Genomic DNA, 41,205 nt, shown 5'->3' with positions numbered 1-41,205 from the left:
TGGAAGGGAAGCGGCTCGAGCCGGGCCAGGATCGCCCGGCGAGCCGACGCCGATGCCGACGGAATCGACAGCAGGATCGACTCGACACCGAGGCGTTGCAGGCGCGGGGTCAGATCACGGATGTCCGGTGACAGCACCCGCAGGCCGTTGATCTCCCTGCCCTGCAGGTCAGCCGCGTCGTCGAGGAACGCGACCGGTTCGTAGTCGGGGCCCTGGTGCAACATTTCGGCGACCTGGCGACCGCCTGCGCCGGCTCCGTATACCGCGACCCGCTCGCGTTTCCCCCGGGCGGGTATCACGCCCAACAAACGCCGGGCCGCGAATCGTGACCCGGCGACCAGAAGGAACAGCACCAATCCGTAGATGATGAAGGTCGAGCGCGGCAGCCCGGCCTGCGGATAGAGGAACATGATCGCCAGCAGGATGCCGGTCGAGGTGAGCACGCCGATGCCGATCTGCTCGATGGCGCGCCAGCCGAGATAGCGCATTACCGCGCGGTATAGGCCCAGCTTGACGAATACGGGCACGGTGAAAAACGCTAGGCCGATGAACACCAGCGCTGCGCGGTTGATGTCCGTGAAGAGCTCGCCATAGCGGAGCGACAGCGCCGCCCAGAGCGCGAACGGGATCAGGCCGAGATCCAGGGCGAGCATCAATCCGCGCTTATAGACGGACGGCAGGTCGCGAAGAAAGTGCTTGATGCGTGCGATGAAAGGCACTGATGGTCTTCCGTGCTGGTAATTGTATGGAAGGCGGCGAGTCCCCAACGCGCCAAAGGTTCATAGTCTGCCATCTCAGACGGCGGCGCGCCCTCTTTACGGCCGGGCTCTACACGGGATCAGGAGGACGGACGCACCCGGTCGCCCGCGCCCTTGCCGGTCACGGTCAGAAAGAGGTAGCGGAAATAGTCACGCAACGTAAGGCTGCGAATCATCTCCTGATCCAGTTCGGCCAGTCGCTCGGGATCCGACATATCGACACCCTGGACCTGCGCAAGCCCGGTTATTCCGGGCCGCACTGCAAAAACGCCCCGCGCATCCCTTGCTGCGATCAGTTCCTCCTGGACAGGCAGACACGGGCGCGGCCCGACCAGACTCATCTCCCCCTTCAGCACGTTCCATAGCTGGGGCAGCTCGTCGAGCTTGGTATGGCGAAGAAACCGTCCGAAGCGCGTGATGGCTTCGGCATCGGTCAGGTGGGTGGCCCGGGAAGCTGTCCCCGGTTTCATGGTGCGGAACTTGACCAGGGTGAACGGCCGACGGTGCCGCCCTACCCGCTCCTGTCGGAAGATCGGCGAACCGGTATCGAGCCAGCCCACGATCACCAAGACGAGCAACACGGGCAGGCCGACGACAAGCCCGATCAAAGCCAGCACCACATCGAGAAATCGCGTCAAGTCATTATCTCCGGGAATACTACGAATTTTCGTCGCGCAAACCGCCGCCGCGAGCCGATGCCAAGGAGTAACCGCACGCAGCGAGCACGTCCGCCTTTGACCTGGCGAATGCCACCAGTTCGGGATCCGCCGCGTATGCAAACGCCCGGCCGGCATTGACTCCACGACACGCCTTCTCGACGGCTTCCGGCTCGGCAGCCAGCCCGCAGAAATCCGCGAGCTTCCGCAGTGACGTTTCCGGAGCGGCCAACAAGCTCTCGTAACGCACACGGACGATCCGGTCTGCGGGTACTTTGTCGGCAAGGCGATCAACCTCGGCCTGATACTCCTGCCAGAGTGAAAAGGCGCCATCCAGCGTGGCGCATCGCGCGGACTCCATGAAGCCTCCACGTTTGGGCCGGATCCACGTCAGGTACTTGTACCGACGATATTTCCCACGCGCCCGGACTTCACTGTGCGCCTCTCTGGTGACGAGACTTTGCGCCACGTCCACGCCGTGACGCTCGATACACACCACCTTTGCCCGGGGAAACAGCCGCAACCATAGCGGCAACGTGAACGTATTGCGGGGATCCTTCCAACCCCAGGGGTGGCGATGGTTCATGATGCTGCGGTTGAGCAGATACCCCCGAACCCCCAGAAAATCGATCGCGCGCGGGCTGGCCATCATGAACCGGACGTAGTCCTCGATCAGCTCCATCGCCTGTTCGTGCTGCCACAGCTCCCCGATCTGGCCTGGATTGTCCCAGCGTGAGCCGCACTGGGCCAGCAACCACGAGTTCAGCGCCTGAAAGAAGATCGCCTCGTTGTTCTCGTCCTTTCCCTTACCGACGAACAGACCCAACTCTTCCAAAAGACGCCCAACCAGGCTGGTCCCCGACCGGTGCATCCCGACGAATATCACCGGATCCATATCAAGCGCTCCGCAATGAACGGTGGCCGACAACCGGCCGATGCGAGTTCGTGTCCGTGTGTTTCATCGAGACTCTCTCCACATTCTTGACCCGGACATACGCGCCCGGCCTCGCTGCCCCTTCTGCGGATCACCTGACCGGGCCCATCCGGGACAGCTCATCAGCCATCGTGACGGCCGGACGCCATCCCAGACGGGAGCGGCTCTCGATCACATCCACCTGTAGTGAGTCGCACAACCGCCGGGCAACCGCTCGCTTGCCCAGCAGCGTGGCGATCAAGCGGAGCAGGAATGCCGGCACCGGAATCAGTCGCGCCGGACGCCCAACGGCTTGCCCCAGACGCTGTAGCAGCTCGGTGGTCGAGACATCGTCATCGTCGGAGACCATCCACACCCGGTTGACCGCCGCCGGGTGATGCAGGCAAGTCAGCAGAAAATCGACCAGGTTTGCCAACCCGACCAGACTGCGACGATTGCGGATCGCACCAAGCGGCAAGGGAATCCCCTTTGCCGCCCAGCGCCGCATCATTTCGAAATTGCCACCAACGCCAGGACCATACACGAGGGGCGAGCGCACAATCACCACCTCCATTCCGGTTTCCCGCGCCAATTCAAGCAGACCGGTCTCGGCCTCGAGTTTCGATCGGCCATACGCGTCTTCGGGAGCAGGCGAGTCATTCGGCGTGAAAGGCTTGCCGACCGGAGAGGATTCGCCATTCACCTTGACCGAGCTGAGGAACACGAAACGCCGCACACCGGCATCAGAAGCGGCTTTTGCCAGCCTCAGCGTCCCGTCGACGTTTACCTGGCGATAGGCCGCCTCATCCCCGTTCGTCGCCCCGGGCACCCGCGCGGCGCAATGGACCACCGCAGTCACATCGTCCAGCGCCTCGGACCAGTCGGACGATGCATCCTGCAGATCGACGACAACCGGCACCGCACCAGCGGGCACCGATCTCGATTCCATCCGCACGCCAGCACGCGCGCGACGCCCTTGCAGAGACACCAGCCGTTCGGTCAGCGCCCGACCGACAAATCCGCTAGCTCCCGTGACCAGCACGGTCTCCTCATGCATTGTTCATCTCCTTTGCATCCCCAGTGCCGAGCTCTCGAGGCCGAGACGGCGATGCACCACGCGCCACAGAATGAGGTTCCAGACGACCAGACTGGACGTGCTCGCGATGGCCGCCCCCACCATGCCGAACGAAGGAATGAGGGCCAGGTTCAGAACGACATTCAGTATCGCGCCGAGAGCGACTCCACGGGTCACGTCCCGCTCGTGCCCGGTCATGTTGAGGAGCACGGCCACCGAGCCCACCAGCGCGTTCACTAACTGGCCGCCGGCCAGAATCACAAGCGGCCAGTAACCGCCAACGAAATCCTGACCGAATACCCAGCCGATCAACTCCCGACCGAAGGCGACGAAGACCAGAACGGCAGGCAGGGCCAGCAGAACCACGGCCTGAGCGCTACGCGTAATCAATCGCTGCAAGGTCGCCATGTCGCCCTGCGCGTGAAGCCGTGCAAAATGCGGAGCGACCACCATATTCACCGCCGCCAGGCCGAACGCGACCAGCGTGGCGCCATGGACGACGACCCGGTATATGCCAACTTCTTCCGTCGACCCCATGACACCCAACATGAGGATGTCGACGTGCTGGTTGATCAGGTTTACACCTTCGGTCAAGGCCAGCGGCAGGGTCGCGGCAAGCCAGGCGCGTTGCTGCATGCTCGTCTCGCCCGGCCGTTGCAATGGACCCGGCCGGTACCGCCTTACCAGCCAGGACCCGGTGATGAACGCGGCTAGCAAGGCAATGGCATTGAACAGGATCGCAGCGACCGGCGAGATCTCCACCACCGGCCAGAGCCACCACAAACCACCCAAGAGACCGATAAAGACCAGCGGGCGCACGAGCAGTTCGGGCATCTGTCCCGAGAGCACGTGACGAAGCCCGCGCAACTGAGCACCGCGCAGCGCCGCAATACCCATCAGAGGGACGAGGACCAATCCAACAAGGAACACGTCACGTTGTTCGGCCACCAACTGACTGTGGCCGGTCAACCCGATCAGCACGACGCCCGTGATCAGGACAATCACGATCGAAGTCAGCGCGAGCAGGCGCAGCGACCAGCGCCACAACCCTCGAATCATGGGCCAGTCACCAGCCGATTGGGCTCGCGCCGTCTCGCGCACCAGCAGGTTCGGCATGCCGAACCTTGCCGGCAGCGCCAACACCGTCATGACGGTGAGGACGAACGAGTAGACGCCAAATCCGGCCGGCCCGAGGGCTCGGGCAAGAATCACGGCAATCGCCAGCGACAGGGCGAGCCCGAATAGCCGCAACCCCATCGTGCCGAGCCCGCCACGCAGGAGCTGCGCGCGAAGGCCTTCACCCTTCAAACTGGCAAGGCCGGCGTGGAAAAGTCCGGGGCGATGGCGGGGGTCAGACAAGAAACGATCCTGGCCAGAAGCGAGCCGTTCAGTATAGGGGAGACGCGAGGCGCTGCCAGCCGCCGTTCACCATCACGGAGAGGTTCGACGTGCGTCGCTCAATGCCGCGCTCCGAAGGCTGAACGTCAGCAGCCGACGTCGACCCAATCGCGACCGCTGCGGCCGTGCGCGATGAAGTACGGGTTTAGTACCTCGTCGGGGCGGTCGTAGCGGAGACGACTTCCCTCGCAGGTAATCACCCGACCACCGGCCTGCTCGACGACCGCCTGGGCGGCGCCGGTATCCCAAAGGCTGGTCGGCCCCAGACGTGGGTAGACATCCGCCTCGCCCTCGGCGACCAGGCAGAGCTTGAGCGAGCTGCCCATCGGCACCATCTCGTGGTCACCCAACCTGGCCAGCCAGTCGGCCATGCCGCCGCTGGCGTGCGACCGGCTGCCCACCACACGCCAAGCCGCCTCTCGCTCACCGGCCACCTGGATCGGCTGCGCCTGTTGCGAAGCCAAACGTTTCCAGGCGCCGATACCGTCAGCGGCATAGTAGAGCGCCTCGATGGCCGGGGCGTACACGACCCCGAGGACGGGGCCGGCCCCTTCGATCAGAGCGATGTTGACGGTGAACTCGCCATTCTTCTTGACGAATTCCTTGGTGCCGTCCAGCGGGTCGACCAGCCAGTACCGACCCGCGGCATCGGGCCCCGGGAACCCTTGCGTGTCTTCTTCCGAGAGGACGGGAATGCCCTCGAGCAGCGAAGCAAGGCGGTCGCTGATCAGGTCGTGCGCGGCCTGATCGGCCTCGGTCAGCGGACTCTTGTCCGCCTTTTCCTCGACCGAGAAATCCCTCTCGTAGATTGCCATGATGGCGTCGCCCGCCTCTTCGGCGATGGCCACCACCTCGTCCAGCAATGCCTGATCAATCGTCATGTCCGTCTCCTTGCCTCAGACGGCGGGAATCATGCCGCGTTCGACGAGCAATTCGAGGATCCGATCCGCCGCCTCTTCGGCCGACAAATCCGCCGCTTCGAGACGAAGATCCGGGTTTTCCGGCGCCTCGTAGGCCGAATCGATACCGGTGAAGTTCTTGAGCTCGCCGCGGCGGGCCTTCTTGTACAGCCCCTTGGGATCACGCTCCTCGGCCACCTCGAGCGGGGTATCGACGAAGATCTCGATGAACTCCCCCTCCTCGAGCATGCCGCGAGCCATCTCGCGCTCGGAACGGAACGGCGAGATGAACGAGGTCAGCACGATCAGGCCGGCGTCGACCATCAGCTTCGCCACCTCGGCCACGCGACGGATGTTCTCAACCCGGTCGGCGTCGGTGAAGCCAAGATCCCGGTTCAGCCCGTGGCGGACGTTGTCGCCGTCGAGCAGATAGGTGTGTTGTCCGGCGGCGGCAAGCTTCTTCTCCAGCGCATTGGCGATGGTCGACTTGCCGGCCCCGGAAAGCCCGGTGAACCAAAGCACGCCCGGTTGCTGGGCCTTGAGCTCGGCGCGGCGTGCCTTATCGACGTCGACGTGCTGCCGGTGGATGTTCTGGCTGCGCCGCAGGGCAAAGTGGAGCATGCCGGCGCCGACGGTGTTGTTGCTCATCCGGTCGATGAGGATGAAACCACCGGTGTCCTGGTTCTCGGTGTACGGATCGAAGGCGATCGGCCGATTGACGGACAGCGTGCACACGCCGATACCGTTCAGGCCCAGTTGCTTGGCCGCCGTGTGCTCGAGCGTGTTGACGTTCACCTCGTACTTGATGTCGGTGACCGTCGCGCTGACCGTCTGGGTGCCGATCTTCATGACATAGGGGCGCCCCGGGTACAGCGGCTCGTCGTGCATCCAGACCAGTGAGGTCTCGAACTGGTCGGCCACCTGGGCGGGATCGTCGTTGGTCGAGATGATATCGCCGCGGGAAATGTCGATCTCGTCCTTGGTGGTCAGCGTGATCGACTGGCCAGCCACGGCCTGGTCGAGGTCGCCGTCGAAGGTCACGAGGCGCTCAACGCGACTGGTCTGGCCGGACGGCAGCACGCGGATCTCGTCGCCGGGACGGATGACGCCGCTGGCGATGGTGCCGGAGAAGCCACGGAAATCGAGATTGGGTCGGTTGACCCACTGGACCGGCAGACGGAATGGCTTGCGCTGCAGGCGGTCGTCGTCGACCTCGACCGTCTCGAGAAAGCCCATCAGCGTGGTGCCGTGATACCACGGCATGTGCTCGCCGTGGTCGATGATGTTGTCGCCTTTGAGCGCCGACATGGGAATGAAGGTGACCTCCTCGAGGCCGATCTCGTTCGCAAACGCGCGGTAGTCGGCGACGATGTCGTCAAACACTTTCTGCGAGTAGTCGACCAGGTCCATCTTGTTGATGGCGACAACCACGTGGCGGATGCCGATCAGGTGCATCAGGAAGCTGTGGCGGCGCGTCTGGGTGAGCACGCCCTGACGGGCGTCGACCATCAGGATGGCGGCATCGGCGGTCGACGCGCCGGTGACCATGTTGCGGGTGTACTGCTCGTGTCCCGGCGTGTCCGCCACGATGAACTTGCGCTTGTCGGTGGAGAAGAAGCGGTAGGCGACATCGATCGTGATGCCCTGCTCCCGCTCGGCGGCCAGCCCGTCGACCAGCAGCGCGAAATCCATCTCGCCGCCCTGCGTGCCGTACTTCTTCGAATCCGCCTCGACGGCAGCCAACTGGTCCTCGAACAGCAGCTTCGACTCGTAAAGCAGCCGGCCGATCAGAGTGCTCTTGCCGTCATCCACGCTGCCGCAAGTGATGAACCGGAGCAGCCCCTTGTTCTCGTGAGATTTGAGGTAAGCGGCAATGTCGGTGGCGATTAGGTCGGATTGGTGTGACATGGGGTTCGTCCGGCAAACAGTTGCTATGAATTTGGTTTTTAGAAGTCAGAGATCAGAAGTCAGATGACAGAGGGTGCCCGTGGGCCACTCAGTCATATTCCGGTTGGCGCTGGATGAGGCCGGCAATCATTGCGCTTATTTCGCGTGTTTCTCTCGTCCATGCCTGCCCAGTGGGCTTGTCGAGGTAGCCAATTTCCATGCCGATCAAGATCTGAGTACGCAGCTCCGCACAGGAGCCCTTGGCGACATAAAGGAATTTGACTCGATCTTTCGATCGTTGGACGAGACATACCCTCGGCAATATTGCTCGGTACCGAAAGGCCTGAACGCGTGATCTGGTCGCGGAATCCAAAATCACGCAGCCCTTTTAGCGCCATGTACAAATCCGCCGACAATCGCGCTGACCGCTTCCACACATCCAACCGCTCGAAATCCATTTCGTCGTCTCCCAGTCAGCTTCCCTCTGACATCTTTGCTCTGATCTCTGACCTCTTATTAATCTCTGACCTCTGAGGCTATTTCTGCTCCGCGTACGCGGATCAGAAATAGCCTTCCTGCTTCTTCTTCTCCATCGAGGCGGCCGAATCGTGATCGATCACGCGGCCTTGGCGCTCCGAGGTGTTGGTCAACAGCATCTCCTGGATGATGTCGGTGAGCGTGTCGGCCTCGGACTCGATGGCACCGGTCAGCGGATAGCAGCCCAGCGTGCGGAAGCGGACCTTCTTCATCATCGGCACCTCGCCCTCGTTCAAGGGCATACGGTCGTCGTCGACCATGATCAACGTGCCGTCACGCTCGACGACCGGACGCTCCGCGGAATAATAAAGCGGCACGATGGGAATGTTCTCGAGGTAGATGTACTGCCAGATATCCAGCTCGGTCCAGTTGGACAGCGGGAACACTCGGATCGACTCTCCCTTGTGCTTACGGGCGTTGTAGAGCTTCCACAACTCCGGGCGCTGGTTCTTGGGATCCCAGCGGTGCTGGGCAGTGCGGAACGAGAACACCCGCTCCTTAGCGCGCGACTTCTCCTCGTCGCGGCGCGCCCCGCCAAAGGCGGCGTCGAAACCGTACTTGTCCAACGCCTGCTTCAACCCTTCCGTTTTCGTGATTTCGGTGTGGAGTGCCGAACCATGCGTGAAGGGGTTGATGTCCTTTTCGATCGCTTCCGGATTGACGTGGACCAGGAGGTCCATGCCCACTTCCTCGGCCATCCTGTCGCGGAACTCGTACATCGCCCGGAACTTCCAGCGGGTGTCGATGTGCATCAGCGGAAACGGCGGCGGCCCCGGAGCGAATGCCTTGCGCGCCAGGTGCAGCATTACCGCCGAGTCCTTGCCGATCGAGTACAGCATCACGGGGTTCTCGGTCTCGGCCACCACCTCACGCATGATGTGGATGCTCTCGGCCTCGAGGCGTTGCAGATGAGTCAACGTCGTCATGTCTTTCCCCAACGATTTACCTTGCTCGCGCAGACCGCCACTCGGCGCGCCTAGCGCGGTTGTGATTTTGTCGCGCCGCCTTCTGGGCTGCGCCAACTCGACGGTTTCACGGTTACGCTCGCGCCATTCGGCGATGGATGCCGACCAATTGAGCGCGAGACCGTCAATCCAGATACCCAACGGCGACGGGAACCTTGCCTTCAGCCAATCAAATATCGCAATCAGCCGCGCGGCATCGAATGGCTCCCGCGAGCAGACGAACCAGCGTTTGCTTCGTGGCCCCGATACCGTCAGGCGATAGCCATCCCTGTCCTCGCCAAGCGGCAACTGACCCACGCGGATCTCAAGACTCTGCCCGCCACGCTTCCGAAGCTGCTCCACCCAACGTGATCCGGGGCGACGCGATGGCACAGATGCCACGCCGAGCCACTCACCCAGCCAGCGCCGCAGCGCCCGTTCAGACACTTCCAGCCCTTCCGAGTCGGCGAGCCAGGCGCGCACTCGTGGCACGTCCCACAGTGGTGTAGAAGCATCCGCCCCTGCCATCAGCCGCTCCGACAACCGTTGCTCGGCCGCCGGCGGCATCGTACGGCCCTGACCGCTGCGCCGCCCGCGTGGCCGAACGTCGACGCCCCGCCAGCCGCCTGCGCGGAACGCCTTGAAGGCGGCACTCACCGTGGGCGCGCTCAGCCCACAGCGACGCACCGTCTCCTCGACCGTACAGCCATCAAGACGCAGGCGCACGGCCTCGCGACGACGTCGATTGAGCTCATTGGGCGCTAAATGTTTAATCCCCACGACGGCACGCAGGTCACTGTTTTAAATTGCCTTTCCACGTCACCGCACCACCAAAATACGACGCGATTATTGGACAGTCTATTAGACCCCTGAGTAACATGCCAACGGAGACAATGAACGCGCTGCCATCGGCTAGATGCCGAACGCGCCCGGAACCAAGGAAATCACATGCAGGCCTGGGCCGTACTCCTCAGCTTGGTCGTCCTGCTCGCCGTGCTCGCGCACGGTCGGGTCAAGCCCGCACTCGCATTCACGACACTGGCTGCCGCACTCGTACTCACCGGCGTGATCGACAGCGAGGCGATGCTGACCAACTACGCCAACCCAACCTTAATCACCCTGGTTCTTTTGCTGCTCGTGTCCGTGGCGTTGGAGCGCTCACACTTTCTTGACGTGGTGTCCGAGCGCCTCCTCACCGGCTCCGAGCGTTTTGCCGTCCTCAAGCTGATGGGCGCTTCCGCGTTGATGTCGGCGTTCCTCAACAACACGGCCGTGGTCGCCGCTTTCCTCGGGGCGATCTCCAGGCAACGCCGCTTCGCCCCATCGCGACTGCTGATCCCGCTGTCTTACGCCTCCATTCTCGGCGGCGTCACCACGCTGGTCGGCACCTCGACCAACCTCGTGGTGAGCTCGTTTGCCGTCAACGCCGGACTGCCTCCCCTAGCCATGTTCCAGTTCGCCTGGGTCGGTGTGCCAGTTGCTCTAATTTCCCTACTTGTCCTGTGGTGGAGCTCACGCTGGCTTCCTCACAATGACGCGGAAGATCGAGATGCGCGCCTCGCCTACTTTCTTGCCGCGGAGGTCGATCCAACATCGCCGATGAACGGCCGGACCATCGAAGAAAACCAACTGCGCAACCTCGAAGGCCTGTACCTGCTCGAAATCGAACGTGAAGGCCGCCTGATTACGCCGGTGGGGCCCGGTGAGGTCATCGAACCGCGTGACGTGCTCATCTTTACAGGCGAGGTGGAAAAGGTTCAGGCGCTGCAGCGTTTCCCGGGCCTCACTCTTTTCGGCAACCGGGCCGATGACATCCTGGCGACCAACCTGGTCGAAGTGGTCATCGCCAACGAGTCCGAACTCGCGAACAAGACCCTGCAGGAGGTCGACTTCCGCGCCATGTTCAATGCCGGCGTGGTGGGCATACGGCGGGGCGAGAAACGACTGACCGGTCAGCTCGGTCGGATTCCACTACGCGTGGGGGACTGCCTGCTGCTGGCCACCGGCTCCGACTTCACGCAGCTACGCAACATCGACCGCAACTTCCACCTGCTTAGCGGCGGATTCAAGCAAGCCAAGCTCACACCTCGCGAGAGCACAGTCACCCTGGCGGGCTTCCTCGGGGTGATCGCGATGGCAGCGGGCGGCGTTATGCCACTCTTTCATGGATTGCTTGTCCTACTGGGCGCCCTGCTCGCCTTCCGCATCCTGCGGCCCGGAGAGCTTCGCCGGCGCTTTCCATTCGAGCTATTCATGATCATTGGCTCAGCACTCACAGTGGCCGAGGCCATGGAAACCTCCGGAGGCGCTCGGCTCGTCGTAGAGTTCATGCAATGGAGCTTTCATGAACACGGTGTCTATGCTGCATTCATCGGCACTTACCTGCTCACATTGGTCTTGACCGAGACTGTCACCAACAATGCCGCAGCAGCGCTCGCATTTCCGCTGGCCTGGTCAACCGCTCAAGCGTTCGGCGTAGATCCGATGCCGTTCATCATGGCGGTCGCGTTCGGCGCCAGTGCCTGTTTTCTTATTCCATACGGCTACCAAACGCACCTGATGGTATATTCACCTGGCCGCTACCGGATGACTGATTATATAAAATCCGGGATCCCCCTAACCTTGACCTACTCTACGATCGTCATCGCACTGACTCCGTTAATCTTTCCATTCCAATAACAAGATCTCACACCATAGGCAAAATGAAAGCCAATTCAAAATTCTGGGTCATTGGCCTCGGCCAGAAGTTTTTTTGTGTGGCCCCATATCGGACCATGCTCGTTCTGGCGGCATCTCTCGTTTCACAAGCAAGCCTGCTCCTCGCATTCTTATTACCTTTAAAAATCGTCATGCTACTCGGATCTGAAAGCGTACCGGACTACATGCCACCCCCCCTTGTTTCAATGGGAATAAATACTCTTATAATAGCTCTGAGCGGCCTTGCATTATTTTTCTACATCACCCACCTACTGGCAAACCGAATTACAGAAAAAGCCTCACGAAGCGGATCAGAGAAGCTGATAAAAGCAAGCCAGAAGATTATTCTTTTCGAGAATCAGGACACAATTGCTTTTGCTGCCTACAAGAGATACGTAGAAGCACTGTCCGGGCTTACATTCTCGACATTAGCCCTTCTTGTTCTCGCCCCAACATACCAAGGTGTTGCATTAACAACGCTAATCTTCTTAGTCGGCGCGATCGGCATCGCCAAAGTCGTGACAACGCTCAAGCCGAGAACACATCAGACACTAATAGAAAAGGCACCGTCATATGCCAACGCAATAACCGCCACTGGATTTCTTGCGGTGTTCGTCTTTATTGTGATTGATTTCATCGCCCTCACCCCACCAAATTTTCTCATCGCGATCATCGCAATCATCCTCAGCCGACAGCTAATGACTCAAACCGCACTTGTGTTGCGGAACATGGCCTTTCTAGTCCAGCAAAAACAAAAGATCACTGCGCTATTTTTTCACGACACGCAGCTTGATGAGCAACCTCACACGGCCGACGCCAGTGTGTGGCACTTGCTTGAAGACAACACGTTAGCCAGCTGGATCGACTATCTGAAAGAACGATTAAGACCCAATACGCTCGACAGCGACTACGATACCAATTGGGTCCAGACGAACGTGCCCAATGTAATGGGGATCGAGGTACACTGGCGCCTTTTTGGCTTTTCAATACTCATCAAGGTATTCGAGAAGAATCGCACTGCATCCGCAACTCACGAAACCACTCTTCTCCTCGATAGGCCAAACAACATTCCCGCGCCGCCACTATTACTAGCTGAAAAGAAGGATGGATTTTCTTATCTGGTTTTTGACATAACTGGATATAGGCCAGCACACCTCATCCCCCACCTAAAAGCGCAAAAGGAAATAACAAAGCAGCTTCTCTTCACTGAGCCAAGCCCGGATATGGAAAAAAGGTATCGGCGCTCTAGGAAGATGCTATGGGAAAAGCTCGACAGATCATTTTTCTCTAGGTTAAATCTTATCGCTGACGATAAGCAGCAATCAGACCTCACCACACTCAGATCTAACCTAACGAGAGTTCAGGAAACGCTACGCAAACACGCTCTACAGATCCACACCTCGATTCCCTCGCCCCCAGGAAGCGGGCTTTTCTATCGCTCACATGACGAACGATTAGTGCTCGCCCACTGGGCGCATTGGAAAGCAGAGCCACAAGGATCTGGCTGGCCGGTAAAATCGGCAACGGACTTGGAAGACTTAGGAGAATTAATAAAGGCGGGTTATACAGCCACCAACAGCAAAAATGTGGAAGCGACAGTAACCAGTTGCAAAATCGCGGCATGCACAAACGCAATGATTCGAGAATACGAGCAGCAGCGCTACCAGTCTTCTTTTGTTTTCCTGCGATTACTCATCGAACTGATTTAATCTGGCTGGGACATTACCAGCTATTGGTGGTGAAAATTCTTATATTGAGCAAGAGCTTCCGACAAAAATCTTGCAGCGTCACGAGCGGGCTGGCAACGGCTGTCTCGAGCCACCTGGACTGACTTCTCAAAACTTTTAAACGCTTTAGGAGAAGTTTTTTCAAAAAACTGAAGAACGGGAGAAAACTGATCAGGATCTAATTCACCAGCCTGCTTCCAAGAATCACTCAAAACATCATCCGCGGTTTTAACGAAAAGTGCATCAGGCCCGTGCCGCCGGACGTATTTACTAGCCAAACGGCGGTTACTATCTTGATATGCAGTCAAGATTTCTGCGCGTTCCCCAGGAGAAAGAATTCTAAACTGATCACGCGCCCCCTTATTCCTTTGTGAAAACTCAATTAAGACTGAGTTGATATCCACACCAGCCCCATAGAACTTAACACTATTACATAACCTTTTGAAATCATGCGCCAGTGCATTGAGAGACTCGTTTACAGGTCGCTCGGGCAGTTCATAGAATTTACCGGATGCGACACCGATCGCAGACAAAAAATCGTTAAAGATCGAACCACCCTCAAACTGTGATTTCTCATAAGGGCGAACCTCGACATGCTCCTCACCAAAAATGCGCGCCCACCGATCCACAAATTGCTCGTAATCACAAAATTGAGGCTTGGTCAATTTTTCTAGAGGAATCTCGGCTCCACTTAAAACGGAGTGTTTGTAACGAGATTCAACCCAATCATCTTGAGGCCTCACGTAGACCAAGACCTCGACATCATCGAAATTGGACCTTACAAAATCAAGAAATAGGGGAAAGTTAGGCTTGGCAGGTGATTTAAAAAGGCACTCACTCGATATAACAACTTTTTCCTTGTCACGAATCTCAGATTTAAGCTTACGTAGCAGTCGGCGCAAGGTGCGCTTGTCAAAACCATTCATCTCAAATATAGAAAAAGGTATCTCGTGGTGAGAATGGTCCCACCACATACCGGTTCCCGGGTAGTAAATCCCGGCATCACGATCAAGTCTCGTTCGATTTTTATATATGAATTGCTGGATCGCGGACGTTCCGGTCTTATCCATACCCACATGCAGGATCAGCGTCCTATGTGCAATGTCGCCTTCCTTCCTAAAAAAGCGCGAAACAAAAGGCATTCGTCCAATCACAAAAATTCGCTCCGCATAACTTGTGCGAGTTTTCCCACTCCGTTTTTAAGTTCGACCCTCGGAACCCACTCAAGAAGCCTTCGCGCTCGAGTAATGTCCAGGTAAACCGCCGGCACATCAAAGCTGCGTCCGGCGAGAAATTCCTTCTGGACCGGTCCACACGCCCGCTCGACGCAATCAATCACCTCAAGCAGGCTATGACCTCGCCCTGCTCCAACATTGATCACTCCCGTGGCTCGCTTAGACGAAAGCACGGCTAGGAGTGCCGACACCACGTCATCAATATGTACATAGTCACGAACCACCGAGCCGTCGCCCCATATCTGGATCGCCTCACCTTGCAGTGCGCGATAGCAAAACGCGGCAATTACACCCTGACCGCGATGCGGCGACTGGTGAGGGCCATAGGGGTTCGATAATCGGACGGCGCAGGTCTCGAGCCCATGGAGGTGCCGATAGATCTGCAAGTACTTCTCCACGGAAAGCTTGACCACGCCGTAGGAGCAAATGGGTTCGGTCGGATGGGTCTCCGACACCGGCAGGGATTCCGGCTTGCCGTAGACGGTGCCACCGGACGAGATGAAGACGAACTTCCTGATACGGTGACGCGAGGCGGCATCCAGCAGGCCGAGCGTACCGACCAGGTTGACCCGCACGTCGCCGACCGGATCCTCGTTGGACGTCTTGGGGATGGTGCTCGACGCGAGATGATAGACCGCATCACATCCATCCATGGCCCACTCAACCACATCGGGTTCGGTGAAACTACCCTCCACCGACTCCAGCGATTCGTGTTCGAAGGCCGGCGATTGAAGGTCTAGGCATCGCACCGTCATGCCCTCGGCGAGCAACCCCTCGATCAAGTGACGGCCTACGAACCCGGACCCGCCGACCACCAACACGCGTTTCACTTGGCCCCAGTTCATGCTCATCCCGTTCTCACCCGTCCGTGGCCAGGGCGGCACGGTAGGCCCGGTCATACTGCTCACTGAGCACTTCCGGATCGAAACGCGCTGCCGCCTCCGGGACACGGGTCTTGAGTTCAGCCATGCCGGCTTCGTCATTCGCCAGCCGGGCGATTCGTTCGCCGAGGTCGGTTACGTCGATTGACCAACCATCGAGCTCGAACAGCTCACCCGCGACCCCCGTGTCCGTTTGCAGCATGTAGGGGATCTCCCCCACGGCACTAGCTAGAACCGGTGTGCCCGTATGGAGGCAGTCGATCACGACCAGTGGGAAACTTTCGCCTTCGAAGCGGGACGGCAGGAACCCGAGGTCCGACGCCGCAAAATACCCGCGAATATCGTTGCGGAACCCTTCGAGGTGGACGTAGCCCGGCGGGGGGGCGGCGGTGAGCTCGTCGTACACCGGCCCTTCACCGATGAGGACCAGGTGGATGTCCTGACCTGATCGAGCTCGCGCGGCCTCCACGGCCTCGATCGCCTCGTACCACCCCTTGTCGGGAATCGCCCTTGAGACGAGCGTCAACACGAACGCCTCCGGTGCAATGCCAAGCTGTGCGCGATCAATCGGTTCACAAGGATAGACATCGAGCGCGTTGTCGATACGCACGATGGAACCCCGATCCGCCAGCCCATGTGCCTTCAGCGCGCCGAGATTCTTCTCGGCCGTGTAAACGATGCGCGCCGAACGCTCGGCCAAGCGCGGCAGGATCAACTGGAGGTCCGTATCTTCGATTGTCTCGTACATGCCGTGAAGAGTGACCACCGTTTTCACCGGGCTGGATTCGGGCAGAAGATTCAGGATCGTGTTGTCTACCCATGCATGGTGGGAATGAATCACGTCGATACCGAATCGCTCGGTGATTTGCTGCAACCCGGTGACGTCGGTGACCACCGGGATGTCGGGTCTCAGGCGACGACGGATTTCCTCGACGCGCGGCTCCTGGTGGCAATCGAGAAAGGTGACGTTGTACCCCACCCGCTTCATCAGGTTGGCCAACTGAATCGGGAACGTTTCCCCTCCGCCAGCACAGAAGCCGTAGCCGGCCATCAGCAGGTTCGGGAACCGTTCACTTGCCTCGTCCCGAATCCGGTCAAGGCTATAGCAAGCCTCGAAGCGATCTCTCGAGAAATCGTCGCGCGTCTGCCGCCAATGTTCTATCAGGTTGCCCCTCTGACGCCTGAACACCTTGTCGGGCACGTCGAAGTACATCTGAACGGTCTTGGCGACAATCTCATGCTCGATGTAGAAAGCATCGTCCTTGTAGCTGTCGACCGAGGTATTCGCACCATGAATACGGTAATAATTGACCGCGTCGGGCGAGTAGCCGAGCAGCCCTCCGCGGATCAGATGCAGGTAGAGCACCCAGTCCCCGCAAGTCCTCATCTTTCGCCAGATGGGATCTTTGAGTACTTCGAGCTCCTGGCGCCGAAAAAGCGCGGAGCTGACGTTCGGGATGATGTTCTTGATTGAGAACGCGTCCCGAACGATCTCGTGAGCCGTCTCAACGAATGGCTCATTCCAGCGGTCATGGTCGATATCGCTCAGGTATTCCTGGATCGACCAGAACGGCTCACCCTCCGTTCCGCGGATGAAGGTGGTTGCACCATAGGCCAGGTTCACCGCCTCGTTACGGAAAAACGGCACCAGTGTGGCAAGAAAGTTTTCACTGCAGGCATCGTCACTCTCCGCGATCCACACGATCTCGCCCCGCGCGAGATCAAGACCTTTCTGCCACTGGTAAAACACGCCCCCCGAATTTTCCTCGTTCACCACCAGCCGGGTGCGGTCCGGATGTTCGCGTTCGTAGGATTCGAGGATGGACACGCTCTCGTCGGACGAGCAATCGTCCAGCAGGATCACCTCGAAACGCCGATACGTCTGCCCGTAGATGCTGTCGAGGCGCTCCCGCAGATAGGTCGCATGGTTGTAATTCGGGACGATGACGCTGACCAGCGGCTCGAATGCACCGGCAACGTCATGAGCCTGGTAGGCCTCGTACAACGATGAGGGATCGTCGTTTGTCGGCCGGCTTGAGGCCAGCAGCGGTTGCTTGATCGAGAACAGGTGCCGGTCCGCGAAGCGGAACACCGGGCGAACAACGCCTTTCCGGATCACCTCGGAAGTACGAGGAAAATGCTGCCGCAGCCGGACATAGGCCTTCAGCGCAAGGCGGCGGAAACCCAGCCAAAAATTCAAAAGGCGATTCGATGCCTTTCGACGGAGGCGACCCAGATGCCGCAATGGCGCCGTAATCCGCCAAGACCGTGAGTTTTCCATCGCACAGATTCTGGCTTCAAGCTCGTTGCGGACCGCTTCTATTTGGCCATGCATATTCTCCAGCTCACTAAGCGAACTGTCCAGCTCCTTGCTTGCAGCCTTTAACTCGCTATGTACCGCATCACGATCTTTCACGGCTTCAATAAGTTGCGCATCTACAGACTCGACTCTCTCCTGAAGCGCTTGTTTCTCCGCCCCGTATTGACGGCAGCGGCGTATTACCCGAGAAAGCGAGTTCAAGGCGATCTTCTCGATCACACCCCCGGATCGTTTCGGATCGAGCACACCTATCAACTTTCTGGCATTAAAGTGGAATTTGTCAGCGGAAGTCAGCGCTTCCAGTGCTTCAAATACTTCCAGAGCCTCTGGTAGTGCATGCAAAAGCGTCTTGCGAGCAGCCACATCTTCTTGACTTCGATGTAGTGATGCATCGACGAAACCCTCACAGAACGTCGCCAGACGAGTCTCATCGGGCTGGAGGTCAAGATAACGCGCCAGATCCCGAAGCACACGCTTGGGATCCTCAAGAAGGGCGCGATAGGACACCAGGGTGTTATGGCACCCCTCGGTCTGCTCGAGGGATTGCCGTGTCAGACTTAACCAGAGAGCCCCTCCTTCCGGCAGGACACGGCCGTATTCGTAGAATGACGGGTTCTTTTGAATCCGGCTCGCTTGAGACAACGCGACTTCCACCGGGCTACGGACGACGTGAATGAAGAACGTCTGGTCAGGACCAAACCCGCATTCTTCAAAGATCGGCTGCCAGAAAGACAGCAACTGACACAGGCGGGGATCCTTGATCGCCACCACTTCGACATCGTCGAAAAGCCGGTGAAACAGCTCACTCGCCTCGGCCCGCCAAGAAGAGAGATCAAGTGACTCGGAAGCTAGACGCGCATCGAATGCTGGGTTATCCCAGACACCGCCCAGTTGCTCCAACAGTTTTTCATTGAGAGCGACGATATCGGGTTGCTCGAAGAACCCCTTGCGGTTGTCCTCATTCACATAGATCTCGTCGATACGGAGATCGGCCCCCAAGGCCTCAATGGCGGCCGTGCACAACGAGGTGCCCGAGCGATGCGGGCCGAGAACGACGATGAGTTTCTTCGATGACGTCATGTAAAATCAGGGTTGTCTGGTCAGTTGGGAACTAGTCGTCAAACAGGTCGGCTTGTCCAAAGGACGGACTCTCCCGATCCTTGGCGGACAGACTGATTTCAGCGACCGAAGGCCATTCGATGCCGATTTCGGGATCGTCCCATTGGATCGACCGCTCGTGATCGGGGGCATAGAACGACGTGGTCTTGTACAGAAATTCCGCCGTGTCGGAGAGTGTGAGAAACCCGTGAGCGAACCCTTCGGGAACCCACATCTGCTTCTTGTTCTCGGCGGAGAGCCTCGCACCCACCCACTGCCCGAAAGTCGGGGAATTACGGCGGATGTCGACAGCAACGTCGAACACCTCGCCCTGCACGACCCGCACCAGCTTGCCCTGCGCGAACGGTGGCAACTGGTAATGAAGGCCACGCAACACGCCACGGACCGAACGGGAATGATTGTCCTGGACGAAGCTGACGGAACGCCCGACCGCCTCGTCGAAGCGCTTCTGGTTGTAACTCTCGAAGAAGAAACCCCGTTCGTCACCGAACACGGTAGGTTCGATCAGCAGGACGTCCGGAATGTCGAGCGGAAAGGCTTTCATCAAAACACCTTCTCGTTAAGTACCTGCCGCAGGTAGCGACCGTAACCGTTCTTCAGCAGCGGACGAGCGAGTGCCTCCAGTTGCTCGGCGCCGATCCAGCCTGACCGGAAGGCAATCTCCTCCGGGCAGGCCACCTTGAGGCCCTGACGTTGCTCGAGCGTGGCGATGAACTGGCCGGCATCCAGCAGGGATTCGTGCGTGCCGGTATCGAGCCAGGCGTAGCCTCGCCCCATGATCTCGACGTTCAGCTTGCCGGCATCCATGTAACCGCAATTGATGTCCGTGATCTCGAGTTCGCCGCGCGCGGATGGCTTTAGATCCTTGGCCATGTCGACGACGTCGTTGTCGTAGAAATAGAGACCGGTGACGGCATAGTTCGATTTCGGCTGTTCCGGCTTTTCTTCGAGCGATAGCACCTTGCCGTCCGCGTCGAACTCGGCCACGCCATATCGCTCGGGATCATGAACGTGGTAGGCGAACACCGAAGCGCCTTCCTGGCGCCCCATGGCGTTACCGAGGAGTTCGTCGAAATGATGGCCGTAGAAAATGTTGTCCCCGAGCACCAGCGCGCACGGGTCGTTGCCGATGAACTCCTCGCCGATAACGAAAGCCTGTGCCAGGCCGTCCGGCGACGGCTGGACGGCGTACTGCAGGTTGAGCCCCCACTGCTCGCCGCTGCCTAGCAGCTGCTCGAAACGCGGCGTGTCCTGCGGCGTCGAGATGATGAGGATGTCACGGATTCCCGCCAGCATGAGTGTGCTCAACGGGTAGTAGATCATCGGCTTGTCGTACACGGGTAGCAGCTGCTTGCTCACGGAGAGCGTTGCCGGGTGCAACCGGGTGCCTGAGCCACCCGCGAGGATGATGCCTTTGCGGGTGACGGGGGATGAGTGACGGGTAACGGGTTGATTCATGCTTTCTGTTTGCGGTCGTTTCGTAGTTTGTTTTGCAGCCCGCCAATCAGGCGGAACATGCGCGAGATTTGTTCCGAGATCGATTCCGGATCTCTAAGAAACCCTAAGTGATGCGCAAGCATGCTCTGGGTTTCGAGTTCACTCAGCGAGCCACGTGCCATACCAAGAAAATGCGCAAATTCTTTGCAGCCATCCCGCCCTGCTCCCTCCGCAATGTTGGACGGTACGGAGACAGCAGCCCGGCGCATTTGTGATACGAGGCCGAATCGCTCTTCGGCGGGAAACTGTCGGGTTGCCTCATATACGTTTAATGCCAATCGCATGGTGACTTTCCATGCCTCGAGGTCGCGATGACCGCGAATGATACCGGCCTGCTCTTCCATGAGCGATGACTCCTGTTGTGGGTGACGGGTGACGGGTGACGGGTGACGGGTGACGCAACATTCTGTCACCTGTCACCCGTTACTTGTCACTGGCCCTCGTCACCTGATCAACCATGCGATCGACGTGAATGGTCCAGTCGGGAAGCTCGAGCGACAGTGCCTGTTCGAGGCTGCCCGAGTCCATGCGCGAATTCGATGGCCGGGCCGCCGGCGTCGGGAAGTCGGCCGTGCCGATAGCCTGGACGTCAGCGCCGCGCAGCTTGAGTTTACGGCCGTTGTCGATCGCCCGGTCGATGGCCCGAGATGCCAGTCCATGCCAGCTGGTCGCGCCGTTGGCAGTGAGGTGGTAGGTCCCGATCGGCAGATGGCCCTTGCGGTAACCGGCAAGGGCGATCGAGGTCACGTCCGCGATCAGCTCCGCGGAGGTTGGCGCGCCGACCTGATCAGCCACGACCTTGAGTTCGTCACGCTCCGCGGCCAGCCTCAACATGGTCTTGATGAAATTATGGCCATTTGCGGAATACACCCAGCTGGTGCGGAACACCAGGTGGTGGCAGCCACTTCCCCGGATCGCTTCCTCGCCCTCGAGCTTGGTTCGGCCGTACGCACTCTGCGGATTGGGCGAGTCATCGGGCAGATAGGCCCCGTCCTTGTCGCCGTCGAACACGTAGTCGGTCGAGTAGTGGATCAGCAGCGCATCATTTCGCGCCGCGTAATTGGCCATCGCGCGAACCGCGTCGGCGTTGATCGCTCTGGCGAGCTCCTCTTCCGACTCGGCCTTGTCCACGGCCGTATAGGCCGCCGCGTTGACGATGACATTAGGCCGCACCGCTTCCAGACACTCGCTCACGGCGTTCTGCTGCGCCAGGTCCACGGACTCGCTGCCCTTGGCGACGACCGGGCCGTGCGGCAGCAGGGTGCGCTGCAGTTCCGTGCCCACCTGACCGTTCTTGCCGAAAAGAAGCGTGGTCATGCGTACTGCGCCTCCACCCAGTCTCGATAGGCACCGGAAGTCACGTTCTCGACCCACACCTGGTTGTCGAGATACCAGTCGACGGTCTTGCGGATCCCGGTCTCGAAGGTCTCCTCGGGGCGCCAACCCAGTTCCCGTTCGATCTTCGAGGCATCGATCGCATAACGACGATCATGGCCGGGGCGATCCTTGACGAAGGTGATCTGCTCGGCGTAGGAGCGGCCGTCCTCGCGCGGCTGGCGCTCGTCCAGGATCGCGCACAGGGTCTCGACCACTTCCAGATTGGGCTTCTCGTTCCAGCCGCCCACGTTGTAGGTCTCACCCGTACGACCGTCCTCGAGCACCCGGCGGATGGCCGAGCAGTGATCCTTGACGTACAGCCAGTCGCGCACCTGCTGACCGTCGCCATAGATCGGCAGCGCCTTGCCCGCCAGCGCGTTGTGGATGACGAGCGGAATCAGCTTTTCCGGGAAATGGTACGGCCCGTAGTTGTTCGAGCAGTTGGTGGTCAGGACCGGCAGCCCGTAGGTGTGCAGGTACGAGCGAACAAGATGATCGGAGGCCGCCTTGGACGCCGAATAGGGACTGTTCGGCTCGTATCGGTGCTGCTCGGTAAACGCCGACTCGTCGGGCGAGAGCGTGCCGTAGACCTCGTCCGTCGAGACGTGCAGGAACCGGAAGTCCTCGCGATCCCCTTCAGGAAGGTCATTCCAGTAGCCCCGGACAGCCTCCAGCAGACGGAAGGTGCCGACGATATTCGTCTGGATGAACTCTTCGGGACCGAGGATCGAGCGATCCACGTGGCTCTCGGCGGCGAAGTTCACCACCGCCCGGGGACGATGCTCCTCGAGCAGCCGCGCCACCAGTTCCGTATCGCCGATGTCACCACGGACGAACACGTGACGGGAATCACCTTCCAGGGCGGCAAGGTTCTGGCGGTTGCCGGCATACGTCAGCAAATCGAGGTTGATGACCGGCTCGTCGGAAACGTCGAGCCAGTCGAGAACGAAATTGCTGCCGATGAAACCAGCACCGCCGGTAACTAATATGCTCATGATTGATTGTGTTGTGTTATGTGAATTGGCAAGTGGTTTCCGTCCCATTTTCTGGGAGGGCCGTTCGCGCCGGAATCAGTCATCGCCCTCTTGGCGATCTGCGGCGCGCGCAAGGACGTCACGATAAATGGCGAGATGCGCGTCCACGATTCGTTCGATGGCGAACTCCCGCTCTGCAAGCCTCCGCCCCGCCTCGCCCATCCGCCGCCGTCGTTCCGGGTCTTCAAGCAAGGAGCGAACCACACGCGCAAGTGCGTCAACATCACGCACCGGGACCAGCAATCCGCTCTCCCCCGGCTCGATCGCGTCGCGGCACCCCGGAACGTCCGTGGTCACGACTGCCCGACCGCAGGCCGCCGCCTCGACAAGACTTTTTGGCAACCCCTCCCGGTAGGAGGGCAGACAGACAATGTGCGATTCCGCGTACTGCCTTGCGATATCTGCACGATATCCGGGCAACGTGACATCGCCCTGCGTCCGCCAGCGCTCGACATCGGACGGCGCGACCGAGCTGGGGTTCCCCGGATCGGGCGAGCCAATCAGCCGGAATTCCGCGTCCACGCCCTCTGCACGCAGCCGTTGGGCCATTTGGACGAATTCGTCCACACCCTTGTCCCGCAGCAGGCGGGCCGCCATGGTAACCACCGGACGGCCTTCCGGTTCCGGGAGGTACGGATAATCCGCCAAACGGACACCCGAGCCCCGAATCAGGCGACCCTGCTCTGGCCGAACGGCACCAATCTGCACTAGCGCCGCCCGGTCGTCCGGGTTCTGGAAGATTACCCGGGCGTTCGGGTGGCCCAGGGCCAGTCGATACAGCCCGTGCACGATGCGCCGCACTATACCATCGCGACCGTCCATGAAGACGGCCCCCAACCCGGAAACCGCAGCGACCAGACCAGGAACGCCGGCCAGCCGTGCCGCAATACCTCCATACAGGACCGGCTTGATCGTCACCAGGTGCACGACGTCCGGACGAACGCGACACATCAACCGATACAACCGCCACAGACTCCACAGCTCCACGACCGGATTCGTTCCCCGGCGGGACAGTGAGATCGGGTGATGCATCATTCCGCGGGCGGTGATTTCCCGCGTTGCGCCTGCGTCGCTCAGTGGCGTGGCCACGTGAACCTCGTAGCCCTGTTGCTGTGCGGCCATCGCGACCGGCAACCGGTGCGAGAGGAAGAATTCGACGGAATTCACCACATAAAGCAGACGTCCTCTCACGCGACCGTCGCTCCCGAGTGGCGGTCAGCATCCAGCCGACCATGAATGCCGGGCTTCGTGAATGGCATCACTGCCCTCATTTCGAATACCCCGAATCGGCTGCCGACCGAAGGATCTCCACCAACCGGGGGGCCTGGGTCTGCAGGCTGTAGGATTCGCTGACGAATGCGCGTGCCGATTGACCCAGCGATCCTCGCGTTTCTGGTGACCGAAGGAGGCTGAGAAGGCTTTCAAGCCACTCCTTGTCGTCACTCGCCAGATAGCCGCTACATTCCGGCGAGACAAGCTCGACGTTGACCCCGACCGGCGACGCCACCACCGGGACACCGCATGCCATGTACTGGATAAGCTTGTAGCCGCATTTACCGCGTTCCCACGGCGAGTCCGGCAGCGGCATCACGCCGACATCGAACTGCTGGATGGCAGAGACTTCCGAACTCTCGGTCCACGGCCACACCTCTACCGAACTGCCCTCGAAATCCCCGGGACGCGCTCCCACAGCAACGAACCGGACGTCCATCTGCCGCCGGATGTCGGCAAACACCGGCAACAATTCCCGGAGATAGCGACTGGTCGATGGAGAGCCGATCCACCCCACCACCGGCACTCGATGTGACGACGTCGTCTCGATGCCCTTCGGTGTGTAGCGCTCGATATCGACCACGGTAGGAACAATCTCGATCCGGCTGGCGCCCGCCTCCCGTGCACGAGCCGCCAGATATCGGTTACCGGCGACCACGACGGCGGCGTGGCGCATGACGACATCGACCTTCCGACCAAGCAGCCAACGTATCAGCGGGCTCCGGTGCCGGTCGTAGCGATGAAACAGGGCATCGTCGTAGTCGGCAACGTACCGCACGCCCAACCGTTCGAGCACTCGCTCGGCGATGGCCGGCAGGAACGGAAACAGCTCCTTCTCGATCACGACCAGATCGTAGCGCCCGACTCCCAGCAGCGTCCGAAGCCGCCGGACATAACCGCGAACCATCTCGCCCCACGCCCGGCGGCCGTCGTAGAGAGCCTCCAGATAGCGATTGGAAAACAGCGGAACGACATCCACCTCGACCCCCTCGGCACGAAATCGATCGAGATACTGCAAGTAGCGCACCCGGCTGCTGGCGCCAAGTGAGCCATAGCGTGACAGCAGCAACAGCTTCATGCCTTGCCTCTTCCCTCACCCCGGAGAATGGAAGGCAGGCTGCCCAGCAGGAGACGGTAGCCTCCCATGGTGTTCGCAACGCCGCCCACGTCACCTCTCGCGAGGCAAAAAACGGAGCGGCTTAGGGGCTCGACAAACAGGGTGACGCCCACGAGCAGCCACGCCCGCCCTGCGGGAAAATGCTTGAAACCGTAAAGCAGGCGACTGCGCAGCGAGTAGTACAATCGGCGGGCCTTGATCTGGCCGGACGTGCCACCTCCGGCATGGAAAGCGCGGGCCTCCGCCAGGTAGCGCACGCGCCAGCCAGCCAGGCGGGCGCGGTAGGAAAGGTCCACCTCCTCGAAATAGACGAAGAAGCGCTCATCGAAGCCGTCGAGCGCATCGAACACCGATCGCCTCACGACGAAGAACGCCCCGATCACCTGCTCGACATCCCGACTGGACTGGTGATCCCAGTCGAGCATCTTCATGCCCGTTCCGCGCAACCCCGGCAACTTGGTCAGGCCGATCGCCTGCGCCGCAAGCCGTCCCAACGTCGGTGCCCGCGAGCAACTGCGCTCGACCTTGCCATCCGGGTTCATCAACTGGACGCCGAGAATACCGATTCGCCCGTTTTCCGATGCCAGCATCTCGTCAGCGACCCGCTCCAGTGTCCCGTCAAAGACCTCGGCATCCGGATTCAGGAACAGGATCAGATCGCCCTCGCTCGCCATCGCTCCTTGATTGCACGCCCGGCCGAAGCCGACATTCATCTCGTTGCGGATGAGCGTGACGGGACGGTCGGACACATGGGGCAAGGGGTCTGCCGAACCATCCGTCGAAGCGTTGTCGACCACTACCACTCGCACCGAGAGCGTACCGACAAACCGGGACAGCGATTTCAGACAGTTACGCAACTGGTCACCGGAATTCCAGTTCACGATGACGATGTCGATGCTCAAACGGTTCTTCACCGGGACAAACCCACTCTGTTTATGCGCTCGGTACGTCGGCGCTCGCCTATCAAATGCGCGCGATCAGATCCTTGAGGACGCTTTGCATCCCATTCGAGTAGCGTGTGTAGTCACCGCGCACCCACCCCCGGATTACAGGGACCAAGGCCTTCTCGGCGCCGATCCGATCGTCAAGGTGCGAACACTTCCTCTCGATCTCCCGCCGTGCTGCCTCCGGCAATGCCCGGGAACGTTCGTTCAATGTCCGCATTTGTCGATACGACAGCCTCAAGTCACCCCGTTGGCGCAGGCGCCCCATGATGGATTGCCGACCGGCTCCGAGCTGGTTTCTGCCATGTTGCCGGTAGTCGATCAGAGGCTGATCGATACCGACAATCCCGCCTTGCAGGATCAGATGGAGCGCTATCCAGTAGTCATGCACCCACTCCGTCGGGAACGGCTGGATTGCGGACACATTATCCATACGAAAGGCGAAAGTCGCCCCCGTTATCACGTTGCGCTTGAGCAATTCCCGGAAGCCGACCATGCCCCCCTGAGCCAGCTTTTCGAGCACGGGCCGATCGACGCCGGTTCGCTGCCAAAGTGTCCGGCCGAGAGAGCTGCCATTTGCATCGGTCAGGCGAGCATCCGAAAACACGCCCACAGCCCGGGGATTCTCTTCAAACGCCCGACAAGTCCGCGCGATGCGGTCGCTCCGCCAGACATCGTCCTGGTCGGACAACAGCACGATGTCCCCACGGCAAGCTGACAGTGCGTTTTCGAAGGCCCGAGTCGAACCCAGATTCTTCGTATGGCGCTCGATACGGACGGGAAACTGCACCTTGTCCCGGAACGCCATGAGCAATTCGACGGTGGCGTCAGAGGAACCGTCGTCGCAGGCGACCAGTTCGTCAGGAGCACGAGTCTGGCAGCGGATGCTCTCGAGTTGCTCCGCGAGGTGCGGCTCCCCGTTGAAGGTGGCCATGGCGACGGAGATATTCATGCTCGAATCGGACAACCCGAGAGTCACGTTCTCAGAGGCGGCCATCCACCTCGTCTCGCGGCAGGATGTGCTTGATGTCGTAGACCATGCCCTGATCGTGTACCAGCCGTCGGACACCGGACCCGCCGAGTTGGACAAACTGGTCGTGCGCCACAGCAATCACGACCGCGTCGAAGGTGCCCGGAGCCGGATCCGGATCCAGCTCGAGGCCGTACTCGTGCCGGGCCTCGGTTGCGTCGACCCAAGGGTCGTGGACGTGTACGTCGACGTTGTACTGCTCGAGGTGGTGGACGACGTCGACCACGCGCGTGTTGCGCAGATCCGGGCAGTTCTCCTTGAAGGCCAGCCCCAGGATCAGGACCTTGGAATCGACCACCTGCAGGCGATGCTTGGTCATCAACTGCACCACCTGGGCGGCGACGTACTCGCCCATGCCATCGTTGGTCCGTCGGCCGGCGAGGATCATCTCCGGATGACAACCTATTTCCTGCGCTTTCTGGGTCAGATAGTACGGATCCACGCCGATGCAGTGGCCACCGACCAGCCCCGGTTTGAACGGCAGAAAGTTCCACTTCGTGGCGGCGGCGTCGAGCACGGCCTGGGTGTCGATGCCCATCTTGTTGAAGAGCATCGCCAGTTCGTTGACCAGCGCGATATTCACGTCCCGCTGGGTGTTCTCGATCACCTTGGCGGCCTCTGCAACGCGAATCGCGGGCGCGAGGTGGGTTCCCGCCCGTATGACGCGATTGTAGAGCGCGTCGATGAACGCGGCCGCTTCCGGGGTCGAGCCGGAGGTGACCTTCCTGATGTCGGCCACCCGGTGTTCCTTGTCGCCGGGGTTGATCCGCTCCGGGCTGTAGCCGACGAAGAAGTCCTCGTTGAACGTCAGGCCGCTGACCTGCTCGAGCACCGGGACGCAGTCCTCCTCCGTCGCCCCGGGATAGACGGTCGACTCGTAGATGACCACGTCCCCGCGGCGGAGCGACTGCCCGACGGTACGCGAGGCGGAAAGCAGCGGCGACAGATCCGGGCGCTTGTACTTGTCGATCGGCGTCGGCACCGTCACGACATAGACGTTCGCGTCCGCCAGCTCCTCGATCCGGTCGGTATACGACAGGTTCCCGGACACCTGCCCGAGCTCCTCGCCCTCGACCTCCATGGTGTGGTCATAACCACGCGAGAGTTCCTCGATCCGACGCGAATCGACATCGAAACCGACAACGGTCTGACGATGGGCGAAGGCCACGGCGAGCGGCAACCCGACGTATCCCAGACCGACCACGGCGAGGCGAACGTCGTTTTCTTCCGGCAGCGAGGCCATGTTTTCAGGGGCATCCTTGCTCACGGCATTACTCCACGGTGACCGACTTGGCGAGGTTGCGGGGCTGATCGACGTCCGTGCCCTTGAGCACCGCGACGTGATAGGCCAGCAACTGCAGCGGGATGTTGAAGATGATCGGCGCGCTGATGCGCCCCACGTGTGACGTCACCGGCAGGACATGCGTAAAGCCGGACGACGAAAGCCCGGCACGCTCGTCGGCGAAGACGAACAGCTCGGCGCCCCGTGCCGTCACCTCGGCAATATTGGACTTGAGCTTGTCGAGCAGCTCGTTCTGCGGCGCGATGGTGATCACCGGCATGGTCTCGTCGATCAGCGCCAGCGGGCCGTGCTTGAGCTCACCGGCCGGATACGCCTCGGCGTGGATGTAGCTGATCTCCTTGAGCTTGAGCGCCCCTTCCATTGCGATCGGGTACATCGGCCCACGCCCGAGAAACAGGGCGTGCTCCTTCTCCACCAGCAATTCGGCCAGTTCGCGTACGCGATCGCCGTGATCCAGCGCATTCTGGATGCGACCAGGCACCTTCTCCAGCCCCTCGACAATGCGCTGCTCGACCTCCTCATCCATGCGCCCGCTGGCGCGCCCCACCGCCAACAACAGCAGCGCGAGCGAAACCAGTTGCGTGGAGAACGCCTTGGTCGATGCCACCGAGATCTCGGGGCCGGCACGTGTCATCAGCACCAGGTCCGACTCGCGCACCAGCGACGATTCGGGCGCGTTGCAGATGGCGAGCACGGGACGAGTCGAGTCGACGCGCTTGAGCATGCGGACCGCGGCGAGCGTGTCCGCCGTCTCGCCCGACTGCGACAGCGCGACGATCAGCGTGTTGGGACTGACCACCGGGTTGCGGTAATGAAATTCGGAGGCCACCTCCACCGAACAGGGCATCTGCAGGATGTCCTCGAACCAGTAGCGAGCGACCAGCCCCGCGTGGTAGCTCGTGCCGCAGGCGATGATCTGCACGCGCTCGACACCGGCGAAGATCTTGTCGGCCCCCACGCCGAAGGCCGCCGGCAGGATGTGTCCCTGGGCGATGCGCGCCTCGAGCGTGTCGGCGATGGCTTGCGGCTGCTCGTGGATTTCCTTGAGCATGAAGTGGCGGAAACGTCCCCGGTCGGCGCTTTCCGCGCGCTGCGCGGACTGGCGTACGGGGCGCTCGACGGCCTTGCCCGACACGTCGGTGATCGCAAGCGCATCGCGGGTGATGACGGCCCGGTCACCCTCTTCCAGGTAGACGAACGACTGCGTGACCGGCAGGAGGGCCAAGGCATCCGAGGCGGCAAAATGCTCGCCGATGCCGACACCGATAACCAGCGGGCTGCCCTGGCGGGCGACGAACAGGGTTTCGGGCGCATCGGTCATCACGACGGCCAGCGCAAAGGCCCCTTGCAGGCGATCGACCGCGGCATCGAACGCTTCCCGGGGGGAAAGCCCCGTTTCCAGGTAGCGATGAATCAGGTGGGCGATGACTTCCGTGTCGGTATCCGAAGCAAAGGTGCAGCCGGCTGCCGCCAGCTCGTCCTTCAGGGCACTGAAGTTCTCGATGATGCCGTTGTGCACCACCGCGACCCGTCCTTGATCGAGACTCGGGGCGAGATGCGGATGGGCGTTGCGCTCGACCGGTACGCCATGGGTCGCCCAACGGGTGTGGGCAATGCCGAGCTGCCCCGAAAGCGGTTCCGCCTCCAGCTTTTCCGCCAATGCGGCGACCTTGCCCACCGCCCGCACGGATGCCAGCCCCTGCTCGTCGTCGAGGAGCGCCAGGCCGGCCGAGTCATAGCCGCGATATTCCAGTCGCCGCAATCCTTCAAGAAGGATCGGGCCAACCTGTCGCTCCGCGACTGCTGCGACGATTCCGCACATGAGTCCGTTTCCCGTTGGGCTCTGAGTAATTGGCATGGGATTGTATCGCAAAGCCCCGAGTTCCCGGGCAGCGATCGCGACAGAAAGGCGACCATGCCGTCCGCCCCGGACACAGCCGGAGCGTTCTATCGCCGAATCCCCGATCGATCCGTGACTTACCGAACCGGCAAGGCCGTCTCGACAAACAGTTTCAGGCGTCGCTGACCGCGGAAGCTGTCGATTGCCGGACGATAGGCGATCTGCCAGTGTCGGCCCGGTGGCAGCGGGTCGGGGGCGTTGAACCAGATGGCATCCAGCGGCCGCCCGGCCGGCGCATCGACCGGCCGCACGCTCAGGCGCCAGTGCTTGCCCCCCTTGAGCGCGGTCTTGTCGATCACCTCGAAGGCGTTGTCGAACAGCGGCTCGGGAAAGCCGGTCCCCCAGGGACCGTGCCGATCGAGCAGCGAGACGAAATCGAGGTGGAAGTCCTCCGCGGCCAGGGGGCCGTCGGTAAGCACCTCGCGGCCGTGCGGCAGGCGCGCCTCGAAACGGGCCATGACCGCGGCGAAGGCGGCCCGGAATGCCTCGATCCGCCCGCTGTCCAGCGACAGACCCGCCGCCATTGCGTGACCGCCAAAGCCTTCGATCAGCCCCGGATGCCGGGCATCGATCTCGACCAGCAGGTCGCGCAGATGGATGCCGGGAATCGAGCGCCCGGAGCCTTTCAACAAGCCGTTGTCGTTGCCGACTTCTGCCGGGGCAAACACGAACACCGGGCGCACCCAGCGGGTCTTCAACCGCCCGGCGACGATGCCGATCACGCCCGGGTGGAACCCCGGATCGTAGCGGACCCAGTCCGTCGCCTGCTTCGGCGGCGTGTCGCCCTGCCCGCCCAACGCACGCTCCAGGTCGGCGGCGACGGTCTCGAGCATGTCCCGCTCGACCGAGCGGCGTTCACGGTTGATGCGATCCAGCTCGGCGGCCAGCCGGCGTGCCTTGGCGGGGTCGTCGGCCAGCAGGCATTCCACGCCCAGGCGCATGTTCTCGAGCCGACCGGCGGCGTTCAGGCGCGGGCCGATGGCAAACCCCAGCGCACTGGACTGGGCCTCGCGCGGATCCCGGCCGGCCTCGGCGAACAGGGCCAGGATGCCCGGCGTGCATTGCTGGGCGCGGATGCGCGCCAAGCCCTGCGCGACCAGGCGGCGGTTGTTGTCGTCCAGCTCCACGACGTCGGCCACGGTGCCCAGGGCGACCAGATCGAGCCAGCTGGCGAGATTGGGGCGTTGGCGCTCGGCAAACCAGTCGCGGCGGTCGAGCTCGGCGCGCACCGCGGCGAGCAGGTAGAAGGCCACGCCCACCCCGGCGAGCGCACCGGATTCGAAGTTCGCATCGGCACGGTTGGGATTGACGATCGCATCGGCCCCGGGAAGCGTATCGCTTGGCAGGTGGTGATCACTGACCACCACCTGGCACCCCATCGCCTTCGCGGCGGCCACGCCCGCATGGGCGGAGACGCCGTTGTCCACGGTCAGTACCAGGTCAGGGGCGACTTCCATCTCCTCGAGCAGCGCCGGACTCAACCCGTAGCCATGACGTTGCCGGTCCGGGATGCGGAAATCGACGCGAGTCGCGCCCATGGCCGTCAGTGCCCGCAGGCAGAGGGCCGTGGCAGTCGCCCCGTCGGCATCGAAATCCCCGACCACCAGGATCTGCCGCCCTGCCTCGACGGCATCGGCGATCAGTTCGGCCGCACGCTCGAGATCGGGCATGCCCGCCGGTGGCAGCAGGGCGGCGAGATCATGGTTCAGCTGTGCCGGGTCATTGATGCCGCGGGCTGCCAGCACGCGCGCCAGCCGTGGATTCAGATGCGCCAGGCCCGCCGCGGGCTCGGGCGTCTCGCGACGACGAATCGTGGCCAGACCCAGTTTTCGGGCCTCCTGTTTGACACTGGCCGTCGTCATGCCCGCCTACGCCAGCCGGTCCACAGGCGTTGCCACAGACGCGCCAAGTAGTTTTCTCGCCGCCATACACCACCCTGACCATCGAGCAAGCGGACGTTCAACCCCGGCACGCTCTCCAGCAGGCCGGCCAGCCAGTCGTCGATCCGGGCGAGCTCGCGCTGAAAACCGCCGAGATCGCCTTCCAGACGACACCAGGCAGCCTCGCTCAACACGACGTGCAGTGACCGACCGGCCTCGATCGCCTCCCGCAGCGACCGGGGAGACGCGTCTTCGAAAGCCAGGGCGTCGTGGCGGGCCAGCACCGCCGGCGAGTCGCTGACGATCAACCCGGCCTCTGTCGCCTCGTCGTGCAGGGGATAAGTGAGCTCGGCCATGCCGTGCGGCCAGAAACTGTTGAGGATCGGCTGACCTCGTCCAGCGCGCTCGTCGTTGAACGGCTGCGGGTAGAGCCACATCTGCACCTCGGTAAGCCACTGGCGCAGAATCGGGTCGCTGTGATGCTCGTCGAGGAACACGCCGGCATTGCGATTCAGCAGGCAGGCGAGCGGCGCGCCGGCACGCTTGAGGTCGACATTCGCCGGACCGACTCCGCCCTCACCGGCACGCGCCAGCAGATAGAGCTGCCTGCCGATGCGTTCTACCCGCATGCCGTCCTGAGCCAGCCAGGCATTCATCTCACCGATCAGCCCGTCGAGCTCCTCGGCGGTCAGCGCCAGAAAACGCGGCCCGAGCGTGATGGCATGATCGGTTTCGGCCTTGAGATGAATCGGGTCGAAACACAGCAACTGGGTGAACCCCTCTGCCTTCCAGGCCTCGATCCGTTCGTGGAATGACTCGCGGCTTCCCCCACCCAGGCACCAGTCACCCAGCGCGCGGGTCAGCGCGTCGATCTCGGCCGGGGGATCCGCTTCGAGAATGCCAAGCGCCTGCCGATCGGGATCCTCGAAGCGGCAATCCGCCTCACCCTCATCATGTGCGCTCGGGGCGAGATAGCGCCTGGAAAGCAGCCGGGCCAATGGCCGCTCGGCGTCGTCATCAGGCCAGGTCCAGGTGGGCGAGGAAAAGCCACTGCCATCATCCGGCCGGCCGTCGCGCGGTTGCAGGCCGAGGATGGAGAGTTCGACAACGGGGCGCGTGGAGTCGGCCATCAGGCACCCTCGTCCGGCAGGCCGTTGTCCAGCGCCAGGAGTCGTCGGCCACGGTCGTTGTGACGAATGGAGAGAAACGCCGCGTACTCGGTCTCGATGCGCGCGATGGCGGCCATCGGCGCGCCCACCACCCAAGCACAGGCCGCGCGCATCACGATGGCATGCGACATGAGCAGCACCTTTTGACCGGCGTGATTGCGCTCGAGGCGTTCGAGCCCGCGCGTGACGCGCTCGAAGAAATCGGCCATCGCCTCGCTCCCCGGCGGGCGGCCGTAGACGGGGTCGGCCAGAAAGGCGGCGTGCTCTTCCGGGTAGCGTTCGGGAATCTCCGCGTGACGCAGGCCCTCCCAGGGGCCGAAGCCGATCTCGCGCAGATCCGGATCGACCACCAGCTCGAGACCACGCCGGTCGGCCACCTCGGCGGCGAAAGACCGGCAACGCACCATCGGCGAGGTGGCGATCACGTCCCAGTCGGCCATCCCCTGCGCCTCCAGCAGTCGAAGGCGTCGCTCGAGCTGCTGCCAGCCGATGTCGCTCAAGGGGTCATCGACGGCATCGCCGCGGAAGCGACGGCCACCCACGGGTTCGCCGTGGCGGATGAGATCGAGTCGGGTGGTCTGGGTGCTCATGGCAACTCGCGGATCGAATGGGAGGCGGGATTCTACCAGTCGATCCAAGGGTCGTAAGCGACCACCGAATCCCGTGCCGCCCGGTCGACCGAAAGGCCGGGATCACTTCTTTCTCGCCACCAGCATCACCAGGCCGACGACAGCACTGACCCCACCGGCAATCCAGTAGAACATCGTGCCCTCGGTGTACTCGCCGGTCAGCGCCTCGGAGACCTGGTCATCCAGCCCCTGCGAGGATTCGTAACCGAAATACAGCAGAATCAGCCCCAGCACCAACAAGGCGACGCCGATCAGTTGTTGTCCCTTCATGTCACTCCCCTCCCTTTGAAGGCCCGGCGGCTGCCGAACCCGTTTTGCAATCATTACGGCCGTTGCCGGTTCAGGGCACCCAGCCGATCATCGTCAGAACCGCGACCAGCGCGAGACCGAACAACAACGCCCGCAGCACGATCGCGTGCGCCGCCCGGTACCAGATACGCTGATCCGCCAGGCAGGCGGATTCGTCGAGGCACTCGTCGGCACGCTCCACGTCGATCACCGCATGCCCGACCCGGGCGATCAGCCCGATCGAGGCCGCCTCCCAGGGATCGAGCGAGCCATGCTCCCGCCCCAGGGACTCGTCGCCGCGCCAGGCATTCAGCCCGCGCTGGAACGATCCGGCCAGCAGCATCAGCACGGTGAATACCGGCGCGGCCGGCACCACCAGGATCGCGTGCAGCCGACGCTGCCAGCCACGCAGGCGGGAGAGCCCCTGCTCGTCGGGATCGGGCGTTTCGGCGAGCCATTCGGTGAGCCGGTACAGCAACGCCCCGGCCGGGCCCGCGAGAACGAACCAGAACAGCACCAGGAACCACTCGCTGAAGGCCAGCACGATGATGCGCTCGCCGGTCTGTCGCGTGGTGGCCTCGGACGGATCGACCGGCGTGCCGTCGAAGAGCACGCGCCGCGCCGATTCGACCGTCTCGGCATCATCCCGGGCGGCCGCGTCGAGCAGCTGACGGTTTATCTCGGAGGTATTGCGCGGCGTGATCACCAGCAGCAGGACCACCATCGCCACCAGCCAGCCGATGATGCCGTCACTGCCCAGCCCCAGCCAGGCGAACAGCACCCCCGGCACCAGCAGCCACACCACCAGACGGGCGGCCGTGGGCCCCACCATGCCGGCAAGCGTCTCGAACACCTCGGTGGTCACGCGACGGGGCCAGCGAGCGGCCCGCCAACGCTGGAAGAATTCCAGGAAGCGGTCGAAGGCGATCACCAGTACCAGTGCCAACAACTTCATCTCGGATACGCCCCTGTCTGTTGTGGTGAAACTGCCATGATCAGGCCGTCGACATGCCTTCGGGCAGGCGGGAAGCCAGGTGGCCCCAGTCGAATGCCGGGCCGGGGTCGGTCTTGCGCCCCGGGGCGACATCGCTGTGCCCACGCACGGCATGCACGGTGGGATAGGCCTGCTTGATCGCCGCCAGCACCTTGCCGAGCGCCTCGTACTGAACGCTCGTGTATGGCTCGGTATCCGTACCTTCCAGCTCGATGCCGATGGAAAAATCGTTGCAGCGTGTGCGCTCGCCGAACCGCGACTCGCCGGCATGCCAGGCGCGCCGATCGAACGGGACGAACTGCTTGATCGATCCGTCGCGATAGATCACCACGTGGGCGGAGACGCGCTGGTCGCGAATCGTCTCGAAATAGGGATGCTCGGCCGGATCGAGGCGATTGGTGAAGAAACGCTCGATCGCGGTGCCGCCGAACTCCCCCGGCGGCAGCGACATGGCATGCACCACCACCAGTTCGATCCGCTCCTCGCGCGGGCGGGCATCGCTGTTCGGCGAGGCGATATACGGCACCGAATCGAGTCGATTGGTCGCAAGATCGATATTCATGTCTGTCTGGCTCCCTCCTCCGCCGGCGAGGCCGGGCACTCGCCGCTACATCTTGAGGCCGGCCACAGGCCAGAACGCATCCGACCAGCGCCGGGCCGCCGCGGCATCCCAGCTCTCGCCGGACAGATGGGCGCACAGCCCTCGCAGCGCAACGTCCACGGCCGAGTGGCGCACCGCCGCCCGGTCACCATCGAAGCGGAAGCGAGCCGCGAAGGTCGTCAGCGGTTCCGCATGGGCCCCGGCGGCCGTCGCCGGTGACCAGTACCCCCAACCGATCCAGACCGTGCCGACCGGCTTGGCCTCGCTGCCGCCCGAAGGGCCGGCCACGCCACTGATCGCCACCGCATAGGACACCTCCGCCCGGCGGATGACCCCTTCGGCCATGGCAGCGACCACCTCGCCCGACACCGCCCCGACCTCGGAGAACAGCGCAGCGGGCACACCCAACTCGCGCTGTTTGGCCCGATTGCTGTAGGTAATCCAGCCGCCCTCGAACCAGCCGGAGCTGCCGGACTGCTCCGTCAGGGTCGCGGCAAGCAACCCGCCGGTGCAGGATTCGGCCACGGCCAGTCGCTGACCGCGCGCCTCGAGGGCCTGGCCCAGGCGTCCCACCCGCGTGGCTCGCTCCATGCCGGCATCGGTCATCCGCTCGGCCGACCAGCTGGGAGGCGTCTTCCCCGACCCGGTGTCGCGTTGATTCATCCGGCTATGCTCCCTGCCCCGACGGCTCCCCCAGGGCTCCCCGTGGAGAGCACGCTTTTGGTTACAATGCGGCCCATGACGACGCAGCCCCCAACCCGCCCGGATCGGACCGGCGAAACCGACGCCTTTGCCGCGCATACGCCCATGATGCAGCAGTTTCTCCGGATCAAACAAGAATACCCGGACGTGCTGCTGTTCTACCGCATGGGCGACTTCTACGAGCTGTTCTTCGAGGACGCGCGCCACGCCGCAAGGCTGCTCGACCTGACACTGACCCAGCGCGGCACCTCGGCCGGCGAACCGATCCCGATGGCCGGCGTGCCGGTGCATGCCTACGAGTCCTATCTCGCCCGGCTCCTGAAGGCCGGCGAATCGGTCGCGATCTGCGAGCAGGTCGGCGACGTGCAGGCCAAGGGGCCAATGAAGCGCGAGGTGGTCAAGGTGGTCACCCCCGGTACGGTCACCGACGAGGCGCTACTCGAACAGCGCCAGGCCCACCGGCTGGTCGCCGTCCACCGCCAACGCAAGCGCGGCCGCGAGCGCCTGGGGCTGGCCCATCTCGATCTGTCCAGCGGCCGCTTTGCCATCATGGCCCCGGCCGGTCCCGACGAGCTGGCCACGGAGCTCGCCCGGGTCGATCCGCGCGAGCTGTTGCTGCCCGAGGGGATGACTCTCGAGACACTGACCGACAGCCTGTTCGCCGACCGCGGGCTCAGCCGCGAGCGCCCCGTATGGCATTTCGCCGCGGATACCGCCGTCGAGCAGCTCTGCGCCCAGTTCGGCACGCGCGATCTCGCCGGCTTCGGCGTGCATGCCGACAACCGCGAGGCGCTGGATGCCGCGCTCGGGGCGGCCGGCGCCCTGTGGCAGTACGTCAACGACACGCAGAAGACCCGTATCGGCCATATCGACGGGCTGGCCGTCGAGCAGACCAGCGATGCGCTGCTGCTCGACGTGCACACCCGCCGGCACCTGGAGCTGTTCGAGGACAGCCAGGGGCGTCCCGAGGGGGCGCTGATCGGCCTGCTCGACCGCACCGCCACCGGCATGGGCGCCCGCCGTCTGCGCGAATGGCTCGCCCGGCCGCTGCGCGATCACGGGGCGCTCGCCGCCCGTCACCAGGCGATCACCGAGCTGCGCGAACGCGACCTGCCCGCCCCGCTGTTCGAGGCACTGCGCCAGGTCAACGACATCGAGCGGATCACCACGCGCATCGTGCTGGGCACCGCCCGGCCGAGGGACCTGGCCGCCCTGCGCGACTCGCTGCACCAGCTTCCCGAACTGACCGCCACCCTCTCCGGCTGCCAGCAACCGCTGCTCACCCAACTGGTGGAGAACCTCGCCGACCTGCCCGAGGTGCGCGAACTGCTGGACGCGGCCATCGCCGAGAAACCCTCGGTGTGGTTGCGCGACGGTGGGGTGATCGCGGCCGGCTTCGACGAGGAACTCGACCGGCTGCGCGGGCTGTCCGAGCGGGCCGACACCACGCTCACCGCCATGGAGGAGGACGCCCGTCGCCAGTCGGGGATCGAGAATCTCAAGCTCGCCTACAACCGCGTTCACGGTTACTACTTCGAGGTGCCGCGCAGCCAGTCGGCGCGCATGCCCGAGACCTTCACCCGCCGCCAGACGTTGAAATCGGTCGAGCGCTACACCAACGACACCCTCAAGACCTTCGAGCAGGAGGTGCTGACCGCCCGCGACAAGGCGCTGGCCCGCGAGCGCGAGTGCTTCAACGACCTGTTGGCTCGACTGACCACCAGCCAGGCCGAGCTGCGCCGGCGCGCGGACGCACTCGCCGATCTCGACACGCTCGCCGCGCTGAGTGATGTCGCCGAGCGTCAGCAGTGGACCGCGCCGCGCTTCTGGGACGAGGTCGGCGTCGAGATCGTACAGGGGCGCCATCCGGTGGTCGAAGCCAACAGCGACGCGGTGTTCGTCCCCAACGATGCCGGCCTGGGGCCGGACCGGCGCATGCTCTTGATCACCGGTCCAAACATGGGCGGCAAATCGACCTACATGCGCCAGACCGCGCTGATCGTGCTGCTGGCCCATGCCGGCGCCCACGTGCCCGCGCAATCGGCGACCATCGGTCCGATCGACCGGATCTTCACGCGCATCGGGGCGTCCGACGATCTGGCCTCGGGGCGCTCGACCTTCATGGTCGAGATGACCGAGACGGCCGAGATCCTGCACCACGCCACCGATCGCTCGCTGGTGCTGATCGACGAGATCGGCCGGGGCACCTCGACCTTCGACGGCCTGGCACTCGCCTGGGCGGTGGCCGAGCACCTGCTCAACAAGAACCGCGCGATGACGCTGTTCGCCACCCACTACTTCGAGCTCACCCAGCTGGCCGAGCAGTTCGAGACGCTGGTGAACGTGCACCTGGAGGCGATCACCCATCAGGGCGAGCTGGTCTTCCTCCACGGCGTGAAGGATGGCCCGGCCAACCAGAGCTACGGCATCGATGTCGCCAAGCTGGCCGGACTGCCCCGCCCCACCATCCGCCGGGCGCGCGGGCTGCTTGAAAAACTCGAATGGCAGTCCCATGCCGGGGCCGAGGCACCGCAACTCGACCTGTTCGCCGCCGAGCCGGTCGTCGAGACGACCGAGCCGGAACCCGACATGCTGCTCGAGGCACTCGACGAGCTCGACCCGGACGGCCTGTCCCCGCGCGCCGCGCTGGATCTGCTCTACGAGTGGAAGGCGCGCCGCGAGCAGGATCTCTGAGCCGCCCCTTTTCCCGGACGATATACTGACCTCATGCCCGTATCCGCCGACCGCCCGCTCGTCTCGCTGACCGTCGCCGGCATCGCCCGCCGCGACGAGGAGTACCTGATCGTCGAGGAGACCATCCGCGGCCAGCGCTACCTCAACCAGCCCGCCGGTCACGTCGAGCCCGGCGAGACCCTGATCGAGGCGGTGATCCGCGAGGTGCGCGAAGAAACCCGCTTCGCCTTCGAGCCCACCGACCTGTTGGGCCTGTACCACGACAATCCCGGCGAAGGCCGGCGCGTGCTGCGGGTGGCCATCATCGGCGACATCGGCGAGGGCCCCGACGACGAGCCGCTCGACGACGGCATCCTCGCCGCCCACTTCATGAGCCGAGAGGCGATCGAAGGCTCGGCCCTGCCGCACCGCTCGCCGTTCGTCACCGCCGCGATCCGCGACTTCGAACAGGGGTGCCGCTACCCCCTCGACCTGCTGCACTCGATCCGATGACCGACAAGACACACGAGAGCCTTATCCCCCCTGCTCCGGCCGACGCCCCGCGCATCATGGTGGGCATGTCCGGCGGCGTGGATTCCTCCGTGGCCGCCCTGCTCCTCAAGGAGGCGGGTTACCGCGTCGAGGGCCTGTTCATGAAGAACTGGGAGGGCGACGACGATGACGAGTACTGCGCCGCCAAGGAGGACATGCTCGATGCCATGGCAGTAGCGGACAAGCTCGGCATCGAGTTCCATTACGTCAACTTCGCCGCCGAGTACTGGGACCGGGTGTTCGAGCACTTCCTGCACGAGTATCAGGCCGGGCGCACGCCCAACCCGGACATCCTCTGCAACCGCGAGATCAAGTTCCGCGCCTTTCTCGACCACGCCCGCTCGCTGGGCGCCGATGCCATCGCCACCGGCCACTACGCCCGCCGGCTGGAAGGCCCCGACGGCGCGCGCCTCGGCCGCGGCATCGACGAGAACAAGGACCAGAGCTACTTCCTGCACGCCCTGAGCCGCGAACAGGTCGGCTCGGCCTATTTCCCGGTCGGCGAACTGGAAAAGCCGCGGGTGCGCGAGATCGCCGCCGAACACGACCTGATCACGGCGGGCAAGAAGGACTCGACCGGCATCTGCTTTATCGGCGAGCGGCGTTTCGCCGATTTCCTCAAGACCTATCTGCCCGCGCAGCCGGGTCCGATCGAGACCCTCGACGGCGAGCGTCTGGGCACCCACCAGGGGCTGATGTACCACACCATCGGCCAGCGTCAGGGCCTGGGGATCGGCGGGACCAAGAGCCACGGCGACGCGCCCTGGTACGTTGCCGGCAAGGATCTCGAGCGCAACACCCTGCTGGTCGTACAGGGCAAGAACCATCCGGCCCTGTTCGCCCGGCGGCTCGAGGCCGAGCAGGTGCACTGGATCGAACCGCCGCCGACCGGCCGGCCGCTCACTGCCAAGATCCGCTATCGCCAGCCCGACCAGGCGGTGAGCATCGAGCAGGACGGCGACCGGCTGGTCGCCACCTTCGAGACCGCCCAGCGGGCCATCACCCCCGGGCAGTCGGTGGTGTTCTATGATGGGCCGGTGTGCCTGGGCGGAGCGGTGATCACCCGCGCCCTGCCCGACGGCTGAACCCATTTCCAACCACACGAACCGAATCGATGGCGCGAAATATCGACGACCACATCATCGCGATGGCCGGCATGACCCAGGCCGTCCAGCTGATCCAGACGCTCGCCTACGA

General features: G+C 62.5%; 35 protein-coding genes and 3 pseudogenes (1 of these 38 cut by a window edge). 6 read left to right on the top strand and 32 right to left on the bottom strand.

Annotated features, from left to right (window positions below; translation table 11 throughout):
• From AWR35_RS09805 to AWR35_RS11005, 11 genes and pseudogenes are all read right to left on the bottom strand, one after another.
• Window positions 1-719 (bottom strand): annotated as a pseudogene (locus AWR35_RS09805) (polysaccharide biosynthesis protein); the annotation flags it as partial.
• A 119-nt stretch (window positions 720-838) separates the two neighbouring features.
• A complete protein-coding gene (locus AWR35_RS09800) occupies window positions 839-1,396 on the bottom strand; it encodes a sugar transferase (protein WP_058575760.1) in 558 nt (185 codons plus the stop codon).
• 19 nt (window positions 1,397-1,415) lie between these two features.
• A complete protein-coding gene (locus AWR35_RS09795) occupies window positions 1,416-2,309 on the bottom strand; it encodes a sulfotransferase (RefSeq protein WP_058575759.1) in 894 nt (297 codons plus the stop codon).
• Window positions 2,310-2,439: 130 nt separating this feature from the next.
• Window positions 2,440-3,384 (bottom strand): SDR family oxidoreductase, encoded by a 945-nt coding sequence (locus AWR35_RS09790; protein ID WP_058575758.1) that lies wholly within the window; start codon window positions 3,382-3,384, stop codon window positions 2,440-2,442.
• Between the two features lie 3 nt (window positions 3,385-3,387).
• On the bottom strand, window positions 3,388-4,761 hold the full coding sequence (locus AWR35_RS09785) for a flippase (protein ID WP_058575757.1): 1,374 nt from the start codon (window positions 4,759-4,761) through the stop codon (window positions 3,388-3,390).
• Window positions 4,762-4,886: 125 nt separating this feature from the next.
• Window positions 4,887-5,681 carry a 3'(2'),5'-bisphosphate nucleotidase CysQ gene (gene cysQ / locus AWR35_RS09780; protein WP_058575756.1) on the bottom strand — a complete coding sequence of 265 codons (795 nt, stop codon included), beginning with the start codon at window positions 5,679-5,681 and terminating at the stop codon, window positions 4,887-4,889.
• Window positions 5,682-5,696: 15 nt separating this feature from the next.
• Window positions 5,697-7,607, bottom strand: a complete 1,911-nt coding sequence (cysN, locus tag AWR35_RS09775; RefSeq protein WP_058575755.1) for a sulfate adenylyltransferase subunit CysN — start codon at window positions 7,605-7,607, stop codon at window positions 5,697-5,699.
• Between the two features lie 88 nt (window positions 7,608-7,695).
• Window positions 7,696-7,965, bottom strand: a complete 270-nt coding sequence (locus tag AWR35_RS10685) for a four helix bundle protein (RefSeq protein WP_348769654.1) — start codon at window positions 7,963-7,965, stop codon at window positions 7,696-7,698.
• Window positions 7,946-8,044 (bottom strand): annotated as a pseudogene (locus AWR35_RS11010) (four helix bundle protein); the annotation flags it as partial. The pseudogene AWR35_RS11010 and the gene AWR35_RS10685, both read right to left, overlap by 20 nt.
• Window positions 8,045-8,146: 102 nt before the next feature.
• Window positions 8,147-9,061 carry a sulfate adenylyltransferase subunit CysD gene (cysD, locus tag AWR35_RS10945; protein ID WP_282096955.1) on the bottom strand — a complete coding sequence of 305 codons (915 nt, stop codon included), beginning with the start codon at window positions 9,059-9,061 and terminating at the stop codon, window positions 8,147-8,149.
• A 630-nt stretch (window positions 9,062-9,691) separates the two neighbouring features.
• Window positions 9,692-9,847: pseudogene (locus AWR35_RS11005) on the bottom strand (helix-turn-helix domain-containing protein); the annotation flags it as partial.
• Window positions 9,848-10,015: 168 nt separating this feature from the next.
• Between AWR35_RS11005 and AWR35_RS09765 the strand changes: the two are divergent.
• Entirely contained in the window at window positions 10,016-11,746 is a 1,731-nt protein-coding gene (locus tag AWR35_RS09765; protein WP_058575753.1) for an SLC13 family permease, read from the top strand.
• Between the two features lie 23 nt (window positions 11,747-11,769).
• Complete coding sequence (locus AWR35_RS10810) at window positions 11,770-13,473, top strand: hypothetical protein (protein ID WP_156413985.1); 1,704 nt, start codon at window positions 11,770-11,772, stop codon at window positions 13,471-13,473.
• Window positions 13,474-13,493: 20 nt separating this feature from the next.
• On the opposite strand, the gene AWR35_RS10805 is transcribed toward AWR35_RS10810, so the two are convergent.
• From AWR35_RS10805 to AWR35_RS09660, 21 genes are all read right to left on the bottom strand, one after another.
• Complete coding sequence (locus AWR35_RS10805; RefSeq protein WP_156413984.1) at window positions 13,494-14,645, bottom strand: hypothetical protein; 1,152 nt, start codon at window positions 14,643-14,645, stop codon at window positions 13,494-13,496.
• The gene (locus AWR35_RS09755; RefSeq protein ID WP_066185137.1) at window positions 14,642-15,577 is read right to left on the bottom strand and encodes an NAD-dependent epimerase/dehydratase family protein; all 936 of its coding nucleotides are present in this window, start codon (window positions 15,575-15,577) and stop codon (window positions 14,642-14,644) included. Before AWR35_RS09755 ends, AWR35_RS10805 begins: the two co-directional genes overlap by 4 nt.
• 7 nt (window positions 15,578-15,584) lie before the next feature.
• The gene (locus tag AWR35_RS09750) at window positions 15,585-19,007 is read right to left on the bottom strand and encodes a glycosyltransferase (RefSeq protein ID WP_058575750.1); all 3,423 of its coding nucleotides are present in this window, start codon (window positions 19,005-19,007) and stop codon (window positions 15,585-15,587) included.
• A gap of 31 nt (window positions 19,008-19,038) precedes the next feature.
• Window positions 19,039-19,590 carry a dTDP-4-dehydrorhamnose 3,5-epimerase gene (gene rfbC, locus AWR35_RS09745; protein WP_058575749.1) on the bottom strand — a complete coding sequence of 184 codons (552 nt, stop codon included), beginning with the start codon at window positions 19,588-19,590 and terminating at the stop codon, window positions 19,039-19,041.
• Window positions 19,590-20,504, bottom strand: a complete 915-nt coding sequence (gene rfbA, locus AWR35_RS09740) for a glucose-1-phosphate thymidylyltransferase RfbA (protein ID WP_058575748.1) — start codon at window positions 20,502-20,504, stop codon at window positions 19,590-19,592. Before rfbA ends, rfbC begins: the two co-directional genes overlap by 1 nt.
• A complete protein-coding gene (locus AWR35_RS09735; protein ID WP_058575747.1) occupies window positions 20,501-20,887 on the bottom strand; it encodes a four helix bundle protein in 387 nt (128 codons plus the stop codon). The genes rfbA and AWR35_RS09735 overlap by 4 nt, the downstream gene beginning before the upstream one ends.
• A gap of 79 nt (window positions 20,888-20,966) precedes the next feature.
• Window positions 20,967-21,860, bottom strand: coding sequence for a dTDP-4-dehydrorhamnose reductase (gene rfbD / locus AWR35_RS09730; RefSeq protein ID WP_058575746.1), 894 nt, complete (start codon window positions 21,858-21,860; stop codon window positions 20,967-20,969).
• Window positions 21,857-22,915 carry a dTDP-glucose 4,6-dehydratase gene (gene rfbB, locus AWR35_RS09725; protein ID WP_058575745.1) on the bottom strand — a complete coding sequence of 353 codons (1,059 nt, stop codon included), beginning with the start codon at window positions 22,913-22,915 and terminating at the stop codon, window positions 21,857-21,859. Before rfbB ends, rfbD begins: the two co-directional genes overlap by 4 nt.
• A gap of 75 nt (window positions 22,916-22,990) precedes the next feature.
• The gene (locus AWR35_RS09720; RefSeq protein WP_058575744.1) at window positions 22,991-24,145 is read right to left on the bottom strand and encodes a glycosyltransferase family 4 protein; all 1,155 of its coding nucleotides are present in this window, start codon (window positions 24,143-24,145) and stop codon (window positions 22,991-22,993) included.
• A gap of 76 nt (window positions 24,146-24,221) precedes the next feature.
• On the bottom strand, window positions 24,222-25,304 hold the full coding sequence (locus AWR35_RS09715; protein WP_058575743.1) for a glycosyltransferase family 4 protein: 1,083 nt from the start codon (window positions 25,302-25,304) through the stop codon (window positions 24,222-24,224).
• Complete coding sequence (locus AWR35_RS09710) at window positions 25,301-26,245, bottom strand: glycosyltransferase family 2 protein (RefSeq protein WP_058575790.1); 945 nt, start codon at window positions 26,243-26,245, stop codon at window positions 25,301-25,303. Before AWR35_RS09710 ends, AWR35_RS09715 begins: the two co-directional genes overlap by 4 nt.
• Window positions 26,246-26,306: 61 nt before the next feature.
• Window positions 26,307-27,239: a glycosyltransferase family 2 protein gene (locus tag AWR35_RS09705; RefSeq protein WP_197408190.1), complete on the bottom strand. Its 933-nt coding sequence runs from the start codon at window positions 27,237-27,239 to the stop codon at window positions 26,307-26,309.
• A gap of 31 nt (window positions 27,240-27,270) precedes the next feature.
• Window positions 27,271-28,560 (bottom strand): nucleotide sugar dehydrogenase, encoded by a 1,290-nt coding sequence (locus tag AWR35_RS09700; protein ID WP_058575741.1) that lies wholly within the window; start codon window positions 28,558-28,560, stop codon window positions 27,271-27,273.
• Window positions 28,561-28,588: 28 nt separating this feature from the next.
• On the bottom strand, window positions 28,589-30,442 hold the full coding sequence (gene glmS / locus AWR35_RS09695) for a glutamine--fructose-6-phosphate transaminase (isomerizing) (RefSeq protein WP_058575740.1): 1,854 nt from the start codon (window positions 30,440-30,442) through the stop codon (window positions 28,589-28,591).
• Window positions 30,443-30,597: 155 nt separating this feature from the next.
• Window positions 30,598-32,382 (bottom strand): single-stranded-DNA-specific exonuclease RecJ, encoded by a 1,785-nt coding sequence (recJ, locus tag AWR35_RS09690; protein WP_058575739.1) that lies wholly within the window; start codon window positions 32,380-32,382, stop codon window positions 30,598-30,600.
• Window positions 32,379-33,530 carry a hypothetical protein gene (locus AWR35_RS09685; RefSeq protein ID WP_058575738.1) on the bottom strand — a complete coding sequence of 384 codons (1,152 nt, stop codon included), beginning with the start codon at window positions 33,528-33,530 and terminating at the stop codon, window positions 32,379-32,381. The genes recJ and AWR35_RS09685 overlap by 4 nt, the downstream gene beginning before the upstream one ends.
• Window positions 33,530-34,159 carry a histidine phosphatase family protein gene (locus AWR35_RS09680; protein WP_058575737.1) on the bottom strand — a complete coding sequence of 210 codons (630 nt, stop codon included), beginning with the start codon at window positions 34,157-34,159 and terminating at the stop codon, window positions 33,530-33,532. The genes AWR35_RS09685 and AWR35_RS09680 overlap by 1 nt, the downstream gene beginning before the upstream one ends.
• A gap of 102 nt (window positions 34,160-34,261) precedes the next feature.
• Complete coding sequence (locus AWR35_RS09675) at window positions 34,262-34,468, bottom strand: DUF3185 family protein (RefSeq protein ID WP_058575736.1); 207 nt, start codon at window positions 34,466-34,468, stop codon at window positions 34,262-34,264.
• Window positions 34,469-34,538: 70 nt separating this feature from the next.
• Complete coding sequence (gene ampE / locus AWR35_RS09670) at window positions 34,539-35,441, bottom strand: regulatory signaling modulator protein AmpE (protein WP_058575735.1); 903 nt, start codon at window positions 35,439-35,441, stop codon at window positions 34,539-34,541.
• A gap of 40 nt (window positions 35,442-35,481) precedes the next feature.
• On the bottom strand, window positions 35,482-36,042 hold the full coding sequence (ampD, locus tag AWR35_RS09665) for a 1,6-anhydro-N-acetylmuramyl-L-alanine amidase AmpD (protein ID WP_058575734.1): 561 nt from the start codon (window positions 36,040-36,042) through the stop codon (window positions 35,482-35,484).
• 45 nt (window positions 36,043-36,087) lie between these two features.
• Window positions 36,088-36,744 (bottom strand): CinA family protein, encoded by a 657-nt coding sequence (locus AWR35_RS09660; protein WP_066185129.1) that lies wholly within the window; start codon window positions 36,742-36,744, stop codon window positions 36,088-36,090.
• Window positions 36,745-36,819: 75 nt separating this feature from the next.
• Between AWR35_RS09660 and mutS the strand changes: the two genes are divergently transcribed.
• The 4 genes in view from mutS to AWR35_RS09640 are tightly spaced (at most 33 nt apart) and all read left to right on the top strand, a layout consistent with a single transcriptional unit that may run on beyond the window.
• A complete protein-coding gene (mutS, locus tag AWR35_RS09655; protein WP_231723587.1) occupies window positions 36,820-39,477 on the top strand; it encodes a DNA mismatch repair protein MutS in 2,658 nt (885 codons plus the stop codon).
• A 33-nt stretch (window positions 39,478-39,510) separates the two neighbouring features.
• Window positions 39,511-39,969, top strand: a complete 459-nt coding sequence (locus AWR35_RS09650) for an NUDIX domain-containing protein (RefSeq protein ID WP_058575733.1) — start codon at window positions 39,511-39,513, stop codon at window positions 39,967-39,969.
• Window positions 39,966-41,093, top strand: coding sequence for a tRNA 2-thiouridine(34) synthase MnmA (gene mnmA / locus AWR35_RS09645; RefSeq protein WP_156413983.1), 1,128 nt, complete (start codon window positions 39,966-39,968; stop codon window positions 41,091-41,093). The genes AWR35_RS09650 and mnmA overlap by 4 nt, the downstream gene beginning before the upstream one ends.
• Before the next feature lie 29 nt (window positions 41,094-41,122).
• Window positions 41,123-41,205 carry the 5' portion of a DUF489 family protein gene (locus AWR35_RS09640; RefSeq protein WP_058575732.1) on the top strand. The gene runs 544 nt beyond the window's last position, so 83 of the gene's 627 nt are visible here — the first part of the coding sequence; it begins with the start codon at window positions 41,123-41,125; its stop codon lies off the right edge, out of view.

The sequence above is a fragment of the Guyparkeria sp. WRN-7 genome, from assembly GCF_001641825.1.
Taxonomy (GTDB): Bacteria; Pseudomonadota; Gammaproteobacteria; order Halothiobacillales; family Halothiobacillaceae; genus Guyparkeria.
The sequence above is the reverse complement of the archived record's forward strand: the minus strand, read 5'-3'. Positions and strand labels throughout refer to the sequence as shown.

Coding starts and splice junctions, on each gene's coding strand:
- AWR35_RS09680 (WP_058575737.1), bottom strand. CDS start 34,159: ATGAGCACCCAGACCACCCGACTCGATCTCATCCGCCACGGCGAACCC.
- AWR35_RS09715 (WP_058575743.1), bottom strand. CDS start 25,304: ATGAAGCTGTTGCTGCTGTCACGCTATGGCTCACTTGGCGCCAGCAGC.
- mutS (WP_231723587.1), top strand. CDS start 36,820: ATGACGACGCAGCCCCCAACCCGCCCGGATCGGACCGGCGAAACCGAC.
- mnmA (WP_156413983.1), top strand. CDS start 39,966: ATGACCGACAAGACACACGAGAGCCTTATCCCCCCTGCTCCGGCCGAC.
- rfbC (WP_058575749.1), bottom strand. CDS start 19,590: ATGAAAGCCTTTCCGCTCGACATTCCGGACGTCCTGCTGATCGAACCT.
- AWR35_RS09685 (WP_058575738.1), bottom strand. CDS start 33,530: ATGGCCGACTCCACGCGCCCCGTTGTCGAACTCTCCATCCTCGGCCTG.
- rfbA (WP_058575748.1), bottom strand. CDS start 20,504: ATGAATCAACCCGTTACCCGTCACTCATCCCCCGTCACCCGCAAAGGC.
- AWR35_RS09705 (WP_197408190.1), bottom strand. CDS start 27,239: ATGAATATCTCCGTCGCCATGGCCACCTTCAACGGGGAGCCGCACCTC.
- AWR35_RS09675 (WP_058575736.1), bottom strand. CDS start 34,468: ATGAAGGGACAACAACTGATCGGCGTCGCCTTGTTGGTGCTGGGGCTG.
- ampD (WP_058575734.1), bottom strand. CDS start 36,042: ATGAATATCGATCTTGCGACCAATCGACTCGATTCGGTGCCGTATATC.
- cysN (WP_058575755.1), bottom strand. CDS start 7,607: ATGTCACACCAATCCGACCTAATCGCCACCGACATTGCCGCTTACCTC.
- AWR35_RS09650 (WP_058575733.1), top strand. CDS start 39,511: ATGCCCGTATCCGCCGACCGCCCGCTCGTCTCGCTGACCGTCGCCGGC.
- AWR35_RS09660 (WP_066185129.1), bottom strand. CDS start 36,744: ATGAATCAACGCGACACCGGGTCGGGGAAGACGCCTCCCAGCTGGTCG.
- glmS (WP_058575740.1), bottom strand. CDS start 30,442: ATGTGCGGAATCGTCGCAGCAGTCGCGGAGCGACAGGTTGGCCCGATC.
- recJ (WP_058575739.1), bottom strand. CDS start 32,382: ATGACGACGGCCAGTGTCAAACAGGAGGCCCGAAAACTGGGTCTGGCC.
- AWR35_RS09755 (WP_066185137.1), bottom strand. CDS start 15,577: ATGAGCATGAACTGGGGCCAAGTGAAACGCGTGTTGGTGGTCGGCGGG.
- AWR35_RS10810 (WP_156413985.1), top strand. CDS start 11,770: ATGAAAGCCAATTCAAAATTCTGGGTCATTGGCCTCGGCCAGAAGTTT.
- rfbB (WP_058575745.1), bottom strand. CDS start 22,915: ATGAGCATATTAGTTACCGGCGGTGCTGGTTTCATCGGCAGCAATTTC.
- AWR35_RS09790 (WP_058575758.1), bottom strand. CDS start 3,384: ATGCATGAGGAGACCGTGCTGGTCACGGGAGCTAGCGGATTTGTCGGT.
- ampE (WP_058575735.1), bottom strand. CDS start 35,441: ATGAAGTTGTTGGCACTGGTACTGGTGATCGCCTTCGACCGCTTCCTG.
- AWR35_RS09795 (WP_058575759.1), bottom strand. CDS start 2,309: ATGGATCCGGTGATATTCGTCGGGATGCACCGGTCGGGGACCAGCCTG.
- rfbD (WP_058575746.1), bottom strand. CDS start 21,860: ATGACCACGCTTCTTTTCGGCAAGAACGGTCAGGTGGGCACGGAACTG.
- AWR35_RS09700 (WP_058575741.1), bottom strand. CDS start 28,560: ATGGCCTCGCTGCCGGAAGAAAACGACGTTCGCCTCGCCGTGGTCGGT.
- AWR35_RS09765 (WP_058575753.1), top strand. CDS start 10,016: ATGCAGGCCTGGGCCGTACTCCTCAGCTTGGTCGTCCTGCTCGCCGTG.
- AWR35_RS09735 (WP_058575747.1), bottom strand. CDS start 20,887: ATGGAAGAGCAGGCCGGTATCATTCGCGGTCATCGCGACCTCGAGGCA.
- cysQ (WP_058575756.1), bottom strand. CDS start 5,681: ATGACGATTGATCAGGCATTGCTGGACGAGGTGGTGGCCATCGCCGAA.
- AWR35_RS09750 (WP_058575750.1), bottom strand. CDS start 19,007: ATGACGTCATCGAAGAAACTCATCGTCGTTCTCGGCCCGCATCGCTCG.